General features: G+C 71.1%; 43 protein-coding genes, 1 pseudogene and 1 riboswitch (1 of these 45 cut by a window edge). Of the genes and pseudogenes, 34 read left to right on the top strand and 10 right to left on the bottom strand.

Annotated elements, in window-relative coordinates; all coding sequences use genetic code 11:
- Positions 1-328 precede the first annotated feature (328 nt).
- Entirely contained in the window at positions 329-1,891 is a 1,563-nt protein-coding gene (gene ffh / locus ACH4DX_RS32710; protein ID WP_398123026.1) for a signal recognition particle protein, read from the top strand.
- Between the two features lie 370 nt (positions 1,892-2,261).
- Entirely contained in the window at positions 2,262-4,193 is a 1,932-nt protein-coding gene (gene ftsH, locus ACH4DX_RS32705; RefSeq protein WP_398157745.1) for an ATP-dependent zinc metalloprotease FtsH, read from the top strand.
- Between the two features lie 20 nt (positions 4,194-4,213).
- On the opposite strand, the gene ACH4DX_RS32700 is transcribed toward ftsH, so the two are convergent.
- A complete protein-coding gene (locus tag ACH4DX_RS32700) occupies positions 4,214-5,074 on the bottom strand; it encodes an SAM-dependent methyltransferase (protein ID WP_398157744.1) in 861 nt (286 codons plus the stop codon).
- Between the two features lie 609 nt (positions 5,075-5,683).
- Between ACH4DX_RS32700 and ACH4DX_RS32695 the strand changes: the two genes are divergently transcribed.
- The 17 genes and pseudogenes from ACH4DX_RS32695 (at position 5,684) to ACH4DX_RS32615 (ending at position 19,443) form a co-directional block, all read left to right on the top strand.
- The gene (locus ACH4DX_RS32695) at positions 5,684-6,286 is read left to right on the top strand and encodes a hypothetical protein (protein ID WP_398123029.1); all 603 of its coding nucleotides are present in this window, start codon (positions 5,684-5,686) and stop codon (positions 6,284-6,286) included.
- A gap of 260 nt (positions 6,287-6,546) precedes the next feature.
- A complete protein-coding gene (rpsP, locus tag ACH4DX_RS32690; protein WP_398123030.1) occupies positions 6,547-6,981 on the top strand; it encodes a 30S ribosomal protein S16 in 435 nt (144 codons plus the stop codon).
- 2 nt (positions 6,982-6,983) lie between these two features.
- A complete protein-coding gene (locus ACH4DX_RS32685; RefSeq protein WP_030361979.1) occupies positions 6,984-7,223 on the top strand; it encodes an RNA-binding protein in 240 nt (79 codons plus the stop codon).
- Between the two features lie 84 nt (positions 7,224-7,307).
- Positions 7,308-8,027, top strand: coding sequence for a ribosome maturation factor RimM (gene rimM / locus ACH4DX_RS32680; RefSeq protein ID WP_398157743.1), 720 nt, complete (start codon positions 7,308-7,310; stop codon positions 8,025-8,027).
- Positions 8,027-8,848 carry a tRNA (guanosine(37)-N1)-methyltransferase TrmD gene (gene trmD, locus ACH4DX_RS32675; protein ID WP_398157742.1) on the top strand — a complete coding sequence of 274 codons (822 nt, stop codon included), beginning with the start codon at positions 8,027-8,029 and terminating at the stop codon, positions 8,846-8,848. The genes rimM and trmD overlap by 1 nt, the downstream gene beginning before the upstream one ends.
- 186 nt (positions 8,849-9,034) lie before the next feature.
- Complete coding sequence (gene rplS, locus ACH4DX_RS32670) at positions 9,035-9,385, top strand: 50S ribosomal protein L19 (RefSeq protein WP_037677552.1); 351 nt, start codon at positions 9,035-9,037, stop codon at positions 9,383-9,385.
- Positions 9,386-9,454: 69 nt separating this feature from the next.
- A complete protein-coding gene (lepB, locus tag ACH4DX_RS32665) occupies positions 9,455-10,177 on the top strand; it encodes a signal peptidase I (RefSeq protein WP_398157741.1) in 723 nt (240 codons plus the stop codon).
- Positions 10,170-11,229, top strand: a pseudogene (lepB, locus tag ACH4DX_RS32660) (signal peptidase I); the annotation flags it as partial. The gene lepB (ACH4DX_RS32665) and the pseudogene lepB (ACH4DX_RS32660), both read left to right, overlap by 8 nt.
- Positions 11,135-12,145 carry a signal peptidase I gene (gene lepB / locus ACH4DX_RS32655; RefSeq protein WP_398123034.1) on the top strand — a complete coding sequence of 337 codons (1,011 nt, stop codon included), beginning with the start codon at positions 11,135-11,137 and terminating at the stop codon, positions 12,143-12,145. The pseudogene lepB (ACH4DX_RS32660) and the gene lepB (ACH4DX_RS32655), both read left to right, overlap by 95 nt.
- Before the next feature lie 124 nt (positions 12,146-12,269).
- Entirely contained in the window at positions 12,270-13,052 is a 783-nt protein-coding gene (gene lepB, locus ACH4DX_RS32650; RefSeq protein WP_398157740.1) for a signal peptidase I, read from the top strand.
- Positions 13,053-13,083: 31 nt separating this feature from the next.
- On the top strand, positions 13,084-13,575 hold the full coding sequence (locus tag ACH4DX_RS32645) for an NUDIX hydrolase (protein WP_398157751.1): 492 nt from the start codon (positions 13,084-13,086) through the stop codon (positions 13,573-13,575).
- Positions 13,576-13,630: 55 nt separating this feature from the next.
- Complete coding sequence (locus tag ACH4DX_RS32640; protein WP_003965949.1) at positions 13,631-13,939, top strand: DUF2469 domain-containing protein; 309 nt, start codon at positions 13,631-13,633, stop codon at positions 13,937-13,939.
- Between the two features lie 223 nt (positions 13,940-14,162).
- Positions 14,163-14,555, top strand: coding sequence for a YraN family protein (locus ACH4DX_RS32635; protein WP_398157739.1), 393 nt, complete (start codon positions 14,163-14,165; stop codon positions 14,553-14,555).
- On the top strand, positions 14,555-16,174 hold the full coding sequence (locus tag ACH4DX_RS32630) for a YifB family Mg chelatase-like AAA ATPase (protein ID WP_398157738.1): 1,620 nt from the start codon (positions 14,555-14,557) through the stop codon (positions 16,172-16,174). The genes ACH4DX_RS32635 and ACH4DX_RS32630 overlap by 1 nt, the downstream gene beginning before the upstream one ends.
- The gene (dprA, locus tag ACH4DX_RS32625) at positions 16,171-17,526 is read left to right on the top strand and encodes a DNA-processing protein DprA (protein ID WP_398157737.1); all 1,356 of its coding nucleotides are present in this window, start codon (positions 16,171-16,173) and stop codon (positions 17,524-17,526) included. The genes ACH4DX_RS32630 and dprA overlap by 4 nt, the downstream gene beginning before the upstream one ends.
- Before the next feature lie 302 nt (positions 17,527-17,828).
- Positions 17,829-18,662 carry an RNA polymerase sigma factor WhiG gene (gene whiG / locus ACH4DX_RS32620; protein WP_398123039.1) on the top strand — a complete coding sequence of 278 codons (834 nt, stop codon included), beginning with the start codon at positions 17,829-17,831 and terminating at the stop codon, positions 18,660-18,662.
- A 223-nt stretch (positions 18,663-18,885) separates the two neighbouring features.
- Positions 18,886-19,443, top strand: a complete 558-nt coding sequence (locus ACH4DX_RS32615; RefSeq protein WP_398157736.1) for a TetR/AcrR family transcriptional regulator — start codon at positions 18,886-18,888, stop codon at positions 19,441-19,443.
- 244 nt (positions 19,444-19,687) lie between these two features.
- Here ACH4DX_RS32615 and ACH4DX_RS32610 read toward each other — a convergent pair whose 3' ends face one another.
- Positions 19,688-20,326, bottom strand: a complete 639-nt coding sequence (locus ACH4DX_RS32610; protein ID WP_398157735.1) for a peptidoglycan DD-metalloendopeptidase family protein — start codon at positions 20,324-20,326, stop codon at positions 19,688-19,690.
- 269 nt (positions 20,327-20,595) lie between these two features.
- On the opposite strand from ACH4DX_RS32610, the gene rpsB reads away from it, so the two are divergent.
- The 5 genes from rpsB (at position 20,596) to ACH4DX_RS32585 (ending at position 25,410) form a co-directional block, all read left to right on the top strand.
- Positions 20,596-21,519 carry a 30S ribosomal protein S2 gene (gene rpsB / locus ACH4DX_RS32605; protein ID WP_398123041.1) on the top strand — a complete coding sequence of 308 codons (924 nt, stop codon included), beginning with the start codon at positions 20,596-20,598 and terminating at the stop codon, positions 21,517-21,519.
- Positions 21,520-21,673: 154 nt separating this feature from the next.
- Positions 21,674-22,510, top strand: a complete 837-nt coding sequence (tsf, locus tag ACH4DX_RS32600; RefSeq protein WP_398123042.1) for a translation elongation factor Ts — start codon at positions 21,674-21,676, stop codon at positions 22,508-22,510.
- 228 nt (positions 22,511-22,738) lie between these two features.
- Positions 22,739-23,497: a UMP kinase gene (pyrH, locus tag ACH4DX_RS32595; protein ID WP_398123043.1), complete on the top strand. Its 759-nt coding sequence runs from the start codon at positions 22,739-22,741 to the stop codon at positions 23,495-23,497.
- A gap of 157 nt (positions 23,498-23,654) precedes the next feature.
- The gene (gene frr, locus ACH4DX_RS32590; protein WP_398123044.1) at positions 23,655-24,212 is read left to right on the top strand and encodes a ribosome recycling factor; all 558 of its coding nucleotides are present in this window, start codon (positions 23,655-23,657) and stop codon (positions 24,210-24,212) included.
- A 67-nt stretch (positions 24,213-24,279) separates the two neighbouring features.
- Entirely contained in the window at positions 24,280-25,410 is a 1,131-nt protein-coding gene (locus tag ACH4DX_RS32585; RefSeq protein ID WP_398123045.1) for a phosphatidate cytidylyltransferase, read from the top strand.
- Between the two features lie 131 nt (positions 25,411-25,541).
- Here ACH4DX_RS32585 and ACH4DX_RS32580 read toward each other — a convergent pair whose 3' ends face one another.
- Entirely contained in the window at positions 25,542-26,330 is a 789-nt protein-coding gene (locus tag ACH4DX_RS32580; protein WP_398157734.1) for a TIR domain-containing protein, read from the bottom strand.
- Between the two features lie 269 nt (positions 26,331-26,599).
- On the opposite strand from ACH4DX_RS32580, the gene ACH4DX_RS32575 reads away from it, so the two are divergent.
- Together ACH4DX_RS32575 and ACH4DX_RS32570 are read left to right on the top strand one after the other, a co-directional pair.
- On the top strand, positions 26,600-26,791 hold the full coding sequence (locus tag ACH4DX_RS32575) for a hypothetical protein (RefSeq protein ID WP_398157733.1): 192 nt from the start codon (positions 26,600-26,602) through the stop codon (positions 26,789-26,791).
- 26 nt (positions 26,792-26,817) lie between these two features.
- Complete coding sequence (locus ACH4DX_RS32570; protein WP_398157750.1) at positions 26,818-27,423, top strand: NUDIX domain-containing protein; 606 nt, start codon at positions 26,818-26,820, stop codon at positions 27,421-27,423.
- Positions 27,424-27,982: 559 nt separating this feature from the next.
- Here the strand turns inward: ACH4DX_RS32570 and ACH4DX_RS32565 are convergent.
- Positions 27,983-28,159: a hypothetical protein gene (locus tag ACH4DX_RS32565; protein WP_398157732.1), complete on the bottom strand. Its 177-nt coding sequence runs from the start codon at positions 28,157-28,159 to the stop codon at positions 27,983-27,985.
- A 42-nt stretch (positions 28,160-28,201) separates the two neighbouring features.
- Here ACH4DX_RS32565 and ACH4DX_RS32560 point away from each other — a divergent pair, with 42 nt between their 5' ends.
- The 6 genes from ACH4DX_RS32560 to ACH4DX_RS32535 all read left to right on the top strand — a co-directional run bounded on the left by ACH4DX_RS32560 (position 28,202) and on the right by ACH4DX_RS32535 (position 34,762).
- Positions 28,202-28,333 carry a hypothetical protein gene (locus ACH4DX_RS32560; protein ID WP_398157731.1) on the top strand — a complete coding sequence of 44 codons (132 nt, stop codon included), beginning with the start codon at positions 28,202-28,204 and terminating at the stop codon, positions 28,331-28,333.
- A gap of 165 nt (positions 28,334-28,498) precedes the next feature.
- Complete coding sequence (gene rlmN, locus ACH4DX_RS32555) at positions 28,499-29,605, top strand: 23S rRNA (adenine(2503)-C(2))-methyltransferase RlmN (RefSeq protein ID WP_398157730.1); 1,107 nt, start codon at positions 28,499-28,501, stop codon at positions 29,603-29,605.
- 68 nt (positions 29,606-29,673) lie between these two features.
- Positions 29,674-29,779: riboswitch (TPP riboswitch) on the top strand.
- 86 nt (positions 29,780-29,865) lie between these two features.
- Positions 29,866-30,954, top strand: a complete 1,089-nt coding sequence (locus ACH4DX_RS32550; RefSeq protein ID WP_398123047.1) for a thiamine ABC transporter substrate binding subunit — start codon at positions 29,866-29,868, stop codon at positions 30,952-30,954.
- Complete coding sequence (locus ACH4DX_RS32545) at positions 30,930-32,672, top strand: ABC transporter permease (RefSeq protein WP_398157729.1); 1,743 nt, start codon at positions 30,930-30,932, stop codon at positions 32,670-32,672. Before ACH4DX_RS32550 ends, ACH4DX_RS32545 begins: the two co-directional genes overlap by 25 nt.
- Positions 32,672-33,901, top strand: a complete 1,230-nt coding sequence (locus ACH4DX_RS32540; protein ID WP_398157728.1) for an ABC transporter ATP-binding protein — start codon at positions 32,672-32,674, stop codon at positions 33,899-33,901. The genes ACH4DX_RS32545 and ACH4DX_RS32540 overlap by 1 nt, the downstream gene beginning before the upstream one ends.
- 69 nt (positions 33,902-33,970) lie before the next feature.
- Complete coding sequence (locus ACH4DX_RS32535) at positions 33,971-34,762, top strand: maleylpyruvate isomerase family mycothiol-dependent enzyme (RefSeq protein WP_398157727.1); 792 nt, start codon at positions 33,971-33,973, stop codon at positions 34,760-34,762.
- Positions 34,763-34,795: 33 nt separating this feature from the next.
- On the opposite strand, the gene ACH4DX_RS32530 is transcribed toward ACH4DX_RS32535, so the two are convergent.
- The 6 genes from ACH4DX_RS32530 to ACH4DX_RS32505 all read right to left on the bottom strand — a co-directional run bounded on the left by ACH4DX_RS32530 (position 34,796) and on the right by ACH4DX_RS32505 (position 40,759).
- A complete protein-coding gene (locus ACH4DX_RS32530) occupies positions 34,796-35,926 on the bottom strand; it encodes an LOG family protein (protein ID WP_398157726.1) in 1,131 nt (376 codons plus the stop codon).
- Between the two features lie 36 nt (positions 35,927-35,962).
- A complete protein-coding gene (locus ACH4DX_RS32525) occupies positions 35,963-36,367 on the bottom strand; it encodes a VOC family protein (RefSeq protein ID WP_398123052.1) in 405 nt (134 codons plus the stop codon).
- A 157-nt stretch (positions 36,368-36,524) separates the two neighbouring features.
- On the bottom strand, positions 36,525-37,694 hold the full coding sequence (locus ACH4DX_RS32520) for a hypothetical protein (protein WP_398157725.1): 1,170 nt from the start codon (positions 37,692-37,694) through the stop codon (positions 36,525-36,527).
- A complete protein-coding gene (locus ACH4DX_RS32515) occupies positions 37,676-38,662 on the bottom strand; it encodes an ABC transporter ATP-binding protein (protein ID WP_398157724.1) in 987 nt (328 codons plus the stop codon). Before ACH4DX_RS32515 ends, ACH4DX_RS32520 begins: the two co-directional genes overlap by 19 nt.
- 220 nt (positions 38,663-38,882) lie before the next feature.
- Positions 38,883-40,265: an aspartate aminotransferase family protein gene (locus ACH4DX_RS32510; protein WP_398123055.1), complete on the bottom strand. Its 1,383-nt coding sequence runs from the start codon at positions 40,263-40,265 to the stop codon at positions 38,883-38,885.
- Entirely contained in the window at positions 40,250-40,759 is a 510-nt protein-coding gene (locus ACH4DX_RS32505) for an Lrp/AsnC family transcriptional regulator (protein ID WP_398123056.1), read from the bottom strand. Before ACH4DX_RS32505 ends, ACH4DX_RS32510 begins: the two co-directional genes overlap by 16 nt.
- Positions 40,760-40,915: 156 nt before the next feature.
- On the opposite strand from ACH4DX_RS32505, the gene ACH4DX_RS32500 reads away from it, so the two are divergent.
- Both ACH4DX_RS32500 and ACH4DX_RS32495 read left to right on the top strand, forming a co-directional pair.
- A complete protein-coding gene (locus ACH4DX_RS32500; protein ID WP_398157723.1) occupies positions 40,916-42,364 on the top strand; it encodes a gamma-aminobutyraldehyde dehydrogenase in 1,449 nt (482 codons plus the stop codon).
- A gap of 243 nt (positions 42,365-42,607) precedes the next feature.
- Positions 42,608-43,275 carry the beginning of a hypothetical protein gene (locus ACH4DX_RS32495; protein WP_398157722.1) on the top strand. 2,200 nt of this gene lie beyond the right edge of the window, so only the first 668 of its 2,868 coding nucleotides appear in the window; the start codon lies at positions 42,608-42,610; its stop codon lies off the right edge, out of view.

Raw genomic sequence — 43,275 nt, 5'->3', positions numbered from 1 at the left:
GCCCCCCCGCTGTGGGCAGCTGGTCCGCCAGGGGCGAGGGGGGTACCTCCCTGCTCGAGCGGAGCCGAGAGCTTGGGGGAGGGTGGGCACAGCCCCACCCGCCGGGTGCCCGTTCTGTGGGCGGAGGGGTGCAGCCCAGGCCGACGGCAGCCATCACGTGGGCAGAGGGGGTACGCGGCTGCGGTCCCGTGCCGCGCGCGGCAGTAGGGGCGGAGGGTGCGGGCGGTCAGGGTGAAGCGGGGGCGGAGGGGGGTCCTTGCCGGGGGAGGCAGATACCCTGGAGGGCGACCCGTCCGCCCGCCCCCGATCCCGAGGATTCGCGACCGCCGTGTTCGACACTCTTTCCGATCGCCTCGCAGCGACATTCAAGAACCTCCGCGGCAAGGGTCGCCTCAGCGAGGCGGACATCGACGCCACGGCGCGCGAGATCCGCATCGCCCTGCTGGAAGCAGACGTCGCCCTCCCGGTGGTCCGCGCCTTCATCAAGCAGATCAAGGAGCGCGCGACCGGCACCGAGGTCTCCGCCGCCCTCAACCCCGCCCAGCAGGTCATCAAGATCGTCAATGAGGAGCTCATCGGCATCCTTGGCGGCGAGACGCGACGGCTGCGGTTCGCCAAGAACCCGCCGACGGTCATCATGCTGGCCGGTCTCCAGGGCGCCGGTAAGACCACGCTGGCCGGCAAGCTCGGCCGCTGGCTGAAGAGCCAGGGCCACTCCCCGCTGCTCGTCGCCTGCGACTTGCAGCGGCCCAACGCCGTGAACCAGCTGTCGGTCGTCGCCGAGCGCGCGGGCGTCGGCATCTACGCCCCGCAGCCGGGCAACGGCGTCGGCGACCCGGTCCAGGTCGCCAAGGACTCGATCGAGTTCGCCCGGACCAAGCAGTACGACGTCGTCATCGTCGACACCGCCGGCCGCCTCGGCATCGACCAGGAGCTGATGCAGCAGGCCGCGGACATCCGCGACGCCGTCAGCCCGGACGAGGTCCTTTTCGTCGTCGACGCGATGATCGGTCAGGACGCCGTGAACACGGCGGAGGCCTTCCGCGACGGCGTCGGCTTCGACGGCGTCGTCCTCTCGAAGCTCGACGGCGACGCCCGCGGCGGTGCCGCCCTCTCGATCGCCCATGTCACCGGGCGCCAGATCATGTTCGCCTCCAACGGCGAGAAGCTGGACGACTTCGACGCGTTCCACCCGGACCGCATGGCGTCCCGCATCCTCGGCATGGGCGACATGCTCACGCTCATCGAGAAGGCCGAGCAGACCTTCTCGCAGCAAGAGGCCGAGAAGATGGCCTCCAAGCTGGCGAGCAGCAAGGGCGGGAAGGACTTCACGCTCGACGACTTCCTGGCCCAGATGGAGCAGGTCAGGAAGATGGGCAGCATCAGCAAGCTGCTCGGGATGCTGCCCGGCATGGGGCAGATCAAGGATCAGATCAACAATCTCGATGAGCGGGACGTCGACCGGACCGCTGCCATCATCAAGTCGATGACACCTGCCGAGCGGCAGGAGCCGACCCTCATCAACGGCTCGCGGCGGGCTCGTATCGCCAAGGGCTCCGGCGTCGAGGTCAGCGCCGTGAAGAACCTCGTCGAGCGGTTCTTCGAAGCCCGCAAGATGATGTCCCGCATGGCCCAGGGCGGCGGCATGCCGGGTATGCCCGGGATGCCGGGCATGGGCGGTGGCCCCGGCAAGCAGAAGAAGAAGCAGAAGCAGGCCAAGGGCAAGCAGCGCTCCGGCAACCCGATGAAGCGCAAGCAGCAGGAGGAGGAGGCCGCCGCCCGGCGCGCCGCCACCGAGGAAGCCGCCGCGGGCGGTGCGTTCGGGCTGCCGCCCGGGCAGGCCGGCAAGGACTTCGAGCTGCCGGACGAGTTCAAGAAGTTCATGGGCTGAGTTCCGTCCCGTCAGCACGCCCCGTCAGCACGCCCCGTCAGCACGCCCCGTCAGCACGCCCCGTCAGCACGCCCCGCCAGCACGTGCCGCCGGCACGTGCTGGCGGGGCGAAATGTTCGGAACGTGCCTCACGTTTTCGTGTGCCTCGTGTGTGTCCGTTCATTGGCTTTGGGGCGTCCTGCCTTTTGGCGGGGCGCCCCTTGTGTTTGTCCGGCTGTGTTTGTTGCGTGTGGCTGTGCTTGTTCGGTGCGCCCCCGTTTTTCTGTGGCTGCGGCTGTCTTGTGGGTGGTGGGCGCGGCGTGCGCAGGGCTGGGGCGTACGGGGGGGTCTACCGCGTGCCTCTGGGGTTTTTGTGTCGTAGCGTCCGGATATGAGCAACCCCGTGCCGCCGCGTCAGAAGCCCGAGCAGCCGTGGCGTTCCGAAGGCGCTCCTGAGCCCGCTCCCACCCCGTCGCCCAGGCGCAGGCCGCCGGGGGGCTGGGGCGGGCTCGTTCTTGTCGCTCTCGTTGTCTATCTCGTCGCCAACCTCGTGCTCTCGTTCTTCGGCGACGGCGACGAGCCGACCATCTCGTACACGGAATTCAGCAAACAGGTCGACTCCGGGAACGTCTCGAAGATCTACTCCAAGGGCGACTCCATTCAGGGGCAGTTGAAGGAGGAACGTAAAGAGCCCGGCGGCGGTGACTCTTACACCAAATTCACTACCCAGCGGCCCGAATTCGCCGACGACAAGTTGTGGAGCGACCTGACCGAGCACGATGTCACCGTCACCGCCGAACCGGTGGTGCGGGAGCGGAGTTTTCTCTCCAATCTGTTGATCTCTTTGGCGCCGATGCTGTTGTTGGTGGTGCTGTGGGTCCTTGTCGCTCGGCGCATGGCCTCGCGCATGGGCGGAGCGGGCGGCATGCTCGGGCGCAAGCAGCCGCCGAAACCCGTCGAGCTCGAAGCGGGGAAGAAGCGGACGACCTTCGCGGACGTCGCCGGCATCGACGAGGTCGAAGGGGAGCTGAACGATGTCGTTGATTTCTTGAAGAACCCGGACGAGTACCGGGCCATGGGGGCGCGGATGCCCGGTGGGGTGCTGCTCGCCGGGCCGCCCGGGACCGGGAAGACGCTGCTCGCGCGGGCCGTCGCCGGTGAGGCCGGGGTGCCGTTCTTCTCGGCTTCCGCCTCGGAGTTCATCGAGATGATCGTGGGCGTGGGCGCTTCGCGGGTGCGTGAGCTGTTCGCCGAGGCCCGGAAGGTCGCGCCGGCCATCGTCTTCATCGACGAGATCGACACCATCGGGCGGGCCCGTGGCGGCGGCAGCGGCATGGGCGGGCACGACGAGCGCGAGCAGACGCTCAACCAGATTCTCACCGAGATGGATGGTTTCTCCGGCTCCGAAGGTGTCATCGTCATCGCCGCCACCAACCGCGCCGACATCCTCGACCCCGCTCTGACCCGGCCGGGCCGCTTCGACCGGGTGGTCAACGTGTCCCCGCCGGACCGGGGTGGGCGCGAGGCCATTCTCAAGATCCACACTCGGACCATTCCGCTCGCCGACGGCGTCGACCTGGCCCAGGTCGCCCGCACCACCCCCGGCATGACCGGAGCCGACCTCGCCAACCTCGCCAACGAGGCCGCCCTGCTCGCCGTGAAGCGCAAGCAGCGCCAGGTGACGCAGTCCGACCTCTCCGAAGCCCTCGAAAAGGTGCAGCTCGGCGCCGAGCGGCCGCTGGTGATGCCCGACGAGGAGCGCCGCCGCACCGCGTACCACGAGAGCGGACACGCGCTGCTCGGCATGCTCCAGCCCGGCGCCGACCCCGTCCGCAAGATCACCATCGTCCCGCGCGGACGCGCCCTCGGCGTCACCCTGTCGACGCCGGACGCCGACAAGTACGCGTACACCGAGGAGTATCTGCGCGGCCGCATCGTCGGCGCACTCGGCGGCATGGCGGCCGAACACGTCGTCTACGGAGTCATCACCACCGGCGCCGAGAACGACCTGGAACAGGTCACCAACATCGCCCGCGGGATGGTCGCACGCTGGGGCATGAGCGAGCGCGTCGGCCGCCTCTCCGCCCTGCCGAACGACGCCCAGCAGGCCTACGGCCTCGCCGCCGCGCCGGGGACTCTCGACACCATCGACGGCGAGATGCGCCGCATCGTGGACGAGTGCTACGAGAGCGCCTGCCGTCAGCTGCGCGACCACCGCGAGCGCCTGGACGCCCTGGCCGCCGCCCTCCTGCGGAACGAGACGCTGGAGGAGGCCGAGGCCTACCGCGTGGCCGGGATCCCCCGCCTCGGCAAGGAGACCTGAGGCCGCGCCGCGGGGGAGTGCTACGGAACGCGTGCGATCAGGTAGCGGAAGACGTTCGGCATCCACACCGTGCCGTCGCGGCGCTGATGCGGATGCAGCGCCTCGGTCAGCTCCTTGTCGACCTGCACCTGGTCCGTCGCGCCCACCGCCGCGTCGAACAGGCCCGTGGACAGCAGGCCACGGACCGCGCTGTCCATGTCCGCGTACCCGAAGGGACACGCCACCCGGCCCGAGCCGTCCGGTTCGAGGCCCGCGTACTGAGCGACCTCCTCCAGGTCGTCCCGGCACGCCGTACGCCAACTGCGGGTGGAGCGCAGCGGATCGGCCAGCTTGGTGGCCACCCGGAGCACGGACGAGGTGGTGCAGCGCTCCGGTGGACCCCAGCCGGCCAGGACCACCGGCGCACCCCTTTCGGCGAGCGGTGCCGCGCTCTCCAGGAGGGCGGAGAGGCCCTCGGAGTCACCCGCCACACAGCCGATCGGCTGGAGCGCGGTCACCAGGGTGTACTGCGGGGTGTCCGGCGCGGCGGCGTCCCCGGGAGTTCCCTGGACGAGTCGTGCGGCCTCCCGCGGCCGTGCCCCGGCGGCCGCGTCCGGCGTGAGACGGCCGCGGGCGAGCGCCAGGCGCTCGGGCTCCGAGGGATCCACGCCGGTCACCGAGGCGCCGCGCGACGCGGCCATCAACAGGGCGAGCCCGGAGCCGCAGCCCAGGCCGAGGAGCCGGGTGCCTCCGCCCACGTCGAGCCGTGCGTACACCGCCTCGTAGAGCGGGACCAGCATCCTCTCCTGGATCTCCGCCCAGTCACGCGCGCGTGCGCACCGGTCCACACGGGGGCGGGCACCCGCGCGCGGGAGGTGAGAGTGCACGAGCGTTGGTGTCATCGAAAGCGCCCCAATCCGCCGAGAGTTGTCGTGCCGATTCCTACGGTTCGTCCGCCCCCGCGACGTGCGTTCACGCTCCCCCGTATGCCAGGGAACTCCGCATCCGTCGTGGCGTCCAGGGGTTGTGGGGCAATGCTTGCGTGCCACTGCCGTGCGCCCCCCGGCAGCGCGGATCCCGGCCCCGCGGACGGCGCGGACGCACCCTGCGCGCCGCGGTCGCCGCGGGCGGGCGGGGCGGTGCCGGACGCCGAGGGCACACCCGGTAACGTCGCCGTCGTGGCACGCGCCCACCGAGCGTCGTGACACGGGCGCACCGGGGGCCGGGGTTCCGGATCGGGGCGCGGGCGCGGGGGTGATGACCGGTGCTTCTTCGCAACACGCCCCCCGGCGCGCGGAGTTGGACCGCGCGCCGGACAAGAGGATGATCCTGACGCGCGGCCTTTTGCGTACGCGTCACTACGTACCGGCTTGGTGTGAGCTGCGAGGCTTCTCCGCAGATCAGCGCACCCGCCCTCGTCCGGACGCATCAATGGCAACTGACGGGTAAGTGCAAATTATTTGAGATGCCCCGGAATGGAACCCGGAGGCACCCCGGCTCGTTGTCACGACGTGAGCACGACACCACCTGTTCTCGCCGCAGAGCTGGCACAGGCGTGGGCCGACATTCAGCGGCACCACTCCGAGCTGCCGGACCTAGCCGCGCCCGAATCCCTGATCGGAGAGTCGTCGTCCGCCTGTGGCGCCGAGCTCTCCTTCGAGCGACTGCTGCACGAAGCAGTCCACGGCATCGCCGCCGCCCGCGGCGTACGCGACACGTCACGCGCCGGCCGCTATCACAACCGCAGATTCCTCTCGATCGCGGAGGAGCTGGGCCTCGACCACCCGGAGGAGCCGCACCCGAGCAGCGGTTTCTCCCTGGTGACGCTCAACCCCGACGCGAAGAAGCGCTATCGCCCCACCATGGAGCGGCTGCAACGCGCCCTGAAGGCGCACACGGCGGCCACCACGACGGACACCTCACGCACCTTCCGCGGACCGGCCGCCCGGCACGGCTCGTCCGGCGGCGGTGTGCGCGTGAAGGCGGTCTGCGACTGCGGGCGCAACGTCCGCGTCGTCCCCTCGGTGCTCGCCCAGGCGCCCATCATGTGCGGCGGCTGCGGCAAGCCCTTCAGGATCCCGGAGGTGGTGGGCTTGGCCGTGGGAGCGGGGTGAGCCGGGCCCATCCGAGCTGAGCCGGTGCGGGCGGCCGTCCGGATCCGGCCGCCCTCCGGGGAGCCGCGGCCCACAGGGGCCCGGTCGAGGGCGGCGGTGGGGGACGGGCGGGCGTATGGCACAATGGCTAGCTGTACTCGACAGTCGCACAGGACCCCTCTCTCCTCCGGCTGACGCGTCCATCGGGCATCTCGAGTACCGCAACCCCACGCGGCATCCCGTTGTGCCCAACCACGTCAAGACCAGGAGACACCACTTCCGTGGCAGTCAAGATCAAGCTGAAGCGTCTGGGCAAGATCCGTTCGCCTCACTACCGCATCGTTGTCGCCGACTCCCGTACCCGCCGTGACGGCCGGGCCATCGAGGAGATCGGCCTGTACCACCCGGTGCAGAACCCGTCGCGCATCGAGGTCGACTCGGAGCGCGCGCAGTACTGGCTGTCCGTCGGCGCCCAGCCGACCGAGCCGGTCCTCGCGATCCTGAAGCTCACCGGTGACTGGCAGCAGCACAAGGGCCTCCCGGCCCCGGCGCCGCTGCTCCAGCCCGAGCCGAAGGCCGACCACCGCGCCCTCTTCGAGGCCGTGGCCAAGGACGCCGAGGGCGGGCCCAAGGGCGAGGCCATCACGCAGAAGAAGAAGGCCGACAAGAAGGACGAGGCCCCGGCCGAGTCCGCGGCCGAGTCGACCGAGGCCTGAGCATGCTCGAGGAGGCTCTCGAGCACCTCGTGAAGGGCATCGTCGACAACCCCGACGACGTGCAGGTCGCCTCGCGCAACCTGCGCCGTGGCCGCGTCCTCGAAGTCCGGGTCCACCCGGACGACCTGGGCAAGGTGATCGGCCGCAACGGCCGCACCGCACGCGCGCTGCGCACGGTCGTTGGCGCCATCGGCGGCCGCGGTGTCCGCGTCGACCTCGTCGACGTCGACCAGGTTCACTGAACCACATGTAGCACCGGCTCGGGCCGGGGAGGGCTCCAGGGCCGTCCCCGGCCCGTAGTCGTATCAACAGGGAGAGACAGCACAGTGCAGCTCGTAGTCGCGCGGATCGGCCGCGCCCACGGCATCAAGGGCGAGGTCACCGTCGAGGTGCGCACCGACGAACCGGAGCTGCGGCTCGCCCCCGGCGCCGTGCTCGCCACCGACCCGGCGGCCACCGGACCGCTGACCATCGAGGCGGGCCGGGTGCACAGCGGCAGGCTGCTGCTCCGCTTCGCCGGCGTGCGCGACCGCACGGGTGCCGAGGCGCTCCGCAACACGCTGCTGATCGCCGAGGTCGACCCCGATGAGCTCCCGGAGGACCCCGAGGAGTTCTACGACCACCAGCTGATGGACCTCGACGTCGTCACCAAGGACGGCACGGAGGTCGGCCGGATCACCGAGATCTCCCACCTGCCCTCGCAGGACCTGTTCATCGTGGAGCGGCCCGACGGCAGCGAAGTGATGATCCCGTTCGTCGAGGAGATCGTCACCGAGATCGACCTGGAGGAGCAGCGGGCCGTCATCGACCCGCCGCCCGGCCTGATCGACGACGGCGCGGAGGTCGCGTCCGCGCGGGATGCCGCCGGGGCCGAGTCCGAGGGCGGTGACCGTGCTGCTGGGGCTGACGGGTCTGCTGGGGCTGACAGGTCTGGTGGGGCTGACGAGGCTGCCGGAGGCGGGCCCAAGGCTGCCGCCGAGGCCGACGGAACCGCGTCCGGGACCGCCGGTGAGGGCTCCTCCGGTGCCGTGAAGGGCGACGCCTGATGCGGCTCGACGTCGTCACGATCTTCCCCGAGTACCTCGAACCCCTGAACGTCTCGCTCGTCGGCAAGGCACGCGCGCGTGGCCGCCTCGACGTCCATGTGCACGACCTCAGGGAGTGGACGTACGACCGGCACAACACGGTCGACGACACGCCCTACGGCGGCGGCCCCGGCATGGTCATGAAGACCGAGCCCTGGGGTGACGCCCTCGACACCCTGCTCGCCGACGGCTACGAGGCGGGCCACACGAGCCCCGCCCTGGTCGTCCCGACGCCCAGCGGCCGCCCCTTCACCCAGGAACTCGCCGTCGAGCTGTCCGAGCGCCCCTGGCTGGTCTTCACGCCCGCCCGCTACGAGGGCATCGACCGCCGCGTCGTCGACGAGTACGCGACGCGCGTACCGGTCTACGAGGTCTCCATCGGCGACTACGTCCTCGCGGGCGGGGAGGCAGCCGTCCTGGTCGTCACGGAGGCCGTGGCCCGGCTCCTTCCGGGCGTGCTCGGCAACGCCGAGTCCCACCGCGACGACTCCTTCGCCCCCGGAGCCATGGCCAACCTCCTGGAAGGCCCCGTCTACACCAAGCCGCCGAAGTGGCGCGGACGGGACATCCCGGACGTCCTGCTCAGCGGCCACCACGGCAAGATCGCCCGTTGGCGCCGGGACGAGGCGCTGCGCCGCACGACGGCCAACAGGCCCGACCTGATCGAGCGCTGCGACCCGGCGGCCTTCGACAAGAAGGACCGCGAGATGCTCTCGATCCTGGGCTGGGAGCCCGAGCCCGAGGGCCGATTTTGGCGCAGGGCGAAGGCCGTGGAAGAATAGAACGCTGCTGTACGTCCAGCGTGCGCCCCTGCCACAGGGGGAGACGACGCCCGCCCGACGCGATCAGCATCCCTTCCGGAAGAGAGCCGGACTCCTCGGAGCCCAGGTCTTGTCCGAAGAAGGCACCCAAACACTCATCACGATCACCGCTGATGACCTGTGGCATCAGCGAGGAAGCAGACGATCATGTCCCACCTGCTCGACACCGTCGACTCGGCGTCGCTGCGCAGCGACATCCCGGCCTTCCGTCCGGGTGACACCGTCAACGTCCACGTCCGCGTCATCGAGGGCAACCGCTCCCGTGTGCAGCAGTTCAAGGGCGTAGTCATCCGCCGCCAGGGCGCCGGTGTCCGCGAGACCTTCACGGTCCGCAAGGTCTCGTTCTCCGTCGGCGTCGAGCGCACCTTCCCGGTGCACACCCCGATCGTCGAGAAGATCGAGCTCGTCACCAGGGGCGACGTCCGTCGCGCCAAGCTGTACTACCTCCGTGAGCTGCGCGGCAAGGCCGCGAAGATCAAGGAGAAGCGCGAGAACTGAGCTTGCGCACGGCCCCCGGGCCGAGCTCTCGCACGGGTCCACAGCGGAGCCGGATAGCATCTGGCCCCGATGGACACCGAAGCACAGCACACGGAGCGCGACCGCTCCTCCCCCTCCTCCGAGCCCGCACCCGCCACCGCGGAGGCGCCGGACACGGAGGGAACGGAGAAGCGGTCGCGTTCCGTTTTCGCGTCCGTCGCCGACAGGGTCCCGGGCGGGCGCCTCACCCTCACCGCCCTCCTCGGCATGGCCGTCCTGCTCCTGCTCGCCACCTTCGTGGTGCAGCCCTACGCCATTCCCAGCGGCTCCATGGAGCCCGCCCTGCGCCCGGGGGACCGCGTACTCGTCAACAAGGTGGCGTACCGTTTCGGTTCCGGGCCGCAGCGCGGTGACGCGGTCGTCTTCGACGGCAGCGGCTACTTCGGGGACTCCGACTACGTCAAGCGGGTCGTGGGTACGGGCGGCGACCGGGTGGTCTGCTGCGACAAGCGGGGGAGGATCAAGGTGAACGGCGCGCCCGTCGACGAGCCTCACCTGTTCCCCGGGGACGCCCCTTCAACGGTGCCCTTCGACGTCGTCGTGCCCGACGGCACCCTCTTCCTGCTCGGCGACCACCGCAGCGACTCCAGCGACTCCCGCGACCACCTCGGGTCCCCCGGCGGTGGCATGATCCCGGAGGACGCGGTCATCGGAAGGGCCGACTGGATCGCCTGGCCGCTCGGCCGCTGGACCTCACTGAAGCGTCCCGACGCCTACGTGCGCGTGCCGGCGCCGGGCGGCGCGCATGGGTAGCCGCGGGCGTACGAAAGCCACGCACAAGGCCGACACCCGCCTGCCCACCGGGACCCGGCCGACCGAGGGCCCCGTACTGCCGGGCCGCGCCGAGCGCCGCAAGCTCGCCAGGAGGGTCAAACGCCGCAGGCGCCGCTCAGCGATCAGGGAAGTACCCCTCCTGATAGTCGTCGCGCTGCTCATAGCCCTCGTCCTGAAGACCTTCCTGGTGCAGGCCTTCGTGATCCCCTCGGGCTCCATGGAGCAGACCATCCGCATCGGTGACCGCGTCCTGGTCGACAAGCTCACCCCGTGGTTCGGCAACAAGCCCGACCGCGGGGACGTCGTCGTCTTCAAGGACCCCGGGAACTGGCTCCTGGAGGAGCGCGGCAGGAAGAAGGACGACCCCGTCGTCATCAAGCAGGTCAAACAGGGCCTCACCTTCATCGGACTGCTCCCCTCCGACGACGAGCGCGACCTGATCAAGCGCGTCGTCGGCGTCGGCGGTGACACCGTGAAGTGCTGTGACAAGAACGACAAGGTCACCGTCAACGGCAAACCGCTCGACGAGCCCTACCTCCACCCCGGTGACCAGCCCTCCGCCTTCGATTTCGAGGTGAAGGTCCCCGAGGGACGCCTCTTCGTCATGGGCGACCACCGATCGGACTCGGCCGATTCGCGCTTCCACCGGAACGAGAAGTTCAGCGGCACCGTCTCCGAGGACGAGGTGGTGGGCCGCGCACTCGTCATCGCCTGGCCGCTCGGTCACTGGCGCACACTCTAGGAAGCCGGTACGTACCCGGCGGGACCGACGCGCCCGCCGGGTCGGACACCGTCACAGGAGCGTCGCATAGGGTGGCCCCGGCGGTGGCAACGGAAACACGGGCCTCCCGACCCCTGCGGAACTCCCGCTCGTTAAGGGAGTGGTGGGCCTGCGTCGCGCACGGGGCAGGCAGCGGAACGGACTGAGGAGTGGATGTGGGGGATGTGGCGGTCGGCGCACGATCCGGACACGAAGGACCCGAGGAGCGGCCAGGGCGCTCCGCGGGGCCGGTACCCCCACCCGCGGGGGACGGGATGAGCACCGGTCCGGACACCGCGGCCCCAGGCCCCGCGGCGGCTCCCGGCGAGACCGGCGCCCCTGGCCCCCAGGGAACCGAGCCGCCGAAGCCGGCGCGGGGCAAGAAGCCCAAGTCGTTCTGGAAGGAGCTGCCGCTCCTCATCGGAATCGCGCTTGTCCTCGCCCTGGTCATCAAGACCTTCCTGGTCCAGGCGTTCTCCATCCCCTCGGACTCCATGCAGAACACGTTGCAGCAGGGTGACCGGGTCCTCGTCGACAAGCTGACTCCGTGGTTCGGTTCCGAGCCCGAGCGCGGCGAAGTCGTGGTCTTCAGAGACCCCGGCCACTGGCTGGACGGCGAACCCACCCCCGAGCCCAACGCGGTGCAGAAGGTCCTCGGCTGGATCGGCCTGATGCCGTCCGCCGACGAGAAGGACCTCATCAAGCGCGTGGTCGCGGTCGGCGGCGACACCGTGGAGTGCAAGGGCACCGGACCGCTGAAGGTCAACGGCAAGGCGCTGAACGAGAAGAACTACGTCTTCGAGGGCAACACCCCCTGCACGGTCGACGACCAGGGCGGCCAGTTCAAGATCACGGTCCCCAAGGGCAAGATCTGGGTCATGGGTGACCACCGGCAGAACTCGCTGGACTCCCGCTACCACCAGAACCAGCCCGGTGGCGGCGCCGTGCCCGTCGACAACGTCGTGGGCCGCGCCTTCGTGATCGCCTGGCCCCCCACCCGCTGGGCGACGCTGCCGGTCCCCGACACCTTCGACCAGCCGGGCATCAGCCAGGCGATGGGCGCCGCACCGGCCGCCCTCGGCCTCGCGGGCGCGGTGCCGTTCGTCCTGTGGCGCCGCCGCCGGGCGGCCGCACGACCGGATTCCGGGCCGGGATCCAGGGTTTCTGGCGGGCGTACCGCCGGGTAGTCTGCCGTCCCAGATCGCCGATCTTCCACGGCCCGTCCCGAACAGCGCGCGTCATCGCCGTACGCCGCTCGCATACTCGGTACGAGGGGCCGCGGGGTCGTCTCCGAGCCGGGGGAGCACTGGGATGAGCACGACGCGTCGTACGGACGAGGGCCGCGGACGGCTCGGCAGCACACTGTCGGGGGTCGCCGTGGCCCTCGGCTGCGTCCTCTTCCTCGGCGGCTTCGTCTGGGGAGCCTTCGTCTACCAGCCGTACACCGTCCCCACGGGCTCGATGACCCCCACCATCGGCGCGGGTGACCGGGTCCTCGCCCAGCGCATCGACGGCGACGACGTGCGCCGCGGTGACGTCGTCGTCTTCCGGCAGCAGTCCTGGGGCGACCTGCCGATGATCAAGCGCGTCGTCGGCGTCGGCGGCGACAAGGTCGCCTGCTGCACCGACGGCAGCCTGACCGTCAACGGCAAGCGGATCGAGGAACCGTATCTCCCCGAGGGGGAGCAGGCCGCGGCGACCGGCCTGCCCACCACGACGGTGCCTGAGGGGCGGCTGTTCCTGCTCGGTGACGAGCGCAGCGGCTCGATGGACTCCAGCGTCCACCTGGAGGACGCGGACCACGGCACCGTGCCGCGCAGCGCCGTGAAGGCCCGCGTCGACGCCGTGGCCTGGCCGCTGGACGGCATGCTCGACCGCACCAAGGCCTTCGACGGTCTGCCCGGCGGGGGCGGGTCCGAGCCGGGGCCGCTGCGGCTCCAGCTCGCCGCCGTGGTGGCGGGAGCGGTGCTTGTCCTCGGCGGGGCGGCGTACGGTCCCATCGCCAGGCGGACCCGGCGGGACGCGGAGCCCACCGGCGGCGCGGGCGCGGGCGGCAGGTCCGGCGGTACGGCGGAGGCCGCGGGTGTCGGCTGACGGGGCGAGCGGTGCCGCCGGGGGCGGCGCGATGGCGGGGCGTCCGCTGCGGAAGGTGGCCCGGGTCGTGCTCCTGGACGGGCGTGACCGCGTTCTGCTGCTGCACGGGCACGAGCCGGGTGACCCGGCGGACGACTGGTGGTTCACGCCGGGCGGCGGCCTGGAGGGCGACGAGACGCGTGCGCAGGCCGCGCTGCGGGAGCTCGCCGAGGAGACGGGAATCACAGACGTCGAACTCGGTCCCGTCCTGTGGCGGCGGCTGTGCTCCTTCCCCTTCGCGGGACGGCGCTGGGACCAGGACGAGTGGTACTACCTGGCACGCACCACACAGACGGTGACGCGTCCGGCGGGGCTGACCGAGCTCGAGCGGCGCAGTGTCGCGGGAGCACGCTGGTGGACGTGCCCGGAACTGGCCCTGGCACATGAGACGGTGTATCCGACCAGGCTCGCCGAGTTGCTGCGCAAGCTGCTCGACGAGGGTCCTCCGAGCTCGCCCGAGACCCTGGGCACGGAAATCGTGTAGGGGCCCCCGGGGCTGGCGCACAATAGGGGGACGCACGGCTGAAGGGGAACATGCCATGAGCGCCGAGGACCTCGAGAAGTACGAGACCGAGATGGAGCTGAAGCTCTACCGGGAGTACCGCGACGTCGTCGGGCTGTTCAAATACGTGATCGAGACCGAGCGGCGCTTCTACCTCACCAATGACTACGAGATGCAGGTGCACTCGGTCCAGGGTGAGGTGTTCTTCGAGGTCTCGATGGCCGACGCCTGGGTGTGGGACATGTACCGCCCGGCCAGGTTCGTCAAGCAGGTGCGGGTGCTCACGTTCAAAGACGTGAACATCGAGGAGCTCAACAAGAGCGATTTGGAGCTGCCGGGCGGCTGAGCTGCCGTCTCGGTGCCGACGGGGGTGCGGCGCCGGTGCCGACGCCGGTGCGGTGCAGACGCCGGTGCCAGTGCTGGCGGCGATGCCCGGTTCCGGGCTGGGGTTCGGGCTCGGGCTGGGGTTCGGGCTCGGGCTCGGCGGGAGTTGAGTCACACTTCCGGGGGACGGAGTTGTCCACAACCCGAGAGTAGTGCACCAAGATCCAACAGCGGGGCGCCACCACGTGACCGTGGGTGTCGGAGGTGGTGCCGACATGAACGCACAGGGTGCTCTCGGCAGGTACGGCGAGGAACTGGCCGCACGGCGGCTGGCCGAAGCCGGGGTGACGGTCCTCGACCGCAATTGGCGCGGCGGCCGCACGGGTGAGATCGACATCGTGGCCCGCGACGGCGACGCCCTGGTCGTCTGCGAGGTGAAGACCCGCAGGCAGGCCTCGTTCCAGCACCCGATGGCGGCGATGACGCCCGTCAAGGCCCAACGGCTGCGCGGTCTCGCGGAACGCTGGCTCCAGGAGCACGGCGGGGCTCCACCGGGCGGGGTGCGCATCGATCTGGTGGGCGTCGTCGTGCCCGAGCGCGGCGCCCCCGTGGTCGAGCACGCCCGGGGGGTGGCGTGATGGGATTCGCGCGTACGTGCTCGGTGGCCCTGGTGGGTGTCGAAGGCGTCGTCGTCGAGGTCCAGGCCGACCTGGAGCCCGGTGTCGCGGCGTTCACGCTGGTGGGACTGCCCGACAAGAGCCTCACGGAGAGCCGGGACCGGGTCAGGGCGGCGGTGGTCAACTCCGGCGGGGAGTGGCCGCAGAAGAAGCTCACGGTCGGGTTGAGCCCCGCGTCCGTGCCCAAGGGAGGCAGCGGCTTCGACCTGGCCGTGGCCTGTGCCGTCCTCGGAGCGGCGGAGCGGATCGACCCCCGCGTCCTTGCCGATGTCGTGATGATCGGGGAACTGGGGCTCGACGGCCGGGTGCGCCCGGTGCGCGGTGTGCTGCCCGCCGTCCTCGCGGCGGCCGACGCGGGCTATGAGCAGGTGGTCGTCCCGGAGTGCACGGCCGCGGAGGCCGCCCTGGTGCCCGGGATCGCCGTCCTCGGGGTGCGCAGTCTCCGCCAACTGATCGCCGTCCTCACCGACGAGCCCGTCCCCGAGGAGCCCCCGGACGACCCGGGGCGCCCGGACCCCCTGATGGCGGGTCTGAACCTGCCCGGTGCGGCATTCGGCAGCGGCATGGGCGGTGTCGCCGCCCACGACCAGCGGCACGACTTCGCGGACGTGGTCGGCCAGGTGTCCGCGCGGACGGCGATGGAGGTTGCCGCGGCCGGCGGGCACCACGTGTTCCTCCAGGGCCCGCCGGGCGCGGGCAAGACGATGCTCGCCGAGCGGATGCCGGCCATCATGCCCCGCCTGTCCAGGGCGGAATCCCTGGAGGTCACCGCCGTCCACTCGGTCGCGGGCATGCTGCCGCCGGGCAAGCCCCTGGTGGACGTCCCGCCGTTCTGCGCGCCCCACCACTCGGCGACCATGCAGTCGCTGGTGGGTGGCGGCAAGGGGATCGCCCGGCCCGGGGCGGTCTCCCTGGCGCACCGGGGAGTGCTCTTTCTCGACGAGGCTCCCGAGTTCAGCAGCCACGCCCTCGACGCCCTGCGCCAACCACTGGAATCGGGGTACGTCGTGATCGCCCGCAGTGCCGGAGTGGTGCGGCTGCCCTCGCAGTTCCTGATGCTCCTGGCCGCGAACCCGTGCCCGTGCGGCCGTCTCAGCGTGACCGGCGACAGCTGCGACTGCTCGCCCAACAGCATCCGCCGCTATCAGTCACGGCTCTCCGGGCCCCTCCTCGACCGGGTCGACCTCCGCGTGGAGGTGGAGCCCGTCACCCGCTCCGAACTGACGGCCCAAGGGGCGCGGGGCGAGTCCACGCAGGTCGTCGCCGACCGGGTGCGCGCCGCCCGGGAGCGCGCGGCCACCCGCCTCGCGGACACACCGTGGCGCACCAACAGCGAGGTGCCGGGTCACGAGCTGCGCAGCCGGTGGCAGGCGGTCCCCGGCGCCATGGCCGAGGCCGAGCACAGCCTGGAGCGCGGCGTCCTCACCGCACGCGGCCTCGACCGCGTGCTGCGGGTGGCGTGGACGGTGGCGGACCTGACGGGCCACGACCGCCCCGACGCGGGCGATGTGGCCCTCGCCCTGCAACTGCGCACGGGGGTGCCCCGCGGGGCGCCGATGGTGGTGGGGGCGCGACCGTGAGGCAGGGGGACGAGGAGGGGCCGCGGGACCAGGAGTGGCTGGCCCGCGTGGCGCTGACCCGCGTGCTGGAGCCGGGGGATGCCGCGGGCGGCCGGTGGCTCCGGGAGTGGGGCGCCGTGGAGGTGCTGCGGCGGCTGGTCGAGGGGGACGCGAGTGATGTGGGGGTCGAGGGAGCCGAGGGGGACGGCAGGTTCCAGGGGCCCGGTGGGCCCGGGGCGTCCGGTGGGCCCGGGGCGTCCGGTGGGCCCGGGGCGTCCGGTGGGTCCGAGGCGTCCGGTGGGCCCAGGGGGTCCAGGAAGCCCAACGGTGAGAGCGCAGCCGCAGGGGGCGATGGCGGGCGGCTGCCGGGGGTCTCGGCGAAGCGGTGGGCGGGGCTGAGAGCGCGGGCGGGACGGGTGCGGGCGGAGCGGGACCTGGAGACGGCCGCGGCGGCCGGGGCACGGTTCGTGGCGCCGGGGGACGCCGAGTGGCCGGCCCAGCTGGACGACCTGGGGGACGCGCGGCCGGTGGGGCTGTGGGTGCGGGGTCGGCCCTCCCTGCGGATATGGGCGCTGCGGTCGGTGGCGGTCGTGGGGGCGCGTGCCTGCACGGAGTACGGGGCGCACATGGCGGCGGAGCTGGGCGCGGGCCTCGCCGAGCGCGGGTGGGTCGTGGTGTCCGGTGGCGCGTACGGCGTGGACGGCGGCGCGCACCGGGGCGCGCTCGGCGCGGGCGGCGCCACGGTGGCGGTGCTCGCGTGCGGGGTGGACAGGCCCTACCCCCGGGGACACGCACAGCTGATCGGGCGGATCGCCGAACAGGGACTCGTCGTGGGCGAGTTGCCGCCGGGCGACCATCCGACGCCGAGCAGGTTCATCCTCAGGAACAGGGTCATCGCCGCGCTCACCCGGGGCACCGTCGTCGTGGAGGCCGCCTACCGCAGCGGCGCGCTGGTCACGGCCCGCTGCGCCCAGGACCTCGGGAGGTACACGATGGGAGTGCCAGGCCCGGCCACCAGCGGCCTCTCGGCCGGGGTGCACGAACTGCTCCGCGGGGACGCGGTGCTGGTCGGCGACGCCGCCGAAGTCGTGGAACTGGTGGGGGACATGGGGGACGTCGCGCCCCGGCGGCGCGGCCCCGTGGTGCCGCGCGATCTGCTCGACCCGGGGGCGGCGGGTGTGCTGGCGGCGCTGCCCGCGCGGGGGAGCGCGGGGGTGCGGGACATCGCGCTGCGTGCGGGCACCAGCGCGGACGACGCGGTCGCCCGGCTGTACGAACTTCGCTCGCTCGGGTTCGTCGAACGACAGGGCGACGGCTGGCAGTTGACACGCCAGGTGATTCCCCCGGTCTTTCCGGACGGGGGTGGGAGGTGACGGTGCGTGTTGCGCCGGACGGATGACACGCCGACACGCTTGGGAAAAAGAGGAGTTGGCGCAATCGAATAGTCACGCAGAGCGACGGCCAGCTACCCGGAGGGCGTCAAGCGGAACGTATCTGCGTACGCGCGATCCCATAGTCTTCGCACACTGCGACACAGCAGTCACGCTACGCTCACAACGAATCCGGTGCAGACAGGCAATCAGACGGACAAGCTCATTCACATCACGCAAAATCACCATGGCAGCGGGTTCCGAAAACTTTCCCATGTTCACGGCAGAACGGCTCAAGGCGACGCATGCCCCAGCACACGTCAGGGTCCGACCGGGCGGCGGTCCCCCCAGCCGCCCGAAGCGGCGAGCGGCCACCCGCTCCCACGTCGCTTGACGAGCTGTGGCGGTCGTACAAGACGACGGGTGACGGACGGCTGCGCGAGCAGCTGATCCTGCACTACTCACCGCTGGTGAAGTACGTCGCGGGGCGGGTGAGCGTGGGGCTGCCGCCCAATGTCGAGCAGGCGGACTTCGTCTCCTCCGGGGTCTTCGGGCTCATCGACGCGATCGAGAAGTTCGACATCGAGCGGTCGATCAAGTTCGAGACCTACGCGATCACGCGGATCCGGGGCGCGATGATCGACGAGCTGCGGGCGCTCGACTGGATCCCGAGGTCCGTGCGGCAGAAGGCGCGGAACGTGGAGCGGGCCTACGCCACCCTGGAGGCGCGGCTGCGGCGCACCCCCTCCGAGGGGGAGGTGGCCACCGAGATGGGCATCGCCGTGGAGGAACTGCACGCGGTGTTCAGCCAGTTGTCCCTGGCGAACGTCGTCGCCCTAGAGGAGCTGCTGCACGTGGGCAGCGAGGGCGACCGGCTGAGCCTGATGGACACGCTCGAGGACACCGCGGCCGACAATCCCGTCGAGGTCGCCGAGGACCGCGAGCTGCGGCGACTCCTCGCACGCGCCATCAACACGCTGCCCGAACGCGAGAAGACCGTCGTCACGCTGTACTACTACGAGGGGCTCACGCTCGCCGAGATCGGCAATGTGCTCGGCGTGACGGAGAGCCGGGTGAGCCAGATCCACACCAAGTCGGTGTTGCAGCTGCGGGCGAAGTTGGCCAGTTTCGGGCGGTGAGGGGGCGGCTGGCGCGGGCGGGTGCAGGGGGGTGCGCGGAATCGTCCCTGCTGCCGGTGCGCCCCCGCCTCCGCCTTGCGTTTCCCCGGCGCCGGTGTGCCCGCTGCCGGGAGGAGTGCCCGCTGCCGTAAGGAGTGCCCGCTCGGCAGGCTCCCCTGGCGGGCTCCCCTGGCGGGTGCCGCGTCCGTAAAGTGGGGGGGTGCCAAGGATTCGAGCGGCCTCTGTGGCCGAGCACCGGTCGATGCAGCGCGGCGCCCTGCTGGACGCAGCGCGGTCCCTGCTGTCCGAAGGCGGTACGGAGGCGCTGACGTTCCCGGCGCTCGCCGAGCGCACGGGTCTCGCGCGCTCGTCCGTCTACGAGTACTTCCGCTCGCGCGCCGCCGTGGTCGAAGAGCTCTGCGAGGTCGACTTCCCCGTCTGGGCGGCGGAGGTCTCCGCGGCGATGGAGGCTGCGGACTCGCCGGAGAAGCAGGTCGAGGCCTATGTGCGGCGGCAGCTCGCGCTGGTCGGGGACCGGCGGCACCGGGCCGTGGTGGCGATCTCGGCCAGTGAGCTCGACGCGGGGGCCCGGGAGAAGATCCGGGCCGCGCACGGTGGGCTGGTGGCCATGATCGTGGAAGCGCTCGGTGCCCTGGGGCACCAGGAGCCGCGGCTGGCCGCGATGCTGCTCCAGGGCATCGTGGACGCCGCCGTGCGGCGGATCGAACTCGGCGTGGCCGAGGAGCCCGGGGCGATCACCGAAGCGGCCGTGGCCATGGCGTTGCGGGGCGTGCGGGGCTAATCCTTTTCGGTGCCCGGTGCCCGGTGCCCGGTGCCCGGTGCCCGGTGCCCGGTGCCCGGTGCCCAGTGCGGGCGGTCTTGGCCCCCCGGGGGGCTTAGGTCCCCTCGACGTCCGGGCGGCCGGAACCGGGGAGCCGCGCCCGCCCGCCCCCAAGCTCCCGGCTCCGCGGCGAGCAGGGGGACCCCACCCGCCCTACGGCAGGCGGAAGCGGCTGTCGGCTGTGGGCGGAGCGGGTCCCGCGGAGTCAGGTGGGCAGGGGAAGCAAGCGGGGCGGGGCGCGGCCCAGTAGGTGCGGGGGGAGCAGGCTCAAGGGGTTGAGGTAGGTGTCCGCGCGGAGCAGGCCCCAGTGCAGGCACGCCGTGGGGCAGTGGAAGCGGGCCGCCGGTTCGAGCGTGCCGAGCGTCTCGCCCGTCGTCACCCGGTCGCCCTTGCCGACCGCGGCCCGCACCGGCTCGTAGGTCGTGCGCAGGGGCGGGTCCCCGGTGCGTGCCAGCTCCACGGAGACCACCCCGCGCCCCGCCACCCGTCCCGCGAAGGACACCCGGCCAGGGGCCACCGCGCGCACCGGCGACCCGGGCGGCGCGGCCAGGTCCACACCCCGGTGCCCCGCCCCGTACTCCGTCGCCGGCGGCTCCCAGCCCCGTACCACCCAGGGCCGCGCCCCCACCGGCCATGCGCCCCCGACGGCCGGAACCCGACCCGGCGAAGGACCAGGGGCGGCCCCCGGCGGTCCCTCCCGTCCGGCGGGCGGACCCGCGGGCCTCGGGCCCGGCCCCGCCGCCCGCACCGACACGCAGGTCAGGGCGATGAGCACCGCCACCCACACCGTGACACTCAGCGCGCTCCGCACCCGGAGCGCCCGGAAAACCCGTTCGCACGTCATACGAGAACGGTCCCGTCCGCCGCCCCCTCGCGGGGATCATGGCCGGGATCTGTGGACTACCGGCCGGTTGTGGACAGCGGCGTCACCCGGCACCTCGCGGGTCCCGTACACTTCATGTGGCGATCCGGGTCACCGGGTCGACTTCGCACGCCCCGACATCGGGCTTTCGCAGCCGACGGTGTCAGCGCCTTTCGGTCCCGTACGCGAGTACGTGGCACGGCGCGTGCCGGGCGTCAGGACACAACCGAGAAAACTCAAGGAGTACGGCCATGGCCGTCGTCACGATGCGGGAGCTGCTGGAAAGCGGCGTCCACTTCGGTCACCAGACCCGCCGTTGGAACCCGAAGATGAAGCGCTTCATCTTCACGGAGCGCAACGGCATCTACATCATCGACCTTCTCCAGTCGCTGTCGTACATCGACCGCGCCTACGAGTTCGTCAAGGAGACCGTCGCCCACGGCGGCACGGTCATGTTCGTCGGTACGAAGAAGCAGGCGCAGGAGGCCATCGCGGAGCAGGCCACCCGCGTCGGCATGCCGTACGTCAACCAGCGCTGGCTGGGCGGCATGCTCACGAACTTCTCGACCGTCTACAAGCGTCTGCAGCGCCTCAAGGAGCTCGAGCAGATCGACTTCGAGGATGTGGCCGCCTCCGGCCTCACCAAGAAGGAGCTGCTCGTCCTCTCCCGCGAGAAGGCCAAGCTGGAGAAGACCCTCGGCGGTATCCGCGAGATGCAGAAGGTGCCCAGCGCCGTCTGGATCGTGGACACCAAGAAGGAGCACATCGCGGTCGGCGAGGCCCGGAAGCTCAACATCCCGGTCGTCGCCATCCTCGACACCAACTGCGACCCCGACGAGGTCGACTACAAGATCCCGGGCAACGACGACGCGATCCGCTCCGTCACCCTGCTCACCCGCGTGATCGCCGACGCCGTCGCCGAGGGCCTCATCGCCCGCTCCGGCGTGGCCACCGGTGACTCGAAGCCGGGCGAGAAGGCCCAGGGCGAGCCGCTGGCCGAGTGGGAGCGCGACCTGCTCGAGGGCGAGAAGAAGGCGGACGGCGACGCCGCCGAGGCCCCGAAGGCCGACGAGAAGCCGGCCGACGCCGCCGAGACCGAGGCTCCGGCCGAGGCCCCGGCCGCTGCGGAGGCCCCGGCTGCCGAGGCTCCCGCCGCGGAGACCGAGCAGGCCTGAATCCGGCACCGGCCGCGCGACCGGGCGGCCACACCGCCCGCGCCGGGCGGCGACTGCCCGAGCACCGGCTGCTGACGGCGGGGGACCGCGCCACGAGCGCGACCCCCGCCGTTCACCCGTAGATCTTCGACTTCGAGAAAGACTTTCGAGAATCATGGCGAACTACACCGCCGCCGACGTCAAGAAGCTCCGTGAGCTCACGGGCGCCGGCATGATGGACTGCAAGAAGGCGCTCGACGAGGCCGACGGCAACGTCGACAAGGCCGTCGAGGCCCTGCGCATCAAGGGCCAGAAGGGCGTCGCCAAGCGCGAGGGCCGCTCCGCCGAGAACGGCGCCGTGGTCTCCCTGATCGCCGACGACAACTCGACCGGTGTCATCGTCGAGCTCAAGTGCGAGACGGACTTCGTCGCCAAGGGTGAGAAGTTCCAGGCTGTCGCGGGCGCGCTCGCCGCGCACGTCGCCAAGACCAACCCGGCCGACCTGGAGGCGCTGCTCGCCTCCGAGATCGAGGCCGGCAAGACGGTCCAGGCGTACGTCGACGAGGCCAACGCCAACCTCGGCGAGAAGATCGTCCTGGACCGCTTCGCGCAGTTCGGCGACGGCTATGTCTCCGCGTACATGCACCGCACGATGCCCGACCTGCCCCCGCAGATCGGTGTGCTCGTCGAGCTCGACAAGCCCAACGCCGAGGTCGCCAAGGGCGTCGCCCAGCACATCGCCGCCTTCGCGCCGAAGTACCTCTCCAAGGAGGACGTGCCGGCCGACGTCGTCGAGGCCGAGCGTCGCGTCGCCGAGGAGACCACCCGCGCCGAGGGCAAGCCCGAGGCCGCCCTGCCGAAGATCGTCGAGGGTCGCCTCAACGGCTTCTTCAAGGACGCCACGCTCCTGGGCCAGCCCTACGCCCTCGACAACAAGAAGTCCGTCGAGAAGGTCCTCCAGGAGGCCGGTGTCAGCCTGAAGCGCTTCGCGCGCATCAAGGTCGGCATCTGAGTCCTTACCACGATCGACGGTGCGGCCCGCTAGGGTCGACCGCGGTCGCCCGCGTACGCGCAGCGGCGTACGCGACGGGCGTGACGCCGCATGCGAGGAACCCGGAGCCCGGGCCCGCGCACGCGGCGGACGACCGCAAGAACTGACGAGGAGGCCATTGCCGCGCATGGGATGAACACCACCCCACCGGCAATGGCCTCTTCGTATGTGCACCACAAGGAGAACTCCATGACCAAGGCCGACACCAAGAGTGACGACGGCAAAGTAGCCGGGCGCTTCCTGCTGAAGCTGTCCGGCGAGGCGTTCGCCGGAGGCGGCGGACTCGGCGTCGACCCCGATGTGGTGCACAAGATCGCCCGTGAGATCGCGGCCGTCGTGCGGGACGGCGCGGAGATCGCCATCGTCATCGGCGGCGGCAACTTCTTCCGCGGCGCCGAGCTCCAGCAGCGCGGCATGGACCGGGCCCGCTCCGACTACATGGGCATGCTCGGTACGGTCATGAACTGCCTGGCCCTCCAGGACTTCCTGGAGAAGGAGGGCATCGACTGCCGCGTGCAGACCGCCATCACCATGGGGCAGGTCGCCGAGCCGTACATCCCGCTGCGCGCCGTGCGCCACCTGGAGAAGGGCCGCGTCGTCATCTTCGGCGCCGGCATGGGCATGCCGTACTTCTCCACCGACACCACCGCGGCCCAGCGCGCCCTGGAGATCGACGCGGAAGCCCTGCTCATGGGCAAGAACGGCGTCGACGGGGTGTACGACTCCGACCCCAAGACCAACCCGGACGCGGTGAAGTTCGACTCCCTCGGGTACGGCGAGGTCATCACGCGCGACCTGAAGGTCGCCGACGCCACCGCCGTCACCCTGTGCCGGGACAACAAGCTGCCCATCCTCGTCTTCGAACTGCTCGCCGAGGGCAATATCGCGCGGGCCGTCAAGGGTGAGAAGATCGGCACGACCGTGGGCGACCAGGACTCCCGGGCCTGAGCCGAGTACGTCCCTCCAGGGGCCGGCGTCCGAGCCGGACGGCCCTCACGAGGGGATGGACAAAGGCCTGCCGGTCGGACACCGTGCAGGAAAGAGACGCGACGCAGCCGGCCGATCCATGGAAGCCGGGCCTACTCAAGACACGCAGGAGCAAGTGGTGATCGAAGAGACCCTCCTCGAGGCCGAGGAGAAGATGGAGAAGGCCGTCGTGGTCGCCAAGGAGGACTTCGCCGCGATCCGTACGGGCCGTGCCCACCCGGCGATGTTCAACAAGATCGTGGCCGACTACTACGGCGCGCTGACGCCGATCAACCAGCTGGCTTCGTTCTCGGTGCCGGAGCCGCGCATGGCCGTGGTGACCCCGTTCGACAAGACGGCACTCCGCAACATCGAGCAGGCGATCCGCGACTCGGACCTCGGCGTCAACCCGAGCAACGACGGGAACATCATCCGGGTGACGTTCCCCGAGCTCACCGAGGAGCGCCGCCGCGACTACATCAAGGTCGCCAAGAGCAAGGCCGAGGACTCGAAGGTGTCGATCCGCTCGGTGCGCCGCAAGGCCAAGGACACCCTGGACAAGGCCGTCAAGGACGGCGACATCGGCGAGGACGAGGGCCGTCGCGCGGAGAAGGACCTCGACGACCTCACCTCGAAGTACGTCGCCCAGGTGGACGAGCTGCTCAAGCACAAGGAAGCCGAGCTGCTCGAGGTCTGATCGAGCTCGCTCGACGCCTCGTCGAGTCCGCTCGACGTCCGATCTAGGTCTGAGGAATCCGAATTCCGTGAACGACACTTCCTGGGGGGCGCCGCCCAGAGCCGGGTACTGGGGGGCGCCCGACCAGGGCCCTGTCCAGGGTGCTGCCCCGGCGGGTCCCGCATACGATGCGCAGGACGCCCTGACACCGTCAGGGACTCAGCCCATGCCCATCGTGCCCGACGTAGCCGCGAGCGGAGACCAGGACGACGACCGGGGGGCTGCTCGGCCGAGCGGCCCCCCGTTTCGCGACGAGACGCCGCCCGCGCCGCCCGTGTACCCCGCGCAGAAGCCGCAGGAGCCCATGACCGGCGCACCACAGCCCGCCCCAGCCCCGCAGCGCAAGAGCGCGGGCCGTGACCTCGGGGCGGCCATAGGGGTGGGCGTGGGGCTCGGCGCGGTGATCATCGCCTCGCTCTTCATCCAGAAGGCGGCCTTCGTCGGCGTCATAGCGGTCGCCGTGGTCGTCGGCCTCTGGGAGCTCACCTCCCGTCTGGAGGAGCGCAAGGGCATCAAGGCGCCCCTCGTGCCGCTCGCGGTGGGCGGCGCCGCGATGGTCGTCGCGGGCTATGTCCGCGGCCCCGAGGGCGCCTGGGTGGCGATGGCGCTGACCGCGCTCGCGGTACTCGTCTGGCGGATGACGGAGCCGCCCGACGGCTATCTGAAGGACGTCACCGCGGGTGTCTTCGCGGCGTTCTACGTGCCCTTCCTCGCGACCTTCGTCGCGCTGATGCTCGCCGCGGACGACGGCCCGCGGCGGGTGCTCACCTTCCTGCTCCTGACCGTGGTCAGCGACACCGGCGCGTACGCGGTCGGCTGGCGCTTCGGCAGGCACAAGCTCGCGCCCCGCATTAGCCCCGGCAAGACCCGCGAGGGACTGCTCGGCGCGGTGGCCTTCGCGATGGCGGCGGGCGCCCTGTGCATGCAGTACCTCATCGACGACGGCACCTGGTGGCAGGGCCTGCTGCTCGGCCTCGCGGTGGCGGCGAGCGCGACGCTCGGTGACCTCGGCGAGTCGATGATCAAGCGGGACCTGGGCATCAAGGACATGGGCACCCTGCTCCCCGGCCACGGCGGCATCATGGACCGCCTCGACTCCCTGCTGCCGACCGCCCCCGTGGTGTGGCTGCTGCTCGTGGCGTTCGTCGGCTCCGGCTGAGGCCCGGAGCGAACCGGCCGGGAGGCCGCGGCCGACCGCCGGAACGGCCACCCGCACGATTGCAGGGTAGGTGCGCCATGGCCGGCGGTTCTGGGCCGCCTCTGGGCCGTGACCAGGTACAGACGCTTGGCTCAGGACGATGTTCCCGGAAACTCGGGCCGGACCGGTGGTGTGGTTCGGCGCGCCGGTACGAAGCCCCTTACCGCTCGTAGCAGGTCGTCGCTCGCTTGCTCACTGGAACGCGCGACCAGGTCTACGTACTGATACCTCGCGAACTGCATCGGGATCTCGAAGTCCTCAATGCGTAGCGGGAGAAGCCGACGGCGCTGGCCTGCATCCTCCGTGGCCAGGGTCCACTCTCGACGAGTCCACTGCGACGAGATGTAGGCCTCCGACAGGACCGCCAAGAAACACCTGGCCGATCGGATGCTGCGGTGGATCTCCGAAACCCAGTCTGTGCCGGGGGTGAAGGTCCACGGTTCCACTTCCACCGGCAGCCCAGCTTCCTCCAGCTGCCAAGCGATCCAGTGTGCCCACTGTTCGTCTTGATGCGCGTACGAGATGAACACCCCGCGCCCGTCCTCATCGGGATCGTAGGTAGCCCACCGCCAAGCTTCGATCGTCTCCATGCTTTTGGCGGGTGTGAGCTGCACAGGTTCGCCCCGACGCGCGGTTGCAGCCAGAAGCAGCTCGTTCGGAGTGACATCCAGGGCCAGTGCCAGGGCAAGCAGATCGTCCGTATCGACACGACGTGACCCTTTTTCGATCTTCGACAGAGCGGCTACCGCGATGGGGCGACCCAAGGCGGTAAGCCGTTGAGACAGCTGCCCCTGGGTCAGGTTCTGCTCCCGCCGAATCTCCCCCAGTCGTTCGGCGACCCTCCGCCCGGTGGGACCCAGTGCGTCGACCTTGCTCTCCATGCCGTCCAGAGTACCGCCATTCTCGATTATGGAAAAACTTTATCCATCTTGACGATATCTGTGCTGCAACGCTAAACAGAGGGAGGCGGTGCGGTCGATGGTTGCTGCTCAAAAGGCAGGGCGGCCCCCGGTGCAACGGGAGCCGCCCTCGTTCACATCCGCTGGTAGCAGGAGGAACGTTGTTCAGGCAATCAGGTTCGCGCGGTCCAGGCAACAATGACGGGGCGTCGGAGACAGACAGCGGCAGCTTGCTCACGCTTCGCGCGGTCGTGATCTTCGCGATCGGTCTAGTGCTCTGTGCCTGCCTTGGAGTGGGGTCCGGCTTCGCCGTGGCCGTTCCGGTCTCGAAGGTGCTCGGCGTCGGCTGGGGAGTCGCTGTCGGTGTCATCGCTGGGTTGGGGGCTTCGGGTCTGGGTTTTCTCACTGCCGCCAAGACGCTGCACGAGCTGATCCGTAAGTAGGCCACGGCCATGGGCAAGTCCGGTGCCTGGCCTTCCGACACGAAGTGCAGACACCGGACAAGGACCACTGGGACATCCCTGGCGGCTACGTCGAGACCGGCGAATCTCCTCTGCGCGCTGCCGTCCGCGAGGTCCGAGAGGAGCTGGGGATCACCCCGCGTATTGGACGACTCCTCGCGGTCGACTGGGCCCCGAACGAGGCCGAGGGGGACAAGGTGCTGTACCTCTTCGACGGTGGCCAGCTCGACCGCGAGCAGCTGGACGACATGCAGCTTCAGGCCGACGAGCTGAAGAGTTTCGCGTTCCACACCCCGGAGCAGATCACCGAGCACACCATTCCGCGGCTGACCCGACGCATCCTCGCAACGACAGAGGCCCGGAACGAAGCGACTCTGGTGTACTTGGAGCACGGTCAGAGGCCTAGGCGACCGCGCGGCATGAATCGCGATGAAGCCGTCGGCCTGGTGCAGCGGCTCATCGCTGGTTCCTACGCGGACGACGCAGAGTGTGACGTGATGATCACGACCCTCGGGCGCGGCACTGGTTGTCCGCACATTGGCGACTACATCTTCTGGGCCTCAGACCCTGCGCCCACAGCCGAGACGGTCGTTGACCGAGCCTTGGCGTACTAGCCGTTCACCCTGGGATCAGAGCTGCCCTGCTCACTGCTGCCCCGAGGGACTGGTGGGGGTGAAGGGCGGGCCGCTCAGCAGCCGGATGGACCTTTTATGACCTGCCCGGCGCCCGACCTGTTCTAGTGCGAGCCAGGTCAGGGGCGGCGGCGGAGAGCATCAGTTGTGGCTGTTCTGAGAACCGAGCGTGTCCGGATGCGTCCCGGGCCAGATCGCCCTCTCGTGTGCCCTTCGTGTACGTGTCACACAGTTGAGAGGCGTGGCCTGGGGGAGGGGAGTCCTGCATGTCGGTGTCGGGTAGCTATCCGGCAGGGCCGTCGGCCTGGGCGGTCGAGCGGTTCGGGCGGCACGCCGGCGCGCTTGCCGTTGCGGTCCCTGAGCAGCTGGCCAAGGCGCACGGGAAGGCTCATGCCGCGCATCTCGCTGCGGGACTGAAGAAGCGGAGTCCGTACGGTGTCGCCCTTGCGGGGCTGGTGCGCGAGAACCTGGCGGAGACGGTTCGGGGGCTGGAGGAAGCCGTGCGAGACGTGCGCGGATATGAGTATGCGGTGATCAACGATCACGCACTCTTCCCGTTCCGGTACGCGGACAGGCCGAGGCCGTTGGACCGGCCCGACTGCCCGCCAATGCGTCGCCCACCCGGCACCGGCTGCTTCGGGCACACGGGCCGCAGCACCCGGAAGGCCTGTTCGATGTCGACGAGGACTTTGCGACCGAGGAGTACCTGGGACTGCATGAGGCCTTCGAGGAGCTGGGAGCCTCCACCAAGCTGGTCTGTGTGTTCTTCACGGCCGACGTCGAGAACGGCATCCATGCCATCCACTGGGGAGACGCCCACCTCGAACCCGGCCGCACCTTTACGTGGCCCTACAAGGAGCAGCTCCCCGTTGCTCCCGTGCAGATGACGTGACGGGCGGTGGCGGCGTTGCCCGCACACAGCCGGTCTGGGCTGGCTGAGTCCTGGGCCGTCCCTGCGCCGTTCGAGGCCGACCAACGCCGACAGTCGGCACCACAGGTGACCCCCATCCCGCTCCGGCCTGGGCTCCCCGAGTTGATCTGCGACACTGGGTGGGTTATGCCTAAGCCCGGAGAACTCACTTTCGTCGCCCCCCGCGGAGCCAAGAAGCCGCCGCGGCACCTCGCCGACCTCTCGCCCGCCGAGCGGAAGGAAGCCGTCGCCGCCGTCGGGGAGAAGCCGTTTCGCGCCAAGCAGCTGTCGCAGCACTACTTCGCGCGGTACGCGCACGAGCCCGAGCAGTGGACGGACATTCCCGCCGGTGCCCGGGGCAAGCTCCAGGAGGCGCTGCTTCCGGAGCTGATGTCGGTCGTGCGGCACATCAGCTGCGACGACGACACGACCCGTAAGACCCTGTGGCGGCTGTTCGACGGCACGCTGGTGGAGTCGGTCCTCATGCGGTACCCGGACCGGGTCACGATGTGCATCAGCTCCCAGGCGGGCTGCGGCATGAACTGCCCGTTCTGCGCCACGGGCCAGGCGGGCCTGGACCGGAACCTGTCGACCGCCGAGATCGTGCACCAGATCGTCGACGGCATGCGGGCCCTCAGGGACGGCGAGATCCCCGGCGGCCCCGCCCGGCTCTCGAACATCGTCTTCATGGGCATGGGCGAGCCGCTGGCGAACTACAACCGCGTGGTGGGCGCGATCCGCCGCCTCACCGACCCCGAGCCCGACGGTGTGGGCCTCTCCCAGCGCGGCATCACCGTCTCCACGGTCGGCCTGGTGCCCGCGATCCACCGGTTCGCGGACGAGGGCTTCAAGTGCCGTCTCGCCATCTCGCTGCACGCCCCCGACGACGAGCTGCGCGACACCCTCGTCCCGGTCAACACGCGCTGGAAGGTGCGTGAGGTCATGGACGCCGGATGGGAGTACGCGGACCGCTCGGGCCGCCGGCTCTCCATCGAGTACGCGCTGATCCGTGACATCAACGACCAGGCCTGGCGCGGCGACCGGCTCGGGCGGCTGCTCAAGGGCAAGCCGGTGCACGTCAACCTGATCCCGCTGAACCCCACGCCCGGCTCGAAGTGGACCGCGTCCCGTCCCGAGGACGAGAAGGCGTTCGTCGAGGCCATCGCCGCCCACGCGGTGCCGGTCACCATCCGGGACACCCGCGGCCAGGAGATCGACGGGGCGTGCGGGCAGCTCGCGGCGGCCGAGAGGTAGTACCGCCGCGGCCGGAAGGTGGTACCGCCCCGGCCTGGGGGTACGCTGGCGGGCGTACTGACATCTTCATATTCCGACAGGGGAGCGCCACAGCGCTGAGAGTGCGGTATCGGCCGCAGACCCTCTGAACCTCGCCCAGGTCATTCTGGGTAGGAAGTTCGGTCACCACTCAAGCTGTTGCGCCCTGCCCGGGACGCAGAGGACCGCGGTCCCTGCCGTCCCGGACAGGGCCGCGTCTCTTCCTGGTCACTCCAGGAGGAATGTTTTCCGTGAGCACCATCAAGAAGGCCTCGGTCACGGCGATCGCCGTGGGCATCGGGCTCGTCGCGGTCACCGCGTGCGGCTCCGGGGGCGGCGACACATCCGACTCCACGTCCGTGACCCTGGTGACGCACGACTCCTTCACCGTCTCCAAGGGCGTCCTGAAGGACTTCGAGAAGACGTCCGGCTACAAGGTCCGCGTCCTCGAGGACGGCGACGCCGGGCAGGCCGTGAACAAGGCGATCCTGTCCAAGGGCAACCCGCAGGGCGACGTCTTCTTCGGTGTCGACAACACCCTGCTCTCCCGCGCGCTCGACCACGGGGTCTTCGAGTCGTACGAGGCCAAGGGCCTGGACCGGGTCGCGGCGCGGTACCGGCCCGCCGGGGGCGAGAAGGGCGTCACGCCCGTCGACTCCGGCGACATCTGTGTGAACTACGACAAGAAGTACTTCGCCGACAAGAAGCTCGCGCCGCCGAAGTCCTTCGACGACCTGATCGAGCCGCGGTACAAGAACCTCCTCGTCACGGAGAACGCCTCGACGTCCTCGCCCGGCCTCGGCTTCGTGCTCGGCACCGCCGCGAAGTACGGCGACGACGGCTGGCAGGGCTACTGGAAGAAGCTGAAGGCCAACGGCGTCAAGGTCGTCGACGGCTGGGAGCAGGCCTACAACGAGGAGTTCTCGGGGTCGGCCGGAGGCAAGAAGGCCAAGGGCGACCGGCCGCTCGTCGTGTCGTACGCCTCGTCGCCGCCCGTCGAGGTGCTCTACGCCAAGCCGCAGCCCGAGGAGGCCCCCACCGGGGTCGCCACCGGCACCTGCTTCCGGCAGATCGAGTACGCGGGCCTGCTCAAGGGCGCGAAGAACGAGAAGGGCGGCAAGGCGCTCCTCGACTTCATGATCAGCGAGAAGTTCCAGGGCGACCTGCCGCTCCAGATGTTCGTGAACCCGGTGCGGGAGGGCGTGCGGACGCCCGAACTGTTCCGGAAGTTCGGTGCGCGGGTCGACGAGCCGCAGACCATGGCGCCGAAGCGGATCGCCGACCACCGTGAGCAGTGGGTCAAGTCGTGGACCTCGCTCGTTCTGAAGTAGCCGAGGCGCCTGCCGGTGCGGACGGCGGGCCCGGGGGCTCCCGGTCGGGGCGCGGGGGCCCCGGCCGCCGCCGGGACCGGTGCGGAAGCGCGACGCGGCTCGCCCTGTTGGCGCTGCCCGTCGCGTTCTTCGCCGTGTTCTTCGCCGTGCCGGTCGCCGCGATCGTCGCGCGCGGCCTGAAGGTGGACGGCAGCTGGCGGTTCGGGCGGATCGGCGAGGTGCTCGGGCAGTCCGACATCCAACAGGTCCTGTGGTTCACCACCTGGCAGGCGCTCGCCTCGACGGGGCTCACGCTGCTGATCGCGCTCCCCGGCGCCTATGTCTTCGCGCGCTTCGACTTCCGGGGCAAGCAGGTGCTGCGGGCGGTCGTCACCGTGCCTTTCGTGCTGCCGACCGTCGTCGTCGGCACGGCCTTCCTCGCCCTCGTCGGGCGCGGCGGCCTCCTCGACGAGCTGTGGGGCGTACGCCTGGACACCACGGTGTGGGCGATCCTGCTCGCCCACGTCTTCTTCAACTACGCCGTCGTCGTCCGCACCGTCGGCGGGCTCTGGTCGCAGCTCGACCCGCGGCAGGAGGAGGCCGCGCGGATGCTCGGGGCCTCCCGCCCGCGCGCCTGGTGGTCGGTGACACTGCCGGCCCTCGCGCCCGCCGTGGCGGCGGCGGCCCTGATGGTGTTCCTGTTCACGTTCACGTCGTTCGGGGTCGTACAGATCCTGGGAGGGCCCGCGTACTCGACGCTCGAAGTCGAGATCTACCGCCAGACGGCGCAGCTCCTCGACCTGCCGACGGCCGCGGTGCTCACGATCGTGCAGTTCGCGGCGGTCGGCGGGGTCCTCGCGGTGCACGCGTGGACGGTGCGCAGGCGGGAGAGCGCGCTGAAGCTGGTGGACTCCGCGGCGGCGGTGCGGCGGCCGCGCGGCGCCGGGCAGTGGAGCCTGCTCGGCTTCGTGCTCCTGACGATCGCCCTGCTCATCCTGCTGCCGCTCGGCGTCCTGGTGCAGCGGTCGTTCGACGGGCCCGACGGCTACGGCTTCCTGTACTACGAGACGCTGCGGTCGGCCGACGGCGGGGCGTTCCTCGTCCCGGTGGTCGACGCGATCGGGAACTCCCTGCGGTACGCCGTCGTCGCCACCGCCATCGCGCTGGTGATCGGCGGGCTCGCGGCGGCGGCGCTCACCCGGCGCGCGGGGCGGCTCGTGCGCGGGTTCGACGCGCTGTTGATGCTGCCGCTCGGGGTGTCCGCGGTGACCGTCGGCTTCGGCTTCCTGATCACCCTGGACGAGCCGCCCCTCGACCTCAGGTCCTCCTGGATCCTGGTCCCGCTGGCACAGGCCCTGGTCGGTGTGCCCTTCGTCGTCCGCACCATGCTGCCCGTCCTGCGCGCGGTGGACGGGCGGCTGCGGGAGGCCGCGGCCGTGCTCGGCGCCTCGCCCTGGCGGGCCTGGCGGGAGGTGGACCTGCCGCTCGTGCGCCGGGCGCTGCTCATCGCGGCGGGCTTCGCCTTCGCGGTGTCGCTCGGCGAGTTCGGCGCGACGGTGTTCATCGCGCGGCCCGACAGCCCGACGCTGCCGGTGGCCGTGGCACGGCTGCTCGGCCGGGCGGGCGACCTCAACTACGGGCAGGCGATGGCCCTGTCGACGATTCTGATGGTGGTGTGCGCGGTGGCGCTGTTGCTCCTGGAGCGGCTGCGTACGGAACGGACGACGGGAGAGTTCTGATGAGTGCCGCGCAAGGTGCCTCGCAAGGCGCGGGGCGGGGTGCGGGGCGGGGTGCCGGGCACGCCGGCGTGCCCGAAGCCGCCCACGCCGACGTGGATGAAGCAGCGCACACCGACGTGCCCGAAGGCACCCAAGCCGACGTGACCAAGGGCGCCCACGACGCCGCGCACGAAGCCCCGCGCGGCGCCGGGCAGGACGGGCAGGACGAGGCGCTGCTGCGCCTCGACGGTGTCACCGTCCGGTTCGGGGCGCGGGCCGCCCTCGACGGCGTGGATCTCGACGTCGCCCGGCACGAGATCGTGTGTGTGCTCGGACCGAGCGGCAGCGGCAAGTCGACCCTGCTGCGGGCCGTGGCCGGTCTCCAGGGGCTCGACGGCGGGCGGATCGTGCTCGGTGGCCGGGACATGGGCGGGGTGCCCGCGCACAGGCGGGGCGTCGGCCTGATGTTCCAGGACCACCAGCTGTTCCCGCAGCGGGACGTGGCGGGCAACGTCGCCTTCGGCCTGCGGATGCACGGCGCGTCCCGGGCCGAGCAGGCCCTGCGGGTCGCGGAGTTCCTGGACCTGGTGGGTCTGCCGGGCGCGCAGAAGCGGGCCGTGTCGTCGCTCTCGGGCGGCGAGCAGCAGCGGGTCGCGCTGGCCCGGGCGCTCGCGCCCCGGCCCCGGCTCCTGATGCTCGACGAGCCGCTCGGCCAGCTCGACCGCTCGCTGCGGGAGCGCCTGGTCGTCGAACTGCGCGAACTCTTCGGCGAGCTGGGGACGACGGTGCTCGCCGTCACCCACGACCAGGGCGAGGCGTTCGCGCTCGCGGACCGGGTCGTGGTGATGCGGGGCGGACGCGTCGCGCAGTCCGGTACGCCCCTCGAGGTGTGGCGGGACCCGGCGGACGAGTTCGTGGCGCGCTTCCTCGGCTTCGACAACGTGGTCGACGCGACGGTGAGCGGTGAGGTCGCGGACACGGTCTGGGGCGAGGTCCCCGTGCCGCGGGGGACGCGCCAAGGGGCGTGCAGGCTGCTCGTACGGCCCGCCGGAGTACGGCTCGTGGGGGCGGACGAGGGGCTCGCGTGTGCGGTGGCGGCGCGGACGTTCCGCGGTACGCATGTCGCCCTGCGGTTGGAGCCCCCCGGCGGGCAGCGGCTCGAAGCGGCGTGCGCGCTGCGGGACGCGCCCGCTGTGGGGGAGACGGTGGGGGTGGCGTTCGACCCGGGTGACGTGGTGGTGCTCGGCTGACGGGCGCTCCCGGGGCGGGGCGACGGAAATCCGGCTGCCAGGACGGGGAGGCCGACTTATGGTTCGGCCATGACGAGACTTGCGTACGACCGGTACCGCGCAGAAGTCGCCCGGCAGCTCGCGCTGTTCAGGGAGACCCTGACCGGGGCCGACCTGACGGTCACCGTGCCCACCTGTCCCGAGTGGACCCTCGGGCAGCTCGCCCGGCACACCGGCGGCGCGGTGCGCTGGGTCGATGCGCACGTGCGGACGCGGGCGACGCGGCACATCCCGGAGTCGGACGTCCCCGGCTTCGAGGGTCCCGGCGACGACGACCCCGCCGGGCTCGACGCGTGGCTCGCCGAGACGGCGGACCTCGTGGACGCCGCGCTGCGGGACGCCTCCGGCGACACCGCCGTGTGGACGTGGGGCGCGGAGCACACCGCCGGGTTCTGGGCGCGGCGGATGACGCACGAGGTGGCCGTGCACCGGGCGGACGCCGCGATCGCCGCGGGCGTCGAGTACGGCGTGGACCCCGAGGTGGCCGCCGACGCGATCGACGAGTGGCTGGACATCGTGCGGTACGTGCAGCACAACGACTTGGCGGACAGGGCGGGGGAGTTGCGTGGCGGCGGGCGCACTGTCCACCTGCATGCGGTCGGGGCCGACGCGGCGCTGAACGCGGAGTGGGTGGTCGAGTTGGCCGAGGAAGGGGTCGTGTGGCGGCGGGGGCACGAGAAGGCCGACGTCGCGCTCCGGGGGCCGCTCACGGAGGTTCTGCTCGCCTTCTACAGGCGGCGGGGGTTGGACTCCGGGCGGGTCGAGGTGCTCGGGGACCGGGAGTTGCTGGAGTTCTGGCTGGAGCGCGCCTCGTTCGGGTGAGCACCCCACGTCACCTGGCGAGCGGCGGGGGTGTCAGGCCTCGCGGGCCAGGTCGGCCAGGGTCGCCGGGGCCTCGGTCACGTCGTCGATCAAGGCGATGCGGGACTGCATCGAGCGGTCGGTGGCCAGGGCTTCGAGCAGGGGCCAGGCCGGGAGGCGGTGGGTCCAGTGGTGGGTGTCGACCAGGACCATGGGGGTCGGGCCGCCACGGGACTCGTAGTAGTTCGGGGTCGCGTTGTCGAAGATCTCCTGGACGGTGCCCGCGGCGCCCGGCAGGAAGACGACGCCCGCGTTGGACCGGGCGAGGAGGCCGTCCTCGCGGGTGGCGTTGGCGAAGTACTTGGCGAGGTGCGAGGCGAAGGCGTTCGGCGGCTCGTGGCCGTAGAACCACGTGGGGATGCCCACGGACGCACCGCCCGCGGGCCAGCGCTCCCGTACGGCGAAGGCCGCCCGCGCCCACTCCGTCACCGAAGGGGTGAACGACGGCGCCTTGGCGAGGAGCACGAGGGCCTCGTCCAGCATTGCGTCGTCGTACCCGGCGGCGTACGCACCCAGGTTCGCCGCCTCCATGGCGCCGGGCCCGCCCCCGGTGGCCACCGTGAAGCCGTCCCGTGCGAGCTGCCGCCCGAGCCGCGCGGCGCCCGCGTACTCCTCGGTGCCGCGGGCCATCGCGTGCCCGCCCATGACGCCCACGACCCGGGCGCCGACGAGGAGTTCGTCGAGCGCGTCGGAGACGGAGTCGTCGTGCACGGCGCGCAGCATCGAGGCGAAGACGTCCCCGTCCGCCTTGGTCTCCTGGAACCAGGTGTACGCGCGGGCGTCCGGCGTCACCTCGTACCCACCGTCGGCCAGGCCCGCGAACAGCTCGTCGGGTGTGTACAGGAGCGCCCGGTAGGGGTCGAACGGCAGGCCCGGCACGGGCGGGAAGACCAGCGCCCCGGAGGCCCGCACACGGGCGGCGGCCTCCTCCGTCATCGGGCAGCCGAGGAACACGGCGTCCGTGGTGTCGACGCCGAGCAGCGCGGCCGTACGGTCCCTCAGGTCGACGGCCTGCACGCGGTGTCCGGCGAGCGAGCCGCGTACCGCGACGACCTCGTCGAACTCGGCGATGCTCTCTATCTCGCGGTCGCCGGGCCGCGGGGCGGATGCTTCGGAAGGCAGCATCCGCCCATGCTATGCACCCCGGGTGAAGCCTTGCGGTCAGCCCTCGACCTGCGTCGGGTCCATCCAGACGATCTCCCAGGTGTGGCCGTCCAGGTCGTCGAAGGCGCGGCCGTACATGAAGCCGTAGTCCTGGACCTTGCCCGCGGTGGCGCCCGCCGCGACCGCCTTGTCGACCAGCTCGTCCACCGCGGTGCGGCTCTCGGCGCTCAGGCCGACCAGCGCCTCGCTGGTCCTGGTGGCGTCCGCGATCTCCTTGGTGGTGAACTGCTGGTAGTGCGACTTGCTGAGCATCATCGCGACGATCGTGTCGCTTATCTCGACACACGCGCAGTCCTCCGTCGAGAACTGCTTGTTGATCGAGTACCCGAGGTCGGTGAAGAACTGCCGCGAGGCCTCGACGTCGTTCACGGCCAGGTTCACGAAGATCATCTGCTGGTACATGTGCGTCTCCCGTGGGTGTGTTTCGCGTGGGGTGCGTGTGTCTCGCGTAAGCGCGTGTGTGCGTCTTACGGAGGGTTAGACGTCCCCCCGGTACGGAACTCATCGCCCGCGGTCGAATTTCCTGTACGAATTTTCGGCCGGCATGGTCCAGCGTGGTTCAGCGTGTCAGCGGCATCGCGGCCAGCTCCGCCACCACCCAGGTGACGGGGCCGAACACCGCGAACAGCGCGCCGGCCCGCAGCGCCACACAGCCCCGCAGGAGCGTCGCGGGCGCCCCGAGGCGCAGCAGGGCCGCCGTGGTGTCCGCCCGCGCGTGCTTGGCCTCGACGGCGGCCGTGGCCAGGGTCAGCAGGGCGCAGCCCGCGACGAGCAGCGCGCCGAGCGCGGTCAGCGGGCCGATGTCCGAGCCGCCCCCGCCCGCGTCGGCGTACAGCGTGCTCGCCGTGTACGCGCCCGACGCCACCGCGCACACCACACCGAGGGGTCGGCCGATCCGCCGTGCCTCCTGCTGGAGCACGCGCCCCGCGAGCAGCCGCAGCGCCCCGGGCCGCACGGCCTGGAGCAGCTTTCCGCAGAGGTGGGTGAGGGCGGGCCCGGCGAGGGCGAGGCCGACGGCGGTGAGCCCCCAGCCCGCCAGGGCGCCGATGGGGCTGCCGCCGAGGCCACCGGGCATCCGCCCGCCCGTCCCCCCACCGCCCCTGGTCGCGTAGGTCTCGGCCGCGAGGCCCGCGGTGAGCAGGGCGACGCCCCAGGGCAGCCCGCCGGGTACGGCGGCGCGGCGCTCGGGGGTGCTCGGCACGCTTGCGGCGCCGGGGCGGGCCCGACGCGGGCGCAGGACGAGGGCGCTGGCGAGGGACGCGGCGAGCGGTACGAGCGCGAGCAGCGTCAGCGCCGCGGCCGGCGGCAGCGGCCGGTCGGCGGCGAGGAGTCCGGGTGCCGCGCCGTCGAACGGCAGGCCCGTGAGGTCGCCGCGCAGGTGCAGGAAGAAGAGCAGCGCCACCATCGAGCCGAGCGTGCAGGCCACGGCCGTGGTCATCGCGGCGATCACCATGAGCCGCCCCGGCCCGAGGCCGATGGCCGCGAGTCCCGGGCGCGGTCTGGTGCCCGGGTCGGTACGGGCCACGGTGACGGCGAAGTACACGGTGGCGGCGAGCGGGGCTGCACACCAGGCGAGCCGCAGGGCGGCCCCGGTGGACGCCGGGTGGCTCAGCGCGTACGCGAGGGTGCACAGGAGCAGGAAGCCGGTACCTGCCGACGCGGCCGCGACCAGGAGCCGCCGCAGCTGGACCAGGGGGTGGGCGCCGCGCGCTAGACGGAGAGCGAGCACGCGGCCCGGCCTTCGGTGTCGGAGTCGGGGGCGCCGGGGGTGGTTGCGGCGTCCGGGGCGTCGGTGCCGGTACCTGCGCCGGAGGGCCCCGTGGTGGCCGTGTGCCCGGCGGTGTCCGCGGCCTCGGCGGTGTCCGCGGTCCCGGTACCGGCGGCGGTGTCCGCGGTTCCGCTGTCGGCGGGGACGTCCGCGGTTCCGCTCGTGGCGGGGATGTCCGCGATCCCGCTGTCGACGGAGGTGTCCATGAGCTCGGCACCGGCGGCCCCGAGATCGTCCTCCGGCAGCCGCACCGTGTGCACCCGCCGTCCGTCGAGCAGCGTCACCGTGCGGTCCGCGAGGGCGGCGACGTCCGCGTCGTGGGTGGCGAGGACGACGGTGATGCCGTGCGAGCGGGCCGCGGTCGTCAGGGTGCGCAGGACGTGCGCGCGGTCGGCGCGGTGCAGGGGCGCGGTGGGTTCGTCCGCGAACAGCACGGACGGCGCGCAGGCGAGGGCGCGGGCGATGGCGACGCGCTGCCGCTCGGCCTGGGTGAGGGCGCCGGGGCGCTTGCGGGCGCAGCCGCCGACGTCGAGGCGTTCGAGCCACTCGTGGGCGGCGGTGCGGGCGCTGCGCCGGAGCCCGCCGCGCAGCATCAGGCCGAGCGCGGCGTTCTCCCAAACGGTGAGTTCCGGTACGAGCCGGGGCTCGGGTTCGATCCAGCCGAAGCGGTGGCGGCGCAGCCGCTCACGCGCCATGGGGCCCATGGTGTGCAGGGGGGCGGAGTTGAACCAGACCTCGCCGTTGCGGGGCAGGAGCTGACCGGACAGACAGCGCAGCAGCGTCGTCTTGCCGCTGCCGCGCGGACCGCCGACGGCGAGGATCTCGCGCTCGCGGACACCGAGCGAGACGCCCGTGAGCGCGGGGGAGCCGTTGAATGTGACGTGCAGGGCGCTTGCCCACAGCACGTCGTTGTCCGGCGGGGCCACCATGGCGTACACCTCGGTTCGGATCAGGATGCCTCCCCTGTACGGGGGAACGAAGGCTGGGCCGATCGGTCACTGGGCAGCACGCTAGGGATTCGGCGGCGGGGGCCGGACAAGGACGCGGCCCGGGTGCGCGAGTCTCATCCGAATTCTCACTCGGACGGGCGCACCCGGGCCGGTCACCGCGCGGATCGGATCACGGGGGCGGATCCGGTCACGCGGTGGTTCAGATCTTGGACCAGGCCTCCGTGAGGACCTGCCGCACGATGCCCTCGATCTCGTCGAACGTGGACTGGTCCGAGATCAGCGGCGGCGACAGCTGGATGACCGGGTCGCCGCGGTCGTCGGCGCGGCAGTACAGGCCGTACTCGAAGAGCTTCTTGGAGACGAAGCCGTAGAGCACCCGCTCCGACTCCTCGTCCGTGAAGGACTCCTTGGTGGCCTTGTCCTTGACCAGCTCGATGCCGTAGAAGAAGCCGTTGCCGCGGACGTCGCCGACGATCGGCAGGTCGTGCAGCTTCTGGAGGGTGCTCAGGAAGGCGCCCTCGTTGTCGAGCACGTGCTGGTTGAGGCCCTCGCGCTCGAACAGGTCGAGGTTGGCGAGGCCGACGGCGGCGGAGACCGGGTGGCCGCCGAAGGTGTAGCCGTGCAGGAAGGTGTTGTCGCCCTTGTAGAACGGCTCGGCGACGCGGTCGGAGACGATCGCGGCGCCGATCGGGGAGTAGCCCGATGTCATGCCCTTGGCGCAGGTGATGATGTCGGGGACGTAGCCGAACTTGTCGCAGGCGAACATCGTGCCGAGGCGGCCGAAGGCGCAGATGACCTCGTCGGAGACGAGCAGCACGCCGTACTTGTCGCAGATCTCGCGGACCCGCTGGAAGTAGCCGGGCGGCGGCGGGAAGCAGCCGCCGGCGTTCTGCACGGGCTCCAGGAAGACCGCGGCGACCGTCTCGGGGCCCTCGAAGAGGATCTCCTGCTCGATCTGGTCGGCGGCCCAGCGGCCGAAGGCCTCCGGATCGTCGCCGTGGATCGGGGCCCGGTAGATGTTGGTGTTCGGCACCTTGTGGGCGCCGGGGACAAGGGGCTCGAAGGGGGCCTTGAGGGCGGGCAGGCCGGTGATGGACAGGGCGCCCTGCGGGGTGCCGTGGTAGGCGACCGCGCGCGAGATGACCTTGTACTTCGTGTGGTTGCCGGTGAGCTTGTGGTACTGCTTCGCCAGCTTCCAGGCGGTCTCGACGGCCTCGCCGCCGCCGGTGGTGAAGAAGACCTTGTTCAGATCGCCGGGGGCGTGGTGCGCGAGGCGCTCCGCCAGCTCGACGGCCTTGGGGTGGGCGTACGACCAGATGGGGAAGAACGCCAGCTCGGCGGCCTGCTTGGCGGCGACCTCGGCGAGCTCCCTGCGGCCGTGCCCGGCCTGGACCACGAAGAGGCCCGCGAGACCGTCCAGGTACTTCTTGCCCTTGTCGTCGTAGATGTAGGTCCCTTCGCCACGCACGATGGTGGGAACGGGCGCGTTCTCGTACGACGACATGCGGGTGAAGTGCATCCACAGGTGGTCGTACGCGGTTCGGCTGAGGTCCTTGGTGCTCACGGCTATCGGGTTCCCCACATGTAGGTCTGCTTCTTGAGCTTGAGGTAGACGAAGCTCTCGGTGGAGCGCACGCCGGGGAGCGCGCGGATCCGTTTGTTGATGACTTCGAGCAGGTGGTCGTCGTCCTCGCAGACGATCTCGACCAGGAGGTCGTGCGAGCCCGCGGTCATCACCACGTACTCCGCCTCCGGCATGGCGGCCACGGCTTCGGCTACCGGGTCCACGTCCCCCTCGACGTCGATGCCGACCATCGCCTGGCGCCGGAAGCCCACGGTGAGCGGGTCCGTCACGGCCACGATCTGCATCACGCCCTGGTCGAGCAGCTTCTGCACCCGCTGGCGCACGGCTGCCTCGGAGAGGCCCACGGCCTTGCCGATGGCCGCGTACGGACGGCGGCCGTCCTCCTGGAGCTGCTCGATGATCGCCAGGGAGACGGCGTCGACGGACGGATTCGTCCCGCCGCGGGAGCTGCTGGGGTCTGCGCTACGACTTGCCACGACTTCACTGTGCACGACGTCTCGTCTGTTCCGCAAGGCCGCAGCGATGAATTTCGTTGCATGGCAAGTCTCGGTGCACGGATTTCGCAGTTCTGGACGGCTGGGTATGTTGAAAGCGTCGGTGTAGCGACTAGTGTGGGTGTCTCATCCACTGGACAGGAGGGCTTGGCAGTGACCACCGAGCTGCGCCGTCTGCGCAACTACATCAACGGCGAATTCCGGGACGCGGCCGACGGGCGGACCACCGAGGTGATCAACCCGGTGACCGGCGAGGCGTATGCGGTGGCACCGCTGTCGGGTCAGGCCGACGTGGACGCCGCCATGAAGGCCGCCGCCGACGCGTTCCCCGCCTGGCGGGACCTCGTGCCCGCGGAGCGGCAGAAGGCGCTGCTGAAGATCGCCGACGCGTTCGAGGAGCGCGCCGAGGAACTGATCGCGGCCGAGGTCGAGAACACGGGCAAGCCGATCGGACTCACGCGGTCCGAGGAGATCCCGCCCATGGTGGACCAGATCCGCTTCTTCGCGGGCGCCGCCCGCATGCTCGAAGGACGCGCCGCCGGTGAGTACATGGAGGGTCTGACCTCCATCGTCCGGCGCGAGCCGATCGGCGTCTGCGCGCAGGTCGCGCCGTGGAACTACCCCATGATGATGGGCGTGTGGAAGTTCGCCCCCGCGCTCGCCGCGGGCAACACCGTCGTCCTGAAGCCGTCCGACACCACCCCGGCGTCGACGGTCCTGATGGCCGAGATCATCGGCTCGATCGTGCCGCCCGGCGTCTTCAACGTCATCTGCGGCGACCGTGACACCGGCCGCGCCATGGTCGAGCACAGGACGCCCGCGATGGCCTCCATCACCGGCTCGGTGCGCGCCGGGATGCAGGTCGCCGAGTCCGCGTCCAAGGACCTCAAGCGGGTCCACCTGGAGCTCGGCGGCAAGGCGCCGGTCGTGGTCTTCGAGGACCTCGACAGCGCGGCCATCGCCAAGGCCGTCGAGGACATCTCGCTCGCGGGCTTCTTCAACGCGGGCCAGGACTGTACGGCCGCGACCCGCGTCCTGGTGCACGAGTCCGTCCACGACGAGTTCGTGTCGGCGCTCGCCAAGGCGGCCGCCGACACCAAAACCGGCCTGCCGGACGACGAGGACGTGCTGTTCGGCCCGCTCAACAACGCCAACCAGCTGAAGCAGGTGTCCGGCTTCATCGACCGGCTGCCCGCGCACGCCAAGGTGGAGGCCGGCGGCCAGCGGGTCGGCGACAAGGGCTACTTCTTCGCGCCGACCGTCGTCTCGGGCCTGAAGCAGGACGACGAGATCATCCAGCACGAGGTCTTCGGCCCCGTCATCACCGTCCAGTCCTTCACCGACGAGGCGCAGGCCGTCGAGTACGCGAACGGCGTCGAGTACGCCCTCGCCTCCTCCGTCTGGACCAAGGACCACGCGCGCGCGATGCGCATGTCCAAGGCCCTCGACTTCGGCTGCGTGTGGATCAACACCCACATCCCGCTGGTCGCGGAGATGCCGCACGGCGGCTTCAAGAAGTCCGGCTACGGCAAGGACCTCTCGGCGTACGGGTTCGACGACTACACGCGCATCAAGCACGTGATGACGTCCCTCGAGGGCTGAGTCGACATGACGTCCCTCTAGGGCTCAGTCGTCATGACGTCCCCCGAGGGCCGAGCCGAACACGGCCCGGGCCGTCGGGCGCGGGACAATGGGGATGCTTCGGGGAGCCGTTCCCGCGTACCGTTGGGTACGCGGGGGCGGCTCCCGTCGTGTGCTTCCTTCTTTCTTCTTCTGCAAAAAGATCCGTAGCGCACGCACTCTCCGCCCCCGCTTCTCGTGTGGAGGGGGAGGGGCGGGCTGCCGATGGCCGTCGATGAACTCGCCGCGCTGCTGCTGCGGCGCCGGCAGAGCGTGCGCGTACCGGAAGCCGACTCCGGTGCACCGGGCGCGGGGACCGCCGACGTGCGGGCGGCCGTCGTCGTCCTCGAAGCGGAACTCGCCGACCGGGGCCACCTCCTGACCGTTCCGCTGCGGCGCGCACTCACGGCTCTGCCCGCCGCCGAGCTGGCCGCCACGGGGATGCGGCTGCTCGCCGACGTCGACGCCCTGATGGGCTCCGACCGCACGCACGCGCCGCTGTTCGGAGGCTTCCCCGACGTCGTCCCCTACCAGCACGCCCGCGACCGCTTCACCACCGTCGTCCTCGACCACCTCGCGTCCCAGCCGCACCAGCCCTGCATGGCCTGCGGGCTGCCGGGGCGCCGCGTCCGGGCGCTCACTCCGTGCGCGCACCTGATCTGCGAGGGCTGCGTGGCGGCCTTCGAGGGCTGCTGCGAGCTGTGCTGCGGCTGGTACGAGTGCCCGGTCTGCGACAGCCGGTACGAGACCGAAGGGCCGACCGACCCGTGGATCGACCCGGCGACCGGCCGCCCCGCCGCCTCCGCGCCCGGTGACGGCGGGAACGTGCTGCGCGCGCTCGGCCTGGGCACGCCCCGCGACGCCGAGGCGGAACTCGCCGCGCTCCTCGCCCG

It is taken from the genome of Streptomyces sp. NPDC017940 (assembly GCF_044328435.1).
GTDB lineage: Bacteria > Actinomycetota > Actinomycetes > Streptomycetales > Streptomycetaceae > Streptomyces.
The sequence above is the reverse complement of the archived record's forward strand: the minus strand, read 5'-3'. Positions and strand labels throughout refer to the sequence as shown.

Bases quoted from the DNA above. Each gene is read 5' to 3' on its own strand.
- ftsH (WP_398157745.1), top strand. From the start codon at position 2,262: ATGAGCAACCCCGTGCCGCCGCGTCAGAAGCCCGAGCAGCCGTGGCGT.
- ACH4DX_RS32700 (WP_398157744.1), bottom strand. From the start codon at position 5,074: ATGACACCAACGCTCGTGCACTCTCACCTCCCGCGCGCGGGTGCCCGC.
- ACH4DX_RS32685 (WP_030361979.1), top strand. From the start codon at position 6,984: ATGCTCGAGGAGGCTCTCGAGCACCTCGTGAAGGGCATCGTCGACAAC.
- trmD (WP_398157742.1), top strand. From the start codon at position 8,027: ATGCGGCTCGACGTCGTCACGATCTTCCCCGAGTACCTCGAACCCCTG.
- rplS (WP_037677552.1), top strand. From the start codon at position 9,035: ATGTCCCACCTGCTCGACACCGTCGACTCGGCGTCGCTGCGCAGCGAC.
- lepB (WP_398157741.1), top strand. From the start codon at position 9,455: ATGGACACCGAAGCACAGCACACGGAGCGCGACCGCTCCTCCCCCTCC.
- lepB (WP_398157740.1), top strand. From the start codon at position 12,270: ATGAGCACGACGCGTCGTACGGACGAGGGCCGCGGACGGCTCGGCAGC.
- ACH4DX_RS32645 (WP_398157751.1), top strand. From the start codon at position 13,084: ATGGCGGGGCGTCCGCTGCGGAAGGTGGCCCGGGTCGTGCTCCTGGAC.
- ACH4DX_RS32640 (WP_003965949.1), top strand. From the start codon at position 13,631: ATGAGCGCCGAGGACCTCGAGAAGTACGAGACCGAGATGGAGCTGAAG.
- ACH4DX_RS32630 (WP_398157738.1), top strand. From the start codon at position 14,555: ATGGGATTCGCGCGTACGTGCTCGGTGGCCCTGGTGGGTGTCGAAGGC.
- whiG (WP_398123039.1), top strand. From the start codon at position 17,829: ATGCCCCAGCACACGTCAGGGTCCGACCGGGCGGCGGTCCCCCCAGCC.
- ACH4DX_RS32610 (WP_398157735.1), bottom strand. From the start codon at position 20,326: ATGACGTGCGAACGGGTTTTCCGGGCGCTCCGGGTGCGGAGCGCGCTG.
- rpsB (WP_398123041.1), top strand. From the start codon at position 20,596: ATGGCCGTCGTCACGATGCGGGAGCTGCTGGAAAGCGGCGTCCACTTC.
- tsf (WP_398123042.1), top strand. From the start codon at position 21,674: ATGGCGAACTACACCGCCGCCGACGTCAAGAAGCTCCGTGAGCTCACG.
- pyrH (WP_398123043.1), top strand. From the start codon at position 22,739: ATGACCAAGGCCGACACCAAGAGTGACGACGGCAAAGTAGCCGGGCGC.
- ACH4DX_RS32580 (WP_398157734.1), bottom strand. From the start codon at position 26,330: ATGGAGAGCAAGGTCGACGCACTGGGTCCCACCGGGCGGAGGGTCGCC.
- ACH4DX_RS32565 (WP_398157732.1), bottom strand. From the start codon at position 28,159: ATGCAGTCCCAGGTACTCCTCGGTCGCAAAGTCCTCGTCGACATCGAA.
- rlmN (WP_398157730.1), top strand. From the start codon at position 28,499: ATGCCTAAGCCCGGAGAACTCACTTTCGTCGCCCCCCGCGGAGCCAAG.
- ACH4DX_RS32550 (WP_398123047.1), top strand. From the start codon at position 29,866: ATGTTTTCCGTGAGCACCATCAAGAAGGCCTCGGTCACGGCGATCGCC.
- ACH4DX_RS32540 (WP_398157728.1), top strand. From the start codon at position 32,672: ATGAGTGCCGCGCAAGGTGCCTCGCAAGGCGCGGGGCGGGGTGCGGGG.
- ACH4DX_RS32535 (WP_398157727.1), top strand. From the start codon at position 33,971: ATGACGAGACTTGCGTACGACCGGTACCGCGCAGAAGTCGCCCGGCAG.
- ACH4DX_RS32530 (WP_398157726.1), bottom strand. From the start codon at position 35,926: ATGCTGCCTTCCGAAGCATCCGCCCCGCGGCCCGGCGACCGCGAGATA.
- ACH4DX_RS32525 (WP_398123052.1), bottom strand. From the start codon at position 36,367: ATGTACCAGCAGATGATCTTCGTGAACCTGGCCGTGAACGACGTCGAG.
- ACH4DX_RS32515 (WP_398157724.1), bottom strand. From the start codon at position 38,662: ATGGTGGCCCCGCCGGACAACGACGTGCTGTGGGCAAGCGCCCTGCAC.